Here is a 40,779-nt window from a genome sequence, read left to right as displayed (position 1 = left end):
GGGGACCGCGTGCGGTGGGGGGTGTGCACGTCTTTGAGGCGCGTCCTCCACCGATCAGCATGGCCGAGCTTGATTGGATGTATTCGCTCTTCACGTCTTTAGTATGTCTGTACAATATGTACTTACCAGGAACCAACATCCGCTCTCTTGCGATTATTTCAAGCCAGCGGCCTTTGCAGTTCTCAAAGCTGGACGTGCACACCCTCCGCCACTTCGTGGCCCTCCTCCCTCAAGGGAGGACCTAAGATCATCATCCAAAGAGCTTGATAGGTCTTGAAGCTCTGCTCGGAGAACGGTGAACCGATAACGGACAACCATTTTCTTATTCAACTTGCATCATAGAACTTGGAGCTGATGATCAAGAACCTGGACACGGAGTGTCAACGATGAACCGCTCTTTTGCTCTTGATATTAAATCCCCTCTTGAGCGGGGGGGACCGCTTGCGGTGGGGAGTGTGCTCTTTGAAGCGCGTTTCAAATTGTACTCCTTTTGGATTATTCGTATCACATAGGGGTATCTGTATCTATATAAAAGAATACGATTACCCAGTCTTCACTTCATTTATCGAAGCGAAGATCTCGTCGAGACTTTTTCTCGGTTTCTCTCTTATCGAAATGATCTAGGGAATTAAGTGTGGGAGATGTTCATTTGATGCTTACATTGAAGGCATTCAAACTCTTACTCAATAATGTGTGGAAAAAGCCCGTCCTTTCGTCACTAAAAGTCACACTTATCTAAGGAAACAAGTTTATAATAGATATGTAACTATCTTTTGAGTGCGATTATTATTAAATTAACATAGATAACATTTATGTAAAGCACACATCTTTTCAGAAATCGTTTGATAACAGTGTATGCGAAGCTCAATGACTGCAGTTAGGATTTTTGGAATTATGGTAATCGTGGCGGCGCGCTTGGCAGTGATTCATTCCTTTGCTTTCAGCTTTGTTTTCTCGAGGATGAATCCGTTAACGGCTTGCCATTCTGTACACACCGGGGAGCGACAGGTGTCGCCGGAGGTTCTATGAGGCAATTTCCCGATCTTGTTAATTATATAGTGGACATGGTATTCGTTTCCGACATGGAAGCCAGTATAGTCTATGTAAACGATGCCGTTACAAACAATAACGGTTTCTCGAGAGAGGAGCTGCTCGGTAAGTCCTTGTCGACCATTGAAACAAAGATTACAGAAGCATCGTTCAGAGAATTCTGGTCGAAAGCCGCCGTCGGTACTTCTAGAACAATCAACGGCCAGCACTACTACGGAGACTGTGGTTCTGTTCCAGTCGAGATACATTCTATTCTGATTGAAGACGGTTGTGAAAGACTTGTCGTAAGCACTGTGAGAGATATAACACAGCGAAAGCGAGATGAAAAGCTTCTTGAAGAGAAGAATCTTCTGCTTCAGGCACTCGTAAATGCTCCAACCGAATCGCTGTTTCAGATAGATCCTTCAGGAAAGGTTATAACTGCCAATCAGATCCTCTCCAAGAGGCTTGGTACTGATCTGGAGACGCTGATCGGCAAGAATCTGTATGATTTCATCCCGCAAGAACTCGCCGAAGTAAGAAAGATCCATATCGAAGAGGTTCTGAAAACAGGAAACCAGAAGACAATGGAAGACCGTCTAGATGGAATTGTACTTAAAACAACCATATACCCGGTATTCGGAAGGAACGAGCAGGTCGAAAGTCTTGTTCTCTTTTCAGAAGATATAACTGCAAGAAAGAATGCTGAAGAGAGATTGAAGGATAGCGAGAGAAGAGCAAGTAAGAAACTCGAGGCGATTCTCGATCCCGAAGGCGAAATTGAGAATATAGAACTCGATTATCTACTGGATGTCGAGACTATCCAGTCTATCATGAACGACTTCTTCAAACTGACCAATATTGGAGTAGCGATCGTCGATACTCTCGGAAATGTCCTCGTCGAGACCGGTTGGCAGGAAATATGCACAAAGTATCACCGTGTGAATCCTGGGACTCTCAAGAACTGTCTTTACAGTGATATAGAGCTTTCGAAGGGCATAGAACCGGGAGCGTTCAAGCTCTACAAATGTGCCAACAATATGTGGGATATGAGTACCCCAATAATCGTGGGCAATACCCATATTGGAAATCTATTTTTGGGACAGTTCTTCATGGAAGATGAGAGCGTGGATTACGATGTCTTCAGGAAACAGGCGAGAAGATACGGTTTTAACGAAAAAGAGTATATTGAGGCTCTGGACAGAGTGCCCAGGTGGAATCGCGATACAGTCATGACAGCAATGACCTTCTACTCAAAGTTTGCACAAAGGCTCTCGAGACTGAGTTTTTCGAATATGAAGCTAGCCAAGGCTCTCTCCGAAAGAGACGGATTTCTTCAAATGATTGAAGAAAAGGAGAGCAGGTTCAGAAGATATGTTGAGAATGCCCCGGACGGAATATTCGTCGCAGATGAAAGAGGCAATTATACAGATGTTAACGAAGCGTCCTGTCTAATCACCGGCTATTCAAGAGAAGAGCTGCTGAAAATGAACTTCAAACAGTTGGCGGCTCCCGAGAGTCTTCTGGAGGCCGAAAACCATTTCAGGAGGACTGTCGAAGCCGGCGTGGCAGAAGGCATTACTGCCTTCGTTAAGAAGACAGGCGAGAAGAGATACTGGAATGTCAGAGCCGTAAGGCTCGACGATTCGAGCTTCATCGGGTTCACCAGAGACGTAACCGATCTCGTCATAAGCCAGGAGGCCCTGAAGAAATCCGAAGAAGAGAAATCACTCATACTTAACACAACTAAGGAAATAATAGTCTATTACGACACCGATCTTAACATAATCTGGGCGAACAGAGCTATGGCAGAGCTTTTTGGAACAAGCATAGAAAAGCTTGTCGGCATGAGCTGTGTCGATGTTTGGCAGCGTGGCAAGAAGTCCGATAACTGCATCCTGAGAAAGGTTCTTGACACGGGCTCTCAGGAAGTTGGAGAAATAATTACCAAGTTCGCCACAGCATTGTACATAAGGGCTTATCCGGTTAGGGATGCAGACGGGAAGATTACCGGCGTTGTTGAAATCTGCGAAGACATAACAGAAAGAAATCGACTATCTAGCAGCCTAGAATCAGCTTTCGAAGCTCTTGTTCGTGCCGCTTCGGACATTGTTAGCGCCAAGGATCCTTACACGGCCGGCCATCAGAAAAATGTGAGCGATCTGGCCGTGGCGATAGGAAAGAAAATGGGTCTAGATCATGAGACTTGCAACTGTCTTAAGGTTGCCGGTCTACTTCACGATATAGGGAAGATCTCAGTTCCTACGGAAATTCTGTCTAAACCAGGAAAGCTGAGCGATATTGAGTTCAGACTAGTAAGGGAACATTCGAAGAATGGCTATAATATACTCAAGGATATAGATCTTCCCTGGCCCATTGCCGATATAGTGTTACAGCATCACGAAAGACTCGATGGATCTGGTTATCCAGGAAGTTTGAAAGACGATCAAATAAGGCTCGAATCAAAAATAATAGCCGTTGCCGATGTCGTTGAGGCTATAACTTCCCACAGACCCTACAGGGCGGCCCTGGGAATTGAATTCGCCCTTAATGAGATAAAGGAAAATTCAGGCAGACTGTACGATCCGTTAGTGGTAAAAGTCTGTGTGGATCTGATCGAAGAAGGCTATACTTTCGAAAATTCCTAGGAAGTCTTTTTCTGCGCCATTTGGGTTTTGCTTATGCTTCCAGCCTGCTTCTATACTATCTGCTCTTCTATTCTAGAAGTGAAAGAACAGCACTTCCACCCTATCTGTTCTATTTATCTCCAATATCCTTGCTGGGTAACTGTGCTGTTTGGGGCTCCTGTTCAGAGTCATTTCGGACCTGATCCGGGATCCAGGGGTCTTGAGCCTCCCGCTGAAAGCGTCATCATTTCCTGCTGCTCTTATTCTCTCTTAACAGCGTACAGCGTTTTCTGCCCAAGCGGATTCTTTGCCCGCGAAGCAGAACTTGCCTTTGCGAAGCAAAGACTGGCTTCTGAATCCTCCCGCTGAAAGCGGCATCACTTCCTGGGATGATTTCCCCAGCATCACTTCCTCGCGCCAGCGAGCCTCACTTCCCGACGAAGTCGGCCTCGCCTCCTGCCGAAGGCAGCCTTGCGTCCACTGATGCTCCTCAGTGCATTGTGTCGGCCGATGTTCTTCGACGCCTTGCTTACCAGAGCTTCTCTGGGCAGTGGCTCTTCCCAGCGTTCAGCGGATCCCTGCCGCTCTTCACGAAATTGGTCTGACCATACTCCACGATCTGAGTTCGGGCGAGATTTCGATTTCCTTCGCAACGTAGAACCCAAAGGATTCATAGAAACCTAAGTTTGAAGGATTCTGCGTTTCAAGATAACAGGGAAGACCTTTTGAGTCTGCTTCATGCGCAAGAAGGCTAAGAAGTTGTTTGCCGATACCCCTCCCCTGAGAAGCTGGCGAAACAGCAATGAAAATCAGGTGAAGGTGATGTTCCTTTATGCATTCCTTGTGAACCCTCGAAATCGCCCTACCGACCTTCATAAGGCGATTTAGTGATCTTCCAGGAAATGTCAGCATCTTCAAGGCTCCGCTCCTTATCCAGACGCCAAGGCCCGGATCTTCTTTAGAGTCAATCCAGAGAATTATTCCGTTCATCTCGGATGAATCAAAGTACGCGGATCCTTTCTTCAGATAAGTCTTGAACATTACTCCATAGATCCTATTTACGTACTTTCTTACTTTCTCACTTAATACGTATTTGATCATCGGGTCATTAGCAAATGCTTCGGCAAGTAGTTCTATTGCCCTTCCGTGTTTTTTCGAGGAAACCTTAATCGGTTCGACCATACCATCACCCACTCTCAACTTTCCACTCTGTGAAGCGAAGGAATATACTACCGACGGAGTTATAATCTCAGGCAACACTCTAGAGCTGCCCAGAATACACGCTCTTTGTGATTCGAAGCCTCGGGATGAAATCGTATGTCCCACTCTTCTCCGCTCACATCGTCTCCGGACGAAAGGAGCTGGCCAAAGGCCACATTTCTGAACTTAGAGACGGCCATGAGGGCCGAAGCCTCCATCTCGACTGTTATGCACCCTTCGTCAATTCTTCTGCTGACTATCCGCTTAGTCTCCCTGTAGAAGGCATCGGTTGTCCAGGTCTTTCCCTTTACATAAGGTATAGACAGCCTTCTCAATGTAGATTCGATCATCTCGATCACACTCTTATCGACTGAAATCTCTCTTGAGGGCTCCACGTAATGGAATGAGGTCCCCTCATCCCTGACTGCCGATTCCACTACGATGATCTCTCCTCTCGGAATTTCTCTCTTCAACACTCCGCAGGAACCGCAGGCTACTGTCTTTCTTACTCCCAGGGCGATCAGCTCTTCATAGAAGCCCGCAGCGGATGGTGCTCCAAGTCCTGGATTCAACAGGGCAACTCTTTCTCCTTTGTGTTCGATCTCGTAGACGGGGAACAATCCTACCTCACTTCTCCTGTCAACGATCTTCTTCAGAAGACCCTTCTTCAAGAGACTCTCTATCACGCCCTGATAGAAGAGAATCACAGCTCTTTCGGGCATCTCAGGTATCGAGGAGATGACCTTCGTCGGTTCTATGACGGCCGGTCTTTCATAATCATGTTCCAGAATAGGTAAACGCTTCTCCATATACGCCCCCTCTGCGACTATTCTAGCAGCGAAGAAGAGATCGACAGTCGCCGAATGACCTGACACTTTTGTAACCGGAAGCTTTATAATTGTAATCAGTATAAACGAGGTGAAATCGTGAAGACTAGGTCCGCACTGATAGTGGTTCTTCTTATCGCAGTTATTTCATCGGCAGGATTACTGAACAACCCCGAGAACAGGTTCAAACTCGAGCTTGATTACGAGATCGGCTTCACGGGAGTGATCTTCCACACCATTCAGTTCGGTCAGACTGGAACAGTTCTGAACTATGTGAAGGACTGCGGGCAGGACGTTCTATTTCCGTATCAAAGGTACACCGCCGGACTGAGTATCGGCAAACACACGGTTCACTTTCTGTACCAGCCGCTCACCGTTCAGTCCAAGGTTCAGCTTAAGAACAACTAGATAGTCGATGGAGTCACCTTCCCCGCCGGAAGCGGAATCTTCTTGAACTACGGCTTCCCGTTCTACAGGGTAAGCTACACCTACGATGTCTTGAGAAAGGGCAACAGCTATCTTGGCCTCGGTCTCTCACTTCATTTGAGAAATGCCGACATCTACTTCGAATCACTGAACGGACCTCAGTTAATCGCGAACAAGAACGTCGGTCCAGTACCGATTATCAAAATTAAAGGCGAACTTTGGCTAGGCGAAAAGGCTTACTTCGCAACAGATATCGACGGGTTCTACGCATCCAGCAGGTTCATTAACGGGGCGGATTTCGACTTCGAAGGATTGGTCCTTGACGCTTCATTGAGGGTAGGGCTGCTTCTCACAGATTATCTCGAGACCCATTTCAACATCCGTTTCATAGGAGGAACTGCGAAAGGCACCTCCGAAAACGCGAGCAGCCCCGACGGCTTCACCGACAACAGACTTGCGACCATCAATTTCAGCATAGGCTTCCAGCTGAAGTAAGTTATTGACTTTAAGAACGCCGTCCTAAAGGGCCGGTCTTTTTTTATGTGGTACTCGATCTTAAGTTAAATTGCGGCTTCAGAAAAGACTCAATCTCGATCTGTATCCGTTCAGTAGTTCAGTCTTAATTGATGGTTGCCTCATCATACTAGCTCACCCGTATTCGAAATGTAATTTAACAAGAGATTTGCTATCAAAAGCATTTTTTGATATTCTAGTATCAATGTCATTGAGTGAGGTCAATATTATGGAACATTTTAAGGCTTTCAAAAAAGTGGACGAGATTTTCGAGCTGTTCTTTGAGCAAAGCAAATGGAGGCTTACCGACATAGTGGCCAAGCTAGGTTATCCCAAAGCAACTGTGCATCATATTTTGTCTGCAATGACTGAACTTGACTACCTTACAAAAGACAAGAGCTTCTACATGCTCGGAAACAGGATCCTTCAACTGAGTGGTCTCATGCGGAGGAACCTCGAATTCAGAGAAGTGGCTTTGCCGTACCTTGAGGAACTAAGGAACGAAATAAATGAGACGATTCATCTCACATCTCTGTTCAGAGATCAAGTAATTTATCTCGAATGTCTGCACCCAACGCATGCTCTGCGCCCCCATTCGACTGTAGGAGTTACTGCATCTATGTATTGTACAGGCGTGGGGAAGGCCCTGCTCGCATTTCAGCCGGATTCTTACATAGACGGTTATCTCGAGAGAGTGACTCTTGCGAGAAGAACGAAGAACACCATAACAGATAAGGAACAGCTCAGAAAGGAAATACAATGGATAAGAGAGCACGGATATGCGTACGACAGAATAGAACAGGAAGAAAGCATAAAGTGCATTGCCGCACCCATACTGGACAATCACGGAGTCGCGAAGTATGCCGTCAGTATTGCCGGGCCTTCTAATAGAATGACCGACGAAGCAATTGAAAGATATAAGGAACCCTTTTTGAAGACAATAGAAAAGCTGAACAAGCTGTTTATCGATTTCGAGACGTGAAGACTCGAAGAAGTTTGATTCTGCATTACTTCTAGGAATAACTCCCTTCTTTCAAGATCACCCCGCAGGAGAGAGATTGCTTCTGTTTAACAGTCATAATCAACCCAGATACTTCCCAGACGTTCATAAATGGTTTTGGAGATAACTCAACCGATTTGGTAAATTTAGATGTAGTTACCACATTGTTGAATGTTGTTCCATATTATTGAACTATTCAAACCATTTCCAATGCGTACTTTTTTAAGACGCAATCCATTCGTGAAAGGGGAATTGAGATGAAAAAACTGTTTGTTTTGATCGTTGTAGCCTGTATGTTTGTTTCGTTTGGTCTTGCAGCTACAACACTGGAAAACGTAGTTAAGAGCGGAAAGTTAACCGTTGCAACTGATATGACTGCAGTACCGATGCAGTACAGGGACGCATCAGGGAAGCCGACTGGGTTTACCGTTGAGTTGATGGAACTTGCTGCAAGAGAAATGGGTGTTGAACTGGTCTGGCAAGACGTGGCATGGGAAAGTCTTATTCCGTCATTGCTCTCAGGAAAAGTAGATATGATAGCAGCAAACATGTCCATGACTCTAACAAGGATGAAGTCGATAAGATTCTCCGATCCTTTCTTCCTGACAGGAATTGTCGCGATTGCTAGAAAAGACTCTCCTCTGGAGAGCTGGAGAGATCTGGCCGATCCTTCAGTCAAAATGGGTGCGACAATGGGTTCTGTTCACGCAGACTTCATTGAAGATGAATGGGGCAAAAAGGCGTCTCTATACGACAATCTTGCCGAATGGATGACTGATATCAAGTTGGGTAGAATCGACTCGGTTATGGACGACGAAATGATCTGTATTGAGTTAGTTAACAAGAACCCAGATCTGAAGATCCTTGATGGGTATGTGAGACCCGACACTTATGGACTCGCTTTCAGGCAGGACAAGGATTCCGACTCACTGGTTGAATGGTTCAACTGGTTCCTCAAGTGGGAGAAGCTGACTGGCGAGTACGGAAAGATCTACGAGAAGTACGTAGGCAAAGCCTGGGAACCTTCTTTCATTATTGACTAAGCCTGGAGAGTAGTTAATTCAAGACGAGATGGGGGCTAGCCCCCATTTCATTTTAGGAGTCGAAAGGGGAATTCTAATGGAACCAATTGTTCGAATCCGGGGTCTCAACAAATCCTTCGGAAAACTGCACGTTCTAAAAGACATCGAGCTAGATGTATTCGAAAGCGATGTACTGGTTCTTTGTGGACCGAGCGGTGCTGGGAAGAGCACCCTTCTTCGCTGCATAAACATGCTTGAAAACTTTCATGAGGGATCGATCGAAGTTCTCGGAAAAGACATTAAGCAGGCGAGAGCCAATTTGAGTTTTGTTAGAAAGAACACTGGAATGGTTTTTCAGCATTTCAACCTATTCCCTCACATTTCAGTAGTAGACAATGTTGCCCTGGCACCCATACTCGTAAAGAAGGTGCCCAAGGATGAAGCTCTTGAAAAAGCCAGGAAACTACTTGATCAAGTCGGATTATCTGCTAAGTACGATGCCTTTCCTCCTCAGCTTTCAGGAGGGCAAAAGCAGAGAGTTGCGATAGCGCGAGCTTTGGCAATGGATCCTAAACTAATGCTTTTTGATGAACCAACGTCAGCACTGGATCCAGAGATGATCAAGGAAGTACTGGATGTCATGACTAACCTGGCACGCGGAGGAATGACGATGATCATTGTCAGCCATGAGATGGGTTTTGCGCGTCAGGTTGCCAACAAAATCGGTTTCCTGGATGACGGGAAGATAGTCGAGCTCACCCCCAAGGATGAGTTCTTCAACAATCCCAGGAGTGACAGAACCAAGGAATTCCTGAGTAAGATACTTTAGGTGATATCATGCTTGACATGAGAATGATCTCACAGTATCTCCCTGACTTTTTTGAGGCCTTATTGGAAACATTAAAGGTAGCGGCCCTGAGCGGTGTCTTTTCACTTCTAATAGGAACAGTGGTAGGAATACTATCAACAATGAAATCGAAGTTCGCCATTATTCCCGTAGGAATATACACTGGATTCATCAGGTCGACGCCTCTGCTTGTGCAGTTGTACTTCGTCCACTATGGCCTTCCAATTACCGGCCTGATGTTAACTTCCTTTCAGAGCGCCATAGTTGCGTTTTCTCTGAACAGCGGCGCCTATATATCTGAGATAGTACGTGGCGGTCTCAACTCAATTGACAGAGGACAGACAGAAGCCTCAAAGGCTCTCGGTTTGTCGTGGTTCCAGACGATGCGAAAGGTAATCTTGCCGCAAGTTTTTAGAAGTATTCTGCCACCACTGATCAGCCAATTCTCGTATTTGATAAAAGACACAAGTCTTGCGGCAGTTCTTGTTATCCCCGAGCTTACTTATACTGCTCGAAAGATTGCCGCGAGAACCTATATGCCATTCGAATCATTCGGTGTACCGATGCTTATGTACTTTGGAATATATCTGATTCTTGCTCTTTTAAGCGGTATTATAAGCAGAAATCAGAAGTCGGGACAATCGGATGCGAAGCGATGGTTCGGTTTTAAGAAGGTGGTATGATGCAAGACATATCTTTATTGCAGCAAATATTCAGACTCGGAGTTGCCTTCCTCAATAACCTGGCTTTCCTTCCATTCGTTCTGGGTATCGGTATAGTGCTGGGAATTGCGATCGCCCTGATTCGCTTCCATCGAATCCCCGTCGCATCGCAACTTCTAGCCATTGTTGTAGAGATAATCAGGGGATCGCCCTTCTTGATAATCGTCTATGCTATCTACTTTGCGCTGCCGTACGTTGGAATTGAATTGGGCGCGTTTCAGACGGGAATAGTCGTTCTTTCAGTTACGGCAACGGCATATCTTTCAGAGGTCTTCAGAAGCGGTCTTATGTCTCTAGATAAAGGGCAGTTTGAAGCGGCCGAAGCTCTTGGAATGAACTACTTTCAAAAACTGATGCATGTAGTTTTGCCTCAGATCATAAAGAGTACCATGCCGTCAATTGTCGGCCAGATAGTAATGACAATAAAGGACACTTCGATTGTCTCACTCGTCGGAATGGTTGAGATCGTAAGAACCTCCAGACAGATAATGCAGTTGACTCTAAGTCCTTTTACGGCATTCAGTATTGTGTCTATGTTCTTCATACTTGTGTGCTATCCGCTAATTGTCGTATCTAAAAAACTAGAGGGAGGGAGTAACAGATGAAGTTTCAGCTCGAGTCTTCAAAGCTTGAGTTTTTCAGGCCCGATGCCTTTGGATTCATAAATGGCCTGAAGAAAGAACCACCAAAGCAGAAAATGATCAACCTTTCAATAGGTGCCCCGAACAGGCCCACCCCGAAATGGATAGTGGAGGTAATGAAGGAGAACCTGTCAAACCCGGCCTACCACACTTACCCGCCGCAGCATGGTGCTCCTGAACTATTGGAAGGTGTTGCAGACTGGTACAAGAAACGCTTCGGAGTAACTGTCAGGCCCGAAGAGAACGTGCTCGTTACGGTGGGAATCAAAGAGGCGATTTTCAATGCGCTTCATGCTTCGGTAAACGCAGGCGATTCGATCCTTGTTCCCGATCCCGGTTATCCAACCTATTTCGAAGCTGTTCTTTTCACCGGCGGGAAGCTTATCACTTACGATGGAGATGTTGATCCTATTGCTACTCTCGGCGAGATCGAGAGTCTTGCCAGGTTGCACAAGCCGAAAATGGTAATCGTCAATTATCCATCCAATCCCACCGGTAGAGTGGCGAGCAAAGAGTATTATGAGAGGCTCTCCGAGCTTTCGTGTAAATACGGTTTTGTTGTGATGAGCGATCTCGCTTACTCGGAAATCGCCTTTGACGGTCTGGAAGTGAACAGTTACTTCGAAGCACAACAGAATCTGGAACTTGGGCTGGAGTACTTCGCCTTCTCAAAGACCTATAACATGGCCGGATGGAGAGTTGGGGCGATAGTGGCCGAGAAACGTCTTCTGGACGCAGTGAAACTTTACAAATCGAAGATCGACTCAAATGTCTTTTACCCTATACAGCTCGCCGCTGCGGCAGCTTTGAAGTCTACCCCCGATTCCTATTATCGTGAGCTCAGAGGAATATATCAGGGCAGGCGGGATGCGATTATTGAAGGTCTAAAGGCGTCGGGATTGACTTTCACCGCTCCACAGGGGGCGATGTATGTATGGGTTTCCACTCCGGAAGGCACTGATCCCTGGAGTTTCACGGAAAAGCTCTACAGAGAGTACGGCATTCTTGTTGTTCCCGGAACCGCTTATGGTGCTAACGGTTCTAGGAAGGTTAGAATGGGCCTGGTACAGGAGCTTGAAGTAATGAAAGAGGCGGCCAGAAGATTGGCAGAAGGGAGATCATGGTGAGAAGATTACTTGAAGGGGTCGGTGTAGCTCCGCTGACTCCGATGAATGATGATGGTTCCTGTGTTGACTACAATGCAATAAAGTCTTATGTAGACTTCCTGGCTGAGAAAGGTGTCGACGGAATGTTTGTGCTCGGCACGACCGGTGAGGGGACGTCCCTCCCATTGGCGGAAAGAAAGAAGACTCTAGAGTCGTTCCTCGAGGCAAACAAAGGGAGAATGACGGTTGTTTCTCATTGTGGAGCTGCAGTGCTTGAAGATATTATCGAACTGCTAAAACACTCAAAGGAATGTGGAGCAGATGCGGCAGCAGTAGTTTCGCCTTTCTTTTTCAACCACAAGCAGGAGGAGCTCTTCAGTTTCTACGACAAGATAGCGGAAGCTGTTAGCGACTTTCCTCTGTACATTTACAACATTCCCTCTCTAACAAAAAACCCGGTTAGTGTCGATGTAATTGCCAGACTCCACGAAAAACATAAGAATATAGTCGGTTTGAAAGACAGCAGCGGCGATTTCGTAAATTCGTTGACCGTGATTCAGGCTCTGCCGTCGACGTTCAGTACGGTCGTTGGATGCGATGCGGCTTTCGTATCCGTTCTAATCGCCGGAGCCAGAGGCTGTGTTTCAGGCCCCGGAGCAGTCTTTCCGGAATTCTTCGTCAAGGTCCGCGATGCAGTGAAAGATGGTGACTTTGACAAGGCATTTGATTATCAGAAGGCTTTGACAAAGCTGACGATGGCAGTGGGAAACGGTGCGAATATTCCATACATGAAACATGTTCTAGAAAGAAGGGGTTTGAAAATGGGAGGAGTCAAGACACCTCTGAAAAACCTCACAGATGCGGAAATAGAATTACTTGACAATAATCTTGTTGCTGTTATGCATAAGATAGGCATTGATTTCTAGCTCTCTCAACAAAAGAAGCGCCTGGAGATCCTCCAGGCGCCTTAAATCATTTATCACAATATGACAGATTCGCCGTTCTTTATCTCTATGGAGCTCCCCTGCAAAGCTCCGAACTTTTCTATGGGTTCGCTTGCCACTATTCTTACTCCATCCCTCTCATAGAGGAACAGGGCGTGTTCCGTGTCATCTCTCTCGGAATTCTGTCTTATGGCCCATACGTTCTCATAGTCAGTAAGAAAAGCGTTAATGGATGTGTACTTATAGTTGGCAGCCACGAAGCCCGATGTGATTTCTAGAGCCGTCTTCGGCTCATGCCGCTCAAGATTACCGACGAGTATTTCGAAGTATCTCTGGGTATCTGTAGTTCCTTCGTCGCTTGCAAAATCATAAATCGTACCGTTGTGACAGAAGGCGTAATTCCTTCCCCTAACGGTTGAATAGAAGGGATGTACATGCTCTAGATTGACTGTGTATCCCTTCGATGCCTTTCTCGAGTGGATTATGCCCACTCTGCAAATCGGCATCTTCACATCACTCTCAAAGATCGCGCCCGAGCTATTGAATGTCTCTCTTCCTTCGCCGCGCACGGCATAACCCCAGCCGTCTCTGTGAGGACTTGAGATTCCCTTCTCGGAGATGCTGCTTAGAAGGGCAAATATCCAGCTTGTGTCGATATCTTCAACTGCTTTGAAGGCCAGCATTCTGCACATTTTTCATTCCTCTATTTGACTGACTCTGCTATCTCGAGAAAATACTTGTGAATTCTCAGATCATCTGTCAGTTCGGGATGAAAGGAAGCGGCTATCACTCTGTTCTGCCTAACAAGTACAGGCGAGCCATCGTAGCTTGCCAGAACTGCCACTTCTCTTCCTGTCGATTCAATCTTCGGAGCCCTTATGAACACAGCTCTAAACGGTTCCGCACCGATCTCATCTATCTGGATATCGGCCTCGAAACTGTTGATCTGTCTTCCGTATCCATTCCTTTTCACACTAATATCCAGAGCGCTTAAAGAGTCCTGATTAGAGACGTTTTCGATAGCCTTCGAGAGGAGAATCATGCCCGCGCAAGTAGCGAAGGCAGGCATTCCGCTCTTCAACCTCTCCTTAAGAAGCTCCCACATCTCAAATCTCTTCAGGAGTCTGATCATCGTGGTAGATTCGCCACCAGGCATAACCAGTGCTTTGACGGAAGATAGCTCCTTTGAATCCTTCACCCAAATAGCTTCCGCCCCCGCACTATTCAGAGCCAAAAGATGTTCCTGAATTGCACCCTGAATTCCGAGAACTCCTATTTTCAACTCTTACCAGCCTCTTTCTTCCATCCGGACTTCGAGAGTCCCGATCTCGAGACCGTCCATGGCATCCCCAACGTCTTCAGAGATTTCGGCTAGCTTTTCGGGGTTATCATAGTGCAGAACTGCTTCCACTATTGCCTTAGCCATTCTTGCAGGGTCTTTGGATTTGAAGACTCCCGAGCCGACAAAGACTCCATCGCAGCCGAGCATCATCATGAGCGCAGCGTCAGCCGGCGTGGCTACTCCTCCTGCGGCGAAATTGACGACGGGAAGCCTTCCCAGTTCTCTTACCTGACTGAGGATTTCGACAGGCGCACCGATCTCCTTTCCGTAGTGGACGAGCTCGGCATCATTCATCATCTGAACCTTTCTGACTTCTTCATTGACCGTTCTCATGTGCTTGACGGCTTCGATGATATTACCGGTACCGGCCTCTCCTTTTGTACGAATCATCGCGGCTCCCTCTGCGATTCTCCTAACCGCCTCGCCGAGATTTCTGGCTCCACAGACGAAGGGAACGGTGAATATCCGCTTGTCTATGTGATATCTGTCATCAGCCGGTGTAAGGACTTCAGATTCATCTATGAAGTCAACTCCGATGGCTTCAAGGATCTTCGCTTCGGCGATATGGCCGATCCTTGCCTTAGCCATGACTGGAATCGTAACGGAATCCATTATCTCTTTGATAAGGCCAATTTTGGCCATCCGGGCTACTCCGCCTTCTTTTCTTATATCTGCCGGTACTCTCTCAAGAGCCATTACTGCCGTGGCGCCGGCATCCTGAGCTATCTTTGCCTGCTCGGGATTCGTGACGTCCATGATTACGCCGTTCTTGAACATTTCAGCGAACCCTTTTTTCACTGTCCAGGTTCCCTTTGCTTCCATTTTCAACACCTCTCCTCTTTATCGTTGTTCCAATAGTTGCTCTCTACTCTTTCCAATCCTGGAGCATCTTTCTTCCCTCTCCCGACTTTTGCGCAGGGTTTTCCTTCGACCTCCACGATATCTGCCGTGAAGTCCAGCTTGTTTTTCAGTAGAGACGAACCAACTCCGTAAACATCTGCTGGAACATTGAGCTTTTCGAAGAGATCTATCTTCTCCGCCGTGAAACCGCCCGAGACGACTATCTTCAAATCTTTCATTCCGCACCTGTCGAATTCCCTTCTAGCCCTCCAGACCAGTTCGGGACAGACTCCCAGGGAGGAAGCGTCTTTCGGGACGACCGAAACGTCTCTCAAACTGCCAGACGTATCGAATCTCACGCCCCATATCTTTCCCTTTCCCGGACCTATAACAACCGAAGGGTCGGTCTTGCCAGGTACGAAATCCTCACCGGTCTCGGCCTTGTAAGTGCGGGCAACGCAATCGACCGAAGTTCCGATTACGTCGTTGTCCCAATCGACCAAGATTATTCGATTGACTCCGCCCTCTATGTAACGATCGAAAGCCATTGCGGCCTCGGCCGTATCGCCTTTATATACTGCGATAAGCGCGTGAGGTATCGTCCCCATGCTCTCAACGCCCCAGTAATCTGCATTCGCATCGGTAGAGACTCCGAAGGCCCCGGCCTTGAGCGCCGCGTATCCGTCCGTTGCTTGAGTCCAGAAATGATCGAATCGCGCGCTGAAGAAGAGTATCTCCTTGCCTCTGGCGGCCTTCACGACGGACTTGACGGCAGTCGCAGTTGAGGAGGCTCTCGCAATAACACCCAGCAATATGGTTTCGAGATACGAGAAATATCTGGGGTCGCCTTCTATCGTCATAACAGGTTCCATATCCTTTGCTTCATCACCATCATACAAGGCGCGAACTTCGAGTTCTGGCCATTTGTCAACCCAGAGATCATTCAGCTTCATCTTCAGATCCCATTTTCGAGCGGTCAGCTCCACCAGTCCATGCCGATTCATCTCCCAGGCTGCGTGGTTGACTTCCTTCTCAATCTCTAATACCTCTTCGAAGAGCCTCTTCGCCTCTTCTTCATTCGAGTAATAACCGGTCCCAAAACGAAGAATGGCGAGCGCTTCGTCAATTCCCACTATTGTCGCGTCTCTTCTCGGGAAGAGCTGGTATAATACCCTTGATTTCTTATCTGCCTTTTTGAGGACTTCGACAAGTCTCGTGAAGTATTTGTCAGAATAGTATCCGGCTCTCATCTTGTCAATCGGTACTTTGAAGACCCTCGGGTCGATTCTGCACTTATCCACGGAACGCCCCCTGTCTCTACCCTCATTCGCGAGCGAAAATTCCGGAGAAATATATCCGGTAACCTGATTATATAATAATAAGTCACTTTCGGCTCGCGACCGCTGCTGATCCCCATGAATCAGACAAGTCCAAAAAGAAACCGGCCACAAGGCCGGTTCCCAAGACGTTATCTGCTCTATATCCAGTCTATCGATATCTTTGACATATCCGATTTCACATTGATCTGACAGGTCGTTACTGCCTTATCTATGTTGGTCGAGACATAGCCCTTTTCTCTCTCCATAAGATTGTTGAAATTGCTCCAGTTCAACTCTCCTTCGTGAAGAATGCTTAAAGCAACGTCTTTGGGAGCCCTTATATTCAGAGAAGTCACTTCACAATCTATATCCACGATCGAGTCTCTCAGTTGGGATGGGATTATAGACAATCTGGAGAGCGATGTCTTGATTGTAGCCCTATCCAGATTGAGATTCGAAAAATCAAGAACTGTATCGGCTCCATCAAGCGTAGCCTCGACCCTTACAACCGGCTCCGAATTGACTTCGATGTTCATTCTCGACTTTGACAAGACACTTGAAACACCGGACTTTGCTTTGCACCTCGCCCTTACAATGCCCTTTCCCTTATCCATATCGTATTTCAGATCCCCGTTAAAGCTCATTCTATCGAAACTTACGTTTGCATCAACTCCGTTGGATGTGTTGTCCATAAGCAGCACCTTCGTAAGGTTAGCATCCAGTTCAATATCTAGTTCGTCGAATTCTTTGGGTCTTGACATATTGAGAATCTGTCTGGTCGAGCTCGGCGCCTTTCCAAGCTTGAAACTCTTCTTGAAAAGCGTCACTACACCCCATCCCACTATGTAAGATCCAATCATGGCTACAATGAGTTCCCAGAAACCCCATCCTCTGAACCCTTTGATAATATTCCAGCCTATCAGAAGGTCAATAACGAGAATTCCTCCGAATATCAAACTACCCATATGTTCCGACTTAAATCTTCTAAACACCTTAAGCCCATGATAGATGAAGACAATGGCAAAGAAGATTTCAATTGTGAAGGCAAAGCTCGGTATTATATGGGTTACCGAAAGAATGATCAGTATTCCCAGGAAAATCGCAAATAGTGCTCCAAATCTCATCTCTTATCACCCTCTTCCTTTAGTCAGGTCGATTTCGGTTTTTCAGGTGCCTCTGGCTCTTCGGAAGACTCTTCGCTTTCAGCATCTTCCTCTGTCATTACTACATCTACTGAGTCTTTAAGCTTCTTAAGCTCCTCGTCGACTTCTAGCATCTCTTCAATCTCCTTTTCGGAGTATCCAAGTATTCCCAGCATCTCGACAGCATACTCTTTCGTAAGTTTCCCTTCTTTGAAAAGCAGAAGTATCTTCTTGGTCTCCTGATCCTGGAGATTCTCTTCCACGGTCGCTCGATCGGATCTTCGCTCTTCCGAAACCTTTGGTGCCGTCTCAACCTTGACTTCTTTGGCAGGCGTTCCCCTGTACTTGGCATTTATAATGAGATCTCCCGACACGCTGCTCATTTTCAGATATTCCTGTGGCTCTCCGTTTCCCGACCTGTAATGCTTCTTGTCTACTTTAACAAGTCCTACGTCAGAGGAGACCTCACCGCTTACCGATGAGATAGCGGCATCAAATCTTGGCTCATCGGAATAAGAGATAATTGCATCCCCGCTTACCGTAGAAACACTTGTGTCTCTTTCCATCGGAGGAAGCCCCTTTATGTTCAGATCGCCAGAAACTGAGCCAAATTTACCCCTTCGGTAGTTCGAAGCGACGAAAGTCAAGTCTCCGCTTACTGTGCTGAAATTGAACTCGTTCATCGAACAGTTCTCTATCTTGACATCACCGCTGACGTTGTTTATCTTAAGGCCTCTAAGATCAAAATCGGTAATACTTATGTCGCCGGAAGCGTTGTTTGCATCAAGTTCCTGGATGCTTCTTGGCACCAGAAGCCTTATATTCTTGACATCCGCTCCGCCGTCAAAGAGATTCTTTATAAAAGGAATATTGATGTTAGTACCCTTCTGGAATCTTATCGTAAGCTTCTTTCCTGACCTTTCGGCTTCGGGAACATAATCGTTCGAATCCACTTCGACGTACGCAATCACATTTCCCTCTTCAACAAGGTCGATCTGAAGATCCGCGCTAGCCGAGGTTGTCTTCAAAATCTCAATACCTGAGCTGTCGAATTCAAACTTTTTCTCCACGACCATACCTCCTCAATCCTCTACCTTTATCGTTACTCTCTTGTCCTCGGTTTCAATTTCAACCGACTCTCTAGTCTTGATTACCTCTTCAAGCACTTCCTTGAGATTGTAGTCTACCACTCTTCCACCGATTCTAAAATTCGCGTCTTTTTCTTTAACGAAGTTTCCTACAAACCTTGCCAACCTAACGGGTAACTTAATATTTGCTTCCACTTTTCCGGTGAAGTTATCCACAACCTCTATGGTGAATTTCCCTCCTGACTTCACTTCTTCATATGATTCAAAGAACTCCTCTAGCAAGTCCCTGCCCTGCTCGGGAGAAACCTTTCCATCGGCAACGAGCTTCAGGATCTTTAAGACTTCTTCTCTATCCACTTTGATCACCTACTTCTTTTTTCTGACTTTTCTTAACATCTCAAGGGCTTCATCTGGCTGTAGTTCTCCGGATTCAAGTCTTTCAAGGATTCTTGAAGCCTCCTCCCTATCTTTGTCGACAACCTGGTAGCCCATTGCCCTAACAATATCCTCGAGTCTGTTTCTAGCCGTCGGATAGGAAATATCCAGTTCCTTCTGAACCTCGGATAGATTGCCTCTATTCTTGATGAAAGTCTTCAGGTAGTCGAGCTGCTCGGCAGATAGCTTCATGATATCGTCAAGCTCAAATCTTCCCCTAATCGTTGTGCCACAACTATCACACTTGTACTCTGTGATCGTCATCTTCCCTCCACAGACGGGACAGTTGCTAATTGAGTATTTCATCGGTCCACCTCCAAAACATAAGTTGAACAAATATCACCTTCAACTGAGTTCATTATACAATTTCCGACTCGAAAAGTCAAACTATAACTTAAATATATTTAGATCCACTTCAATTTATTGTATTAGACTTCAATTAATTCAAGATAAGAGTTGAGTCCGTTTCGTTTATTAACTTTCGTAAGCGTTATCTGAAGGGATAGCGAAAGTCATATGAGCCTCAATTTCCAATAAAAGCCTCATTCCCTTGGAACTAAGACTTCGACATTGATCGACACTCATATTTTCGATTACTTACGAAGAACTATTGCTGTTCCAAATGAATTAGTATGGAAGTACATAGAAAAACATCATCATGAGAAAGGTGAGATTACCGAGCATGACCAGAATATGCCAGAGTTCATGGTTTCCGAATTTCCCTGGAAATGGGTTCGGTTTCTCCCTTATGAAAATCACTGCGCCAACCGTATAGAAGGCGCCGCCGAGAAGCAGCAACAGGATGGCAGAAAGCCCCAACCTTATATACACACTGTAAACCAGCGCAAGCGAGAGCCAGCCCATTGAGAGGTATCCCGCCATTGATAACCAAAGGGGCATCGTGGAAAAGAATACCGACTTCAGCACGACGTTAAGGATGGCAAGACTCCATATTATCACGAAGACCGTCCAGCCAACCCAACCGCCGACGACAACGAGACAGAAAGGCGTATAGGTGCCGGCGATGAGAAAGTATATCGCAGTGTGGTCGAGGATAGCGAAGACCTTGAAATACTTTCTAAACCATAAGAAAAAGTGAAGGAGTCCGCTAAAGGTCATTGAGACGACTACGGTTGTCCCGTATATCGCGAAGCTTACAAGATGTAACCATTTACCCTGAATAGCAGAGAAGACTATCAAGAACACCAGCCCGGCAAGTCCGAGAGCCGCTGCCACTATATGACTAATCGCATTGAATCCTTCATTTGAGTTCTCGCTCGTAACCATGGGGTCGAGTTTTCGGCCTTCTATTGTGCTCACGAAGCTTCCTTTCTGGAAAAGTATTTGATCATCTATTATAGCCCAGCCCGCGCTTCGCGACAAAGAGGAAGTATCCAGCATCAGTACTCTGTAACGGTGCATCGAAATGGAAACTACTCGATAAAGAGAACAGTAAGGGGAGACTCTCTGCCATTTAATGGATGAGAGAGGAAGGCGTGAAATTGAGATAATAGAAACAATGAGATCAATCCAGGGATGTTTCAGGAAGGTGAGGGGAGCGTGCCTTCCGGAGCTGTGCCCTATTAATCCTCCGGGAGCCGCATCATAGTTGAAGAAGTCTTTTGAGGTTATCGGCGGCTCTTATGAATAGCGGGCAGCGGCCTTAACGGCTTCGATCAAATTCGTGGGATCGGCAATTCCCCTTCCCGCAATGTCGAAGGCCGTTCCGTGATCTACGGAAGTCCTCAGAATTGGCATTCCAAGGGTAATCGATACGGTCCTATCGAAATCCAGTGTCTTCGTTGCTATGTGGCCCTGGTCATGGTACATAGAGAGAACTGCAGAAAATGCGCCTCTTCTTGCCATAGAGAAGATCGAGTCTGCCCCTATCGGTCCGAGGACATCAATCCCTTTCTGCCTTGCTAGCTCAACGGCGGGAATAATTTCATCGAGTTCCTCGCGCCCGAAGAGTCCACCTTCTCCGCCATGTGGGTTCAAGGCTGCAACACCAATCGGCCTTCGCTGCTCGATGTCCAGCTGCTTAAGGGCTGCGTCACATCTAACTATATAATCGAATATTCTGTCTCTCTTCACCATGCGACAGGCCTCCATAAGTGAAACGTGTCTGGAAAGAAAGAAGACTCGTAGCTCACCGGCTATTTCAAACATCGTCAGCGGGTCTCTCGCCCCCAATAGCGAGCCCAGAATCTCGGTATGTCCTGCAAAGGGAACTCCTGCAGCCTTGATGGACATTTTGTTAATCGGTGCAGTCGTAATTGCAGAAATCTTTCCCTTTTGCGCCAGTTCCGCAGCCTTCTCGAGGTATTCATAGGCGGCCCTTCCGCATCCACCGCAGATCTTTCCGTAATCGGGTAGGTCATCAGCATTCCCCATGTCAATCAACGAGATATTGCCTGAAGTTGATTCCATCTCTTCATTTAGGCCCTCAACCAAAGTTATGCCAAGCGACAGCTTATTTCTGTAGATCTCTCGCTGAATGATCTTGCGGTCCCCAATAACAACCGGCCTGCAGATCTCGAGGATTTCCCCGTGTGCTATAGCTTTACAGACGATCTCGGGGCCGATGCCTGCGGGGTCGCCAATAGTGATCGCTATCAAAGGTTTTCCAGAAAGCCTTTCCGGTAGAACCGGCTTTTCCATAGGTTTCAGAAGCAATACTAACCCCCGTGCATTGTAGACGCGTTCGTTTCTATCCCTCTCCGAATATCTCTGTCCTTATTCCCGTCATGTACCAGTTGAGAATGTCAACACAGATCTCGGCTGCCAGTCTATTCTTCTCTGAAGCGGCAAAAGAGAGCTTTGCGCCCAACGAGGAGATGAGATCGAAACCGCAACAGCTTCCTTCATTCTTCATGAATTCGGCGATTTCCCCCATTCTTTCGAAATCATCGGCAACAATTGCTTCTTTGAGGGATTCAACGTCACCATGCCTTCTTATCAAGAAGCTGTCAACAGCACCCGCCATACTTGCTTCAATGGTAACCGTCACTCTCTCCATCAGTCGCCTCCGGCAGAAAATAATCTAGTAACTCTTTCCAATATCCGCGGTCCTGTCAGAACCATATAACGATTCTATATGATTATCCTGATATTATGAAGTCTTGTTTTCACCTGAACTATGTGCTTACCGATAGAGCAGTCGAAAAACGCCAAACTTGCTCTTCAAACTTCCTCCAAACGCTCTCGATCTGTTCGTCCTTTCGTAGTCAATGTTTAGGTAATAGAGAACAACGAAAGTAATTACACCCATCTTCTTTCGTTGAGGAATGCCTAACGCCAATTTTTAGCATTGAGCTCCAATGATCGTGCCTGTTCAATGCTAATTATTGTTTTTTTCGCTTAGACATATATTGTATAATCATACTAACAATATCATTCGCCGATCCGGGATAGCCCTCTTGCTGACAAGACAGAATGGTTTATCTATGCGTTGTATGTGTCACTCAATAGATTCACGATAGCATAACAAGTAATGTGTTCTCACTTTAATTTGTTAGGAGGCGAAAGATGAAGAAATTCTTGCTAGTCGCTTTAATTGCGATTCTCGTAGTTAGTGCGTTTGCCGGTAAGGTAACGATCTGGAGCTGGCGGACACAAGATGCTCAGGTCTGGAGAGATGTTGAGGCCGCACTCAGGAGTCAGGGACTCAACATAACGATCGAATTCACAGCCTTTGCTCCGACGGAATACGATTCAAAGGTAGCTCTCGCTCTGCAGACCGGTGAAGGTCCAGATATTGTCTACTCCAGAAGACTTCCTGGAGGAAGAACTCAGGTTCTAATTGAAAACGGGCTCTATCTTCCGATCGGTGATTTCACGGACATGTCGAACTTCCCTCAGGCTTCGCTGAACTCCGTTACATGGGAAGACGAAGTTTATGGAGTTCCTTTCGCAGTTCAGGTGGTCGGAATATTCTACAACAAGGACTACTACGACCAGTTCGGACTTGAAGAACCTGAAACCTGGGACGAACTAATCGCTAATGCTGAAGTGTTCAAGAAGAACGGTATCACCCCATTCTTCCTTTACGGAAAGGAAGCCTGGGCGCTGGCAATGCAGCATGCGATGTGTGGCGTCAGCATTCTGGGACCAGACTGGATAAAGGCGCTCACTGATGGCGAAACGAACTTCCTGGATCCAAAGTTCACCGACCTCAACAAGAAACTTAACGACCTCAAAGTTTACTATCAGGATGGATTCATGGGTAATTCGACCGTAGATCAGGATGCTGCTTTCGCATTTGGACAGGCTGCAATGGTGTTCTACGGAGCATGGGGCTACCAGACATGGAAGGATCTCAATCCCGATCTAAATGTCGGCTACTTCATGGTTCCTCCGGAAACAAAAGACCAGACACCTTACGCCTACACATATCTCGATGGAGCGATCGCTTTGACATCAAACGTCAAGAATCTCGAGGACTCAAAAGAGATCATCAAATTCTGTGCCACTCCTGAATTCGGTACGATATTCGCCGGAATCACTTACAATATTCCTGCCGTTGTTGGCGCAGAAATCCCGCCTGATCCTCTTCTAGAAGAGGTTCTTGATGTTTACAACAACAACGCCTCTCCATGGGTTTACTGGGTAGGCTCTGTATTCACAACACAGAAACCTTCTCTCTATGACGACGTTCTTAGCCCAGGAATGCAAGCTCTTTACGCAGGGCAGCTTACTCCCGAAGGACTCTCTCAGATGGCTCAGGACGCTATTTCTCAGTGGTACCCGCCTTTGATGAACAAGTAATCAGTTAATTCTTCTCTTCCCCGCCAGCCAGCGGGGAAGAGTTCATTGAGGAGAAACGAAGATGCAGATTAAACTTAGATACCTTCTTGTTTTCATCTTACCTGCCCTGATTCTGTACTCTATGTTCATAATATACCCACTGATCGACAGCCTCATACTGAGCTTTTTCAGCTGGTCTGGTGTAGGGCCGAGGACCTTCGTCGGTTTAAAGAACTTCCGTACGCTTTTTACCGGAAGCTTTTCCAAAGAACTGTTCAATGCATTCTCACATAACGTTTATTTCTTCATCATGCTTGTAATCTTTGAGCTGGGACTCGGATTCCTTATTGCACTTATGCTGGCAAGCAAGATAAAGGGAGCCGGAGTGTTCAGAGTGGTCACATACATTCCGAATATGATACCTCTGGTTCTTGTGGGATTCATGTGGGTGCTCTTCCTGAATCCTCAAGCAGGCCTTGTTAACCAGCTTCTAAAACTTGTAGGGCTTGGAAGATTCGCACAGCCCTGGCTGGGTCAGGCAAGTACGGCTCTCACGACGATTATTCTGGTGAATGTTTGGCGAAATCTTGGGTTCTATGTACTCGTTATTCTCGCTGCGATACTTGATATATCGCCTGAATTGATAGAGGCCGCTTACATTGATGGTGCCAACAACTGGAAGATTACGTGGAGAATAATATTCCCTCTGACGTTTTCAACTTTCAGAACGCTAGCAATTCTCATTTTCATATGGAGTTTCAATATATTCGACATGGTATACGCTCTTGTGGGCGTACAGGCTGGTCCTTACAGAACTACTGACGTTCTCGGGACTCTCTTCTACAGGACGGCTTTCGGAGGACTTGGCAGCGGGGCAGTCGACATGGGACTGGGAGCTTCGGTAACAGTCTTCATCTTCACCATAGTTATGCCCGTCTCGATTCTGTATGTATACATTGTCGAGAAGAGACAAAGGAGTGCTTGAAACATGCTGAAGCTAAGTCTTTTCGGAAAGATAATCGTCTACTTCCTTCTGGCCGTCTACTGCCTGGTCATACTTGTTCCTTTTTTCATGATGATTTTGAACTCTCTCAAGTCGATGAGGGAGATCTATCTTCAACCCTTCTCCTTTCCGTCAAAGGTTATGTTCGAGAACTATTCAAAGGCCTGGCAACAGGCCGGTATAGGGACGGGCTACAAAAACAGTCTGATTGTTGCCGGAACCTCGGTAATTGGAATTGTTATAGTATCCTCTATGTTCGCCTATGCAATTTCTAAGTATACCTTCAAGGGAAGAAGATTTCTCTTCATTTACTCGATGCTAGGTCTGGCCTTTCCGGCGAGGCTCGCAATAATCCCCATATTCATACTACTGAGAAACTTTCATCTCACGAACTCTCTGCTTGGACTGATTCTAATCTACACCTCCGTAAATATCCCTTTCTCTGTCTTTCTTCTCAAGAATTTCATTGACGGGGTTCCGAATGAGCTTTCTGAAGCAGCCAGAATCGATGGAGCTTCTCCGATGCAGATATACTGGAAGATTGTACTTCCACTGGTCAAACCGGCTCTCTCCATAGTATCGATTGTCAGTTTCGTCAATGTGTGGAACGATTTCTTCTTCCCACTGATCTTCATAACCGACAGATCCAAGGCAACTATAACTCTCGCAGTCTCGATCTTCTTCGGTGAATACGTCAATCAGTGGCACCTCCTCTTCTCGGGCCTTACTCTCGCAGTGGCCCCGACGATAATACTCTTCTTGTTGTTCTCAAGGCAATTCATAACAGGTATGACGCAGGGAGCTATAAAGTGAGGTGTCTGGCGTGAAAGTGAAGCTTGGAATCGACTGTCTTCTGGCTGGAAACCAGCTGAGGAGTAAACGGATCGGTTTGTTAACCAATTCCAGCGGTGTAAATGGAGATTTACGAATCAACGTTGACCTGTTGCTCAGTAACAGATTCAACATCGTGAAGTTGTTCGGTCCCGAACATGGAATCTCGGGAGCCGCGGCAGATGGAGTAAGTGTAGCCAATGCGGTCGACCCTAAGTACGGCATCCCAATCTATTCGCTCTTCGGAGATGTCATACGTCCTACAGAAGAAATGCTTTCGGGAATTGACTCCTTTGTTTATGATATCCAGGATGTCGGACTTCGCTTCTATACATACCTCTACTCTCTTGTATATTCGATGGAAGAGTGTGCAAAGCGGGGAATAGAGGTAGTTGTTCTCGATCGACCCAATCCTCTGTCCTGCAAAGTCGTCGGCCCAACAATTAAGAAGAGATTGGACAGCATCGTTGGTGGCTACGGTTTGGCTCTGAGGTACGGTATGACAGTGGGAGAAGTTGCGAAGTACTTCAACAAGGTTTTTGACATCGGCGCAGATCTGATCGTAATCCCCATGGAGAACTACGACAAAGACATGTATTATGATGAGACCGGCCATCTATGGAGTACTCCCTCTCCAAATATACCTTCTCTTGAACATGCGATACTATACTCGGGCTTCTGTCTCTTCGAGGGCACGAACCTATCCATGGGGCGCGGCACTGTTCATCCATTCAAATACATAGGAGCGCCATGGATTGACTCCTCATCGCTTTATAAGGAACTGAAAAAGCATGATCATCCCGGTGTTGCCTTCAGAGAGAGGAGTTTCATTCCTAGGGCATTCAAGTTGCACGACCAGTCTTGTAATGGTCTTGAGTTCTATGTTGCCGATAGAAACACCATTAAACCCTTGGAACTTGGTTTAGACATAATCGCCACTCTAATAAGATTGTGGCCAGAGAAATTTGACTGGGATGTGCATTATCACGGGACCAGCATCCCTCTAAACAAGATGTGGGACGGCAGATACCATTTCGACCTGATAATGGGAGAAGAAAGGTATAGAGAAGAGTTGCTGAAGGGAGCAACTTCAGCAGAGCTTTCCCGTCTATGGGAAGGTGAACAGAGAGAGTTTGAGAGTCTGATCGAAGAGTTCAGGATCTATTGAGTTTCTCAAATGCCTGTTCTGCAAGGATCTCATCCACGTTCCCCGTGAAGAGTGAGGTCTTGTGGTTGTTTATCATCTCCGAGAATCTCTCGTTATAATAGGCGGAGGCAAATGAGCCGCCAAATGTGTGGATTGTATCGACCTCACCTGTTCTCTCAAGAACGTTGAGAGTCCTTTTTGCCAGTATCTCTATTCCCTCATCTGCAACTCTTTTAGTCAGTTCCGAAGGGTCTTCTAGAGCAACTCTGCTGAATGAGGCGATCTTCGTTTTCATATCAGGCAGAAGCGTAAGATTGACAAGTTCCTCAATGCTCTCCATCTCAAAGAATTCTACAAGCCGGTCGAAAACGGGATCGTGAGGAATCAATCCATCTCTATACTTGAGCGCTGCGGTGATCAACTTCATGGAAATCCAATAGGCGCTTCCCTCGTCATCGAATATGTGTCCCCAGCCGCCAGACTTCACGGCTTCTCCCGCATAGTCATGACCGTAAACAGTAGAACCGGTTCCAGAAACGACAACAACACCTCTTCCTTCGCCGACTGCCGCTCTGTAAAGTCCCTCGATGTCCATAATCACTTCGATGCTAGCTCCTCTGAAAACCGATTCCAGCGCCTGAACGAGCTTTCCTTCGCGAGTTCTGTCTCCCGCACCGGAGAAGGCAGCGACTATCACATCCGGGACCCATATGTCGTCGCGAACTAACGAGAAAATCGATATGAGATTGCTACTGCTGACCGCAGTTATATTAACCCCGGTGCCGTAGTTCTTTCTTATCTTACCTTCACTTGAGATTGCAGTGACTCTAAGATTAGTTCCGCCTCCGTCCATCGCGATGATTTTCTTACTCATTCTACTCTCCTCACAACTTTTAGTCTGTAGCGATCCCCTCTGTAAACAGATCTGACCACTTCCACACATAGATTCTTATTGGTAAATGTCTGTCTCTCTCTAGATATTGCGTAGCTGTCCTCTTTGACTTTTAGATGCTTCGCCTCTTCTCTCGACAACCTGCAAACCTCGATGTTCTCCTGGGCATGATCGAGGACAATGGAAAACTCGTTTTTCAGAATTGCGTAGAGCGATTCTTCACTCATATCTCTATTCACTATATTGAGAATCCTTATATCTGCCAGCGGATTGAGGTAGGCTCTCTCAATTCCATACGGTTCATCATCGAGATACCTAACTCTTTGGAGCAACACTACCATACCGTCCACGGGAATACCGAATAGCTCTGCGATCTCTACAGGAGGAACGATGAGACCGTCTTTCAATACTATCGACTTCGCTTTGCGATTGTCTCTGGCAGCTTCTTCGGTGAATCCTGTGAGGGTACTGATACTTTCCTCGTGTTTTTCTTCGACGACGAAGGTCCCCCGACCTTTAGAAGACTCGATAACGGATTCTCTCTTCAGTTCGTCGAGCGCTCTCCGCAGCGTCAACCTGCTTACCTTGAACTCGCCGCAAAGCTCCTTCTCAGTAGGAAGTTTCTTTGAGTAAACGCCTTTGCCTATTCGCCGTTTAAGCTCTTTGTAGATTTGGTAGTAAACCGGAGCTCCAGCCTCTCTCACTTCACTTCTCCAAGTTCTTTTAGAGCCGAACGCACATGGCCTCTGTTACGCTTCAAAGATTCCTCGCACTGACCCTTCCCGAGCCCCGTCAGGGCCATGAGAATCGCAAGAGGAACCTCCCTGCCGGAGGCATCGAGTATCTTCGCGGACTCTTCATAAGAAAGGTCACTGATTTCCGAGATTATTCTTGTTGCACGATCGACCAGTTTTCGGTTAAGAATCTTCACGCCTATCATGTAGTTTCCGAAAACCCTTCCTACCCTGACCATCGTTATAGTGCTTATCATATTCAGGACCATCTTCTGAGCCGTCCCAGCCTTCAATCTCGTGCTGCCCGTAACTACCTCCGGACCGGTTCGCACGGCAATAGTGACATCTGCTAGCTCCGCAAGGCGAGGATTCCCTACGTTACATATGATTATCGTTCTTGCTCCCTGCTTTCTTGCGTGTCTCAGTATTCCTTCAACGTAAGGTGTCCGGCCCGAAGCCGAAATCCCGATTACAGCATCTCTTTCAGATATAGCGACTTTCTCAGCCTCTTGCTCTCCAAGTTCAACACTGTCTTCGGCGTGCTCCACGGGGTTGGCAAGAGCTTCCTGTCCTCCAGCCATAAGTGTCACGAATAGCTCCTTTGAAACACCGAAAGTCGGAACGACCTCCGCAGCATCCAAGACTCCTAGACGGCCACTGGTACCTGCCCCTGCATAGACTATTCTCCCTCCCGACTGAAGAGATTCGACGCACAGTTCAACCGCAGAAGCGATTTCTTCGAGGACCTCTCTCACAGAAAGAGGTACCGTTGCATCCTCTTCGTTCATGATCCTCAACATTTCATAAGTCGATAGTTCATCCAAATTCATTGATTTGGGATTCGACCTCTCCGTATCAAGCTTATCAAACTTCATCCTAGACCTCCTGCGGTATCTTGACCGGAAGTTTTCCTTCGGCCACTATCGTACCCTTCAAGACCTTCATGATGCTCTTTTGCGAAACGGCTTCGTAGCCGTAACTTAGAATGCAGTTCTTCACACCGTTCACAAACGCGTCGTATGGGTTTCTCAAAGCGATCACAAGCATCCTTCCCGTTCTCTGCGAAAGCCTAAAGAGTAGCTCCCTTTGACCATCGTGCAGGTGAGCGTTCTCGGTGAAAACCAATTTTATGCCTTTTCCGGGGGCACTAGCTGCTATTCTGGCCGCTTCATCAACGGTGAGATTAGGTGCAAAATCAACTACTGGACTGTCCGTTATTTGTGCGATCTCTCTGGCCACAGCAGGAACCCCTTTCTGGGGACCATCCTCTACCTGGACCAATCTGGAAAGTCTGACCGCGAATATCGTGCTGACATCGCTTACTGGTAGAGGAAGCAGAGACCTGTCATTCAGAATGGCCGTAATTGAATTGTCTGAGATCTCTTGCATCGTCTCAAGGCTTTCCGGTGAACCTATCCCTTCGAGCGATACTCTCGCCGATGAGACAGCCTTCATCCTGAATCTCTCTACTCTGCTCAACGACTGCTGAAAACGACCTTCAAGCTCGGAAGATCTCTCAATTTCCTTTATCAGAATCTTCTTGACTCTTCTTTGAATTTCCGGTTCATGGCAGTAAGTAAGATAATCCATACCGTTTTTCAGACCCTCTATCGCGGCTTCCTCGGGTTTGAAGTAATTGCTCACTCCGCCCATGCCAAGATCGTCAGCGACCAAGACACCCTGATACTTCAAGTAATCCCTCGCGAGATCGGTTAGGATCTCTCTAGACATTGAGGCCGGAACGCGCCTAACTTGAAGCTGCGGCATGAATATGTGAGAGGGCATTATAGAATCGGCAGGAACTTCTTTGAACGGCCTCAGTTCTTCAGAATCAAGGGTGCTGAGTGGAACGTCCAGTACCGGCAGATCCAGATGAGCGTCTACGTCCACCCTTCCCTTGCCAGGGAAATGCTTAAGGCAGCTCATAACACCATTTTCACTCATAGCATCAACAAATGCCCTTGCGTAAGAGATTACCTGCTCCGGAGAATCTCCAAAGCTTCGAACTCCAATTCCAGGGTTTTTTGGATTGCAGTTTACATCAACTACAGGAGCAAGATTCCAGTTGACACCGATAGCTCTCATCTCTCTGGCCATGATACTACCCGCAAGAAAGCAATTCTCAACTCTATTGGTTGCCGCTATTGCCATCGCGCCAGGAGAAACAGAGAAGCCTTCCCTGAGTCTGCTCACAATTCCGCCTTCCTGATCTATAGCTATTGCGGGCTTGTATCCCAGTACTCTCTCAATCTCGTCTACCAGAGCCCTAACCTGAGCTGCATCGACAATGTTTTTCGAAAAGAGAATCACCGCTCCGGGCTTGACTTGTACAAGCGTCTTCTCCGTGTCGCTATCGATTTCCGGTCCGGGAATTCCAATAAGAAACAGCCGTCCAACGGCTTCATCTAGATTCAAATGAAAACTCTCCTTCATTCACTTTCGACAGCTCAATTCTAATTTCTAATTGGTTGTATTGTCAATTGTATATTTGTCTAGTATGAATATACATAAACAATAATACACTTGCTCATCGACCTTAGTTGACTATAGTTCCAGCTAACCAGCCTAGGAAAAACTTGGAGGAAAAACGAAAATGAGATAGCATTGCTGTTGGGAGAACCGTGGTCGGGGGTAGCCGTAGGGGGTTGGTAAGAGCAAGAACAGAAGTGATGCTGCCTCCGGCAGGAAGTGAGGCTCGCTGGCGCGAGGAAGTGATGCCCGGAAGGGAATCCGGGGAAGTGATGCTGGCGCTTACGCACCAGGAGGCAAAAACCAAAGAAAAAGAGCAAGCAAATTAAAGTAATCTGATCAGAACGAATCTATTTTGTCATCCTGAAGCGCTCCTGTGCAGGATCTGGTCTTATGGAAAATCGTGGTTGGGGGTTCGAAAGAGCGGAATGAGATGCAAGGCTGGCTACGCCAGGAAGTGAGGCTCGCTGGCGCGAGGAAGTGATGCCCGGAAGGGAATCCGGGGAAGTGATGCTGGCGCTTACGCACCAGGAGGCAAAAACCAAAGAAAAAGAGCAAGCAAATTAAAGTAATCTGATCAGAACGAATCGATTTTGTCATCCTGAAGCGCTCCTGTTCAGGATTTGGTCTTATGGAAAATCGTGGTTGGGGGTTCGAAAGAGCAAGAGAAACCGGTTCACCGTTGAGCGGTTCTCAGTTCACCAGGAGAATCTGTTATTCGTTCCAGAGCGAGGATCTGTTCTTCGTTCTTGGTTAGGACCATTGAAGCAAGAGCATCAAGATTCCGACCAGGAGCTTTGTCGGAATGACGGAATCTAGCCTTTTCGGAATAACCATTTGCTGTATCCCAGACTTAATAAGGGATCCGGTTCCAAGAACGAACAACCTGGACGCGTAGCGACGGAACGAAGAACCGGTCTTCTTGGCAGTGGCCCGTTGACGGACAACGTGGTTTTCATCAGCGATCAGCGTGTTTTTGCTCTTAAGCGCACAGCGGCTCTCAGGATCGAGATGCTGAAACAAGTTCAGCATGACGGATTCCCGGACGAAGAACGAACAACCTGGACGCGTAGCGACGGAACGAAGAACCGGTCTTCTTGGCAGTGGCCCGTTGACGGACAACGTAATACAAAAGGAGGTCTATTTTGATCTGGAATAAAGTTGATGAGATAGTATCCTGTGGTATTGAAAAGGCAGTGTACCCTGGAGCCGTCGTCGTTGTCGGGAAGGATACCGAGATTCTCTACGAGAAACCATACGGCTTCCTTGCTGTCGATGACAATACTCCCGTCACGCTTGAGACCGTATATGACATCGCGAGTATGAGCAAGGTCGTAGCAACCACTAGCGCCATCATGCTTCTGGTTTCTCGGGGCGATCTTTCGCTTTGGGATACTCTGGGCGATCTTCTCGATGTCCCTGAGTCAAAGAAAGGTATTTCGGTCTTTCACTTGCTGACTCACACTTCTGGCATGCAGCCCTACTCGGAAGCATGGCGCGATCTCAAGGGAAGAGAACTTCTTGAGTCGATCATTTCTCTCGAACCGGAAAACGGTCTGATGGAGAAGATAAACTACTCATGTCTCAACTTCATAACTCTGATGGCAGTTGTAGAGAAGACAACTTCGATGTCATTCGCCGAGTTCTGTTCAGAGGAGGTTTTCAGACCTCTTGGAATGAATTCCTCTGGCTTTCTTCCAAAAGAACTGTCGAATGTAGCACCGACATGCGAACGCGATGGAAAAGTATTGAAGGGTCTTCCGGACGATGAGCTGGCATATTATCTTGGAGGGGTCAGCGGAAATGCGGGCGTCTTTTCAACGGGAAGAGATCTTTTCAGGTTTGTCTCCAGTCTAATGTGTGCAGGACTTGTACCATCCAGGGTCTTTGAAACGTTCGTATCCGAGACGGTATGCATTGGAGGAGATAGAAGACATCTGGGATGGCTGGCTCCCTCCAGAGGATCCAGTGCGGGCGATATTCTTGGAGAAGATGCATTTGGGCACACTGGTTTCACCGGAACCTCGCTTTGGGTCGATCCAGTTACCGGGCTGTATGTGATACTGTTGTCTAATCGGACTAATATAAGCAGAAGAGACACTATACCTCAGATGCAGAGAATTAGAAGACGGCTTCATAATTTGGTCTTTGGGAGTCTTGGATGATCTGGAATCGAATGAGAGGACTGCTCGCCAGCAGGAGAAGGAATATCCTCGGCGTAATGTCGGGGACTTCGGCCGATGGGCTGGAGCTGGCTCTGGTAAGCTGTTCTGGCAGCGGAAAGTCAATGAAGATCGAACTTCTTGACCATTTTTCCGTTCGGTTCGATTCCTTTTTTCACGATGAGATAGTGAAGACGTACGATCCTGACCTTTCCGGCGTTGACAGGGTCAATTTGATGAACTTCGTAATTGGCAGAAGGCACGCAGCGGCAATAAAGTCTTATCTTGAGAAGACGAGAGTAGTAGTGGAAGCTATTGCTTATCATGGGCAGACCGTCTTCCATGACCCTGAAAATCGGGCGACTCTTCAGATAGGAGAGGCCGACGTTATCTCATCAGAAACTGGTCTTCCCGTTGTGTTCGATTTCAGGAAGAAGGATATGGTTTACGGAGGGGAAGGGGCACCAATCATCCCGTATTTCGACTGGATCTATTTTGAAAGCGGCTCTTACGCAGTAAACCTCGGAGGCATTGCAAACGTGACTTATGTAGACGATGATCTTGAGAATGTGAAGGCCTTTGACACGGGGCCGGCCAACTGCCTTTTAGATCTGGTCACGAAGAAGCATTACAACCTTGAGTTTGATGAAAACGGCAAGATAGCTGCCAGCGGTTCGGTCGATGATGAGATCCTCAATGCCCTTCTAGAGAGAGACAGAAGCTATTTCGAAAGAAGACCTCCAAAGTCAACGGGAAGGGAGCTCTACAACGAGGTTTTCCTGGAAGGGATCTCTGCAACAAAACCCGAAGACCTAGTTAGAACACTTGTAAGGTTCAGTGTAAGACGATTAGTTGAGAGTATTACTTCTTATTTGCCTATTGGGAAGAGAATGATTGTTACCGGAGGAGGCGCCCTGAATCCTGTCATGCTTGAAGATCTACAACGCTTGAGCGGATTGGAGGTAGTCGTACCCGATAGAACCTTTCTGCAGGCCAAGGAAGCCATGGGGATGGCCGTCCTTGCCCAGGAGTTCTTTAACGGCGTCGGGGCAAACGTTCCCTCAGTAACAGGGGCGAGACAAAGAGTTGTCCTTGGAAAACTGGCATTACCTTAATCTCCCCGACGGGAGAGAAATCATAAAGGAGGTTTTTACAGTGAGGCGAATCTTTCTGTTGATTCTCGCGGTTCTTTTCACCGCCATGTTGATGGCAGCTCCATTTGTGGAAGATACTCTGCTTACTCCGGATCCAAACCCGAAGATGGGAGGTACCCTATATCTAGCTCTTACCGGATCTCCGCAATCATTCAACTTCTACGGTACCCTTGACAACAACGCATACACGGTGGTAGGTCAGATGCTAACAGGACTTGTCGAGGCTCATCCCGTCACATCGGCAATCAGACCGGCCCTGGCAGAGTCTTGGGTAGTTTCGGAGAATAACAAAGAGGTCACCTTCCATCTGAGAGATGTGAAATGGTCAGATGGGGTACCCCTTACAGCAGACGACGTAATCTTCACCTTCAAGTACTTCATCATGAACCCGGTCGCAAGGGGAAACTCTGTTGATCGATTCACGATCGAAGCACAGCCCATAGAGTGGGTGAAGGTAGATGACAGCACCGTCAAAGCAATTCTTCCCGCACCTTACGCAGCCTTTTTCACCGTTCTCTCGCACGCTTATATCTACCCTTCACACGCACTTGAGGACAAGATAGACAAAGACAGACCCGACTCCGTTAACGATCTATGGCTCACAAACACTCCTCCAAGCGAGATTCCGGCAAACGGCCCGTTCGTTCTTTCGGAATACATAATCGATCAGAAAGTAGTTATGACGAAGAACCCCAATTACTGGAAAGTCGATTCTCACGGAAACAAACTGCCGTATGTCGACAAGGTTGAATACATTATCGTGAGCGACGCTCAGGTAAGGCTGGCGAAGTTCATGGCCGGTGAACTCGATTACATGGCCGTCTCGGGAAATGACTTCCCGATACTGAAGGAGAGAGAACTTGCCGGCGGTCCATTTAGAGTCTTCCTCGCCGAGCCGACCCAGCCGACCCCAAGCCCTATTCACATCGCCTTCAATTTCGATGTTGAGAATCCAAAACTGAGAGAAGTCTTCAAGACAACCGAGTTCCGTCAGGCAATGGAGTATGCTCTGGACAGAGAAAGAATAATCGACGAGGTCTACAACGGTTTGGCCGTTCTCGGAGGAGTGCCCGTTCTTCCTTCGAATAAGGCCTTCTACAACCCAAAGATTGAAGAGATCCGAAGACCGTTCAACCTTGCCGAAGCAGCAAGGCTCCTTGACGAATTAGGCTTCAAGGACGTCAACGGTGATGGCCTGAGAGAGTACCCGGACGGAAGCAAGTTCGAATTCGTCCTGACTCTTCAAAGCTCTCCTCAAGAATATCAGGATATCGCCTACATATACTCCCAGGATCTACTTAGCATCGGAATTAAGGTGAACCTGCAGATACTCGATAGTTCTCTTACCGGTCAGATGTTCGGCGCAGGTAGCTTCGAAGCCGGGATCAGGGCATTCGGAAACCAACCCGATCCTCAGTTGAGAAAGGCTATATGGCAGCCGGGCACACAACTGTATTACTGGCACAGAACGACAAGGGATCCCGAGACAAATCTTCCGATATTCGAGAACATGCTTGACTGGGAGAAGAGAGTATATGAGCTCTTTGAACTCGGTCAAGTCGCAATGGACCACGCAGTCAGAAAGACCTTCTACGACGAATGGCAGGAGATTTACGCAGAGTACTTACCCGTGATATTTGTGTGTAAAGGTATGAATCTTTATGCTGCCAACAAGTCTCTTGGAAATGTCGAACAGAACGAAGAGGGTCTTCTCTCTTACGCTTCCTGGACTGTCTTTAAGAAGTAGTTGGTAATTTGCGGGAGGAGAAGCTCCTCCCGCTTCATTTCTCTGGAGGAAGGTTATGTGGTCTTTTATCGTAAGAAGATTGCTTATCATGATTCCAATGATGTTCTTCATATCGGTGATCTGTTTCGTCATTACCGAGCTTCAGCCAGGCGATTTCGTAAGCCAGTACCTCGATAATCCGAGAATCTCGCCGGCTCAGATCGAATTGCTTAGAAAGAATCTCGGCCTAGACGAACCCGCACATGTCAGATACTGGAACTGGATAAAGGGAATAGTCACCCGCGGGGATTTCGGATATTCTTTCGCCTTCCAGAGACCGGTTGGAGAACTGATATGGGAGCGAATGGGTTGGACCATATTCATTGCGCTTGGGGCGATTGTGTTTCAGTGGATTCTTGCAGTTCCTATGGGTATCTATTCGGCGCTGCATCCATATTCATTTGGGGATTACACCTTAACAGTGATCGGTTTCATAGGAGTCTCCATACCCGACTTTTTCATGGCACTGATCTTGATGTATCTAATGCTGCAGATGGGTGCGGCATCGGTTGGGGGTCTCTTCTCGCCCCAGTTTGTCGGGGCGCCCTTCAGTCTGGCAAAACTTGTCGACCTTCTGAAACACATTTGGGTTCCTCTCATAGTCGTTGGAATGAGCGGTCTCGCCGGGCTAATGAGGGTAATGCGAGGAAACATGCTAGACGTGGTCTCTTCTCCTTTCGTGACTTCCCTTAGAGCGCATGGCCTCGATGAGAAAACCGTCAAGAAACACGCGATCAAGAACGCTCTGAATCCTATGGTCAGCATAGCCGGAACGGAGCTACCGAATGTGTTCAGCGGAACTATAATCGCCGCTATCGTATTGAACCTTCCGACAATGGGGCCCTTCTTCTATAATGCGCTTCTTAACCACGATCAATATTTAGTTATGACATTTTTGATGTTCATAGCCATCATAACCCAGATCGGAAATCTACTTGCAGACATAGCGCTGGCTATTCTCGATCCAAGGATAAGGATGAGCTGACATGCAGAGTACGAAAGAACGAATTGCAAAAAACTTCCTTAAGCATAAACTTGGAGTCGTTGGGCTTATCGCCCTCTCGATCATGTATTTGCTGGTCGTCTTCGCCGATTTCATAGCTCCTTACAACTACATAACGGCACACAGAAACTTCGTCTATGCCCCTCCTTCAAAGATACGTTTCTTCGATGAAGAAGGCAACTGGCGGGGTCCTTTCGTGTACGGAATGACCAAGGTCAGAAACCCCGTTACGTATAGACTGGAATTCACGGAAGACAAGAACAACGTAGTACCGATAAAACTCTTCGTAAGGGGTGAAGAATACACTTTCTGGGGACTTTTCAAGACCGATCTTCATCTCTTTGGAGTCGAGGAGTCTTCAGATGTAGCAATGGTACTTCTATTTGGAGGGGACAGGTTTGGAAGAGACCTCTTCTCTAGAGTTCTTGTTGGCGGCAAGGTGTCAATGACCGTGGGCCTTGTGGGCACCCTGATAAGCGTTTTCATAGGCGCCATAGTGGGGGCCCTCTCAGGTTACTATGGCGGGACTATCGACGTATTGATACAACGTTTCATAGAACTCTTAAGATCCTTCCCTAGGATACCGCTGTGGCTGGCACTAGCCACGATACTACCTCCTCAGTGGCCTAGCACGTGGGTCTATTTCGGAATCGTAATTGTCCTGTCGCTGATCGGCTGGATGGGGGTTGCACGTGTTGTTAGGGGAATGGTCTTGAGCCTGAGAGAGAAGGAATTCATTCTTGCCGCCAAAGTATCCGGTGTTTCGAACATGAAGATAATAACGCGTCACCTTATCCCAAACACAATCAGTTATCTGATAGTCGTTTCGACTCTTTCAATACCGGGAATGATTTTGGGTGAGAGCGCTATTAGCTTTCTCGGCCTTGGCATAAAGGAGCCTATGACCAGCTGGGGGTTGCTGCTGAAGCAGGCGCAGTCTCTATCTGAACTGGAGGCTCATCCCTGGCTGATGATTCCAGGGCTATTCATAATAGTGGCTGTTCTCTCCTTCAACTTCGTAGGAGACGCCTTGAGAGATGCAGTTGATCCTTACAGGGCGGTGGAAAAAGTATGAGCACAATTCTTGAAGTCAAGAACCTTAAGACATATTTCAGAACCCCAGATGGTCTGGTTAAGGCAGTAGATGACATCAGCTTCAAAGTCGAGAAGGGAGAGATCTTGGCTCTGGTTGGAGAATCAGGATGCGGAAAGAGCGTAACCGTACAGACTATACTGGGGCTTATCAAGGTACCTCCCGCAAAGGTCGAAGGAGAGATCTATTACAAGGGAAAGAACCTGGCAGGACTGTCGAACAAGGCGTACAGAGACATAAGGGGCAAGGAAATCAGCATGATATTCCAGGAACCCATGTCGACGTTCGATCCTCTATTCACCATAGGCTACCAGCTGAAGGAAGTTGCAAGGGCACACATGCCCTGGGATGAAGGCAAAACCTATGAAGAGATTATTTCGATTCTTCGTAGAATCAACATTCCTGAACCCGAGAAGAGATGCAAAGAGTATCCCCACGAAATGAGCGGCGGAATGCTCCAGAGAATCATGATTGCAATGGCTCTAATAACCAATCCAGAGATAGTCATAGCGGACGAACCAACCACCGCACTGGATGTTACAATACAGGCTCAAGTCCTCAACATTATGCGGGAGCTCCAAGGCGAATTCGGCAGTTCTATAATCTTCATCACCCATGATCTCGGGGTAGTTGCGGAGCTGGCTGACAGAGTTCACGTAATGTACGCCGGAAAGATAGTCGAGAAGGCAGGCGTGAATGAACTTTATTCATCTCCTTCTCATCCTTACACAAAGGGCTTGCTGAACTCCAGAGTGATGAGATCCTACAAGGGAAAGAAGCTGCCGTATATTGAGGGTTATGTTCCAAGAGCTTACGAGTTCCCTGACGGCTGCCGATTCAACCCCAGATGTCCTCATGTAATGGAGATCTGCCGAGAGAAAGATCCTCCCGAGTTTTCTTTGAATGTCGGCCATTCGGTCGCCTGCTGGCTGTTCGATGGGAGGTCGGAAACATGAAGATACTTTCGACCGAAGGGCTTAGGAAGTTCTTCCCGATTAAGGCCGGAGTCTTTCTCCAGGTTGTTGGCTACGTAAGAGCTATGCAATCTGTGACCATGGAGATAAGTAAGGGCGAAACTATCGGCATTGTCGGCGAGTCGGGTTGCGGGAAGAGCACTCTAGGTAGAACAATAGTGAAGATCTATGAACCGACCGGAGGAAGGATAATCTATCATGACGATAAGGGAAATGAATACGACATCACCAAAGGGCTTGCAAAGAACGTCCGCTCGAAATTCCGACGCGACGTTCAGATGATTTTCCAGAATCCGTTTGACTCGCTGGATCCCAGAATGACGGTAAGAGACATTATCAAGGAACCTATAGAAGCACACAATCTACTTTCAAAAGATGAGATAGACGATTATGTCGGAGAGCTTCTGATGAAGGTGGGCATGTATCCAGAATACGCTCAGCGCTACCCTCACGAGTTTTCAGGAGGGCAGAGGCAGAGAATCGCGATAGCTCGTTCTATCTCGGTCAGCCCGAGGTTGATAATCTGCGACGAGCCGACTTCAGCTCTTGACGTCTCTGTTCAGAGCCAGATCATCAACTTGCTGCAGGAGCTAAGAGACGAGATCAAGATGTCGTATATATTCATCTCACATAACCTTGATGTCGTACATCATATGAGCGATAGGATAATGGTAATGTATCTTGGAAATGTTGTTGAAACTGCCGGAGCGAAGGAGCTGTTCGATTACCCTGCTCACCCCTACACAAAGGCTCTGATGGCGTCAATTCCAAACTGGGATCCTCAGGAAAGGAAGCTCCAGAACATCAAGCTTGAAGGGGAACCTCCCAGCCCGATCAATCCGCCTCCCGGCTGCCCGTTTCACCCGAGATGCCCATATAAGATCGACATCTGCAGCAAAGAGATGCCCGACAGCTTCGAAGTGGCTGAGGGACATACAGTCGCATGCTGGCTTCATGAGAGGAGTTGTAAGACCGGGGTTGGGGGTTCGAAAGAGCAAGAGAAACCGGTTCACCGTTGAGCGGTTCTCCGTTCGCCGAGGAGAGCCACGAAGCAATAGCATCAAGATTCCGACCAGGAGCTTTGTCGGAATGACGGAATCTAGCCTTTTCGGAATAACCATTTGCTGTATCCCAGACTTGATAAGGGATCCGGTTCCAAGAACGAACAACCTGGACGCGTAGCGTCGGAACGAAGAACCGGTCTTCTTGGCGGTGGCCCGTTGACGGGCAACGTGGTTTTCATCAGCGACCAGCGGGTTTTTGCTCTTAAGCGTACAGCGGTTCTTTGACAACTTGCAACTGCTCTTTCGAAGGACGGGTCCATGATCTGGGACGAAGGACTAAGGACGACTCTTCACAGCGTTCAGCAGCTCTTTTTTTTTGCTTCCTGCGAAGCGGCATCACTTCCCCGGACGTTTCTCCGGGCATCACTTCCTCGCGCTAGCGAGCCTCACTTCCGGCGACGCTCTTCGCCGCATCACTTCCCCGGATGTTCTTTCGGGCCTCACTTCCTGCCGAAGGCAGCCTTGCGTCCACTGATGCTCCTCAGTGCATTGCGTCCGCAGATGTTCTTCACCGCCTTGCGTCTCTCTCTTATCGAAAGACGTCTCCTACTTTAGCATGAAAAAATGTGGGAGTTCTCAGAAGGATATTGGTTTTCTGACCTCTTTCCTCATACCTCTGACATCTAAGGTCCCTTCGACCCCCAATGGTTG

At 47.3% G+C, this 40,779-nt stretch carries 38 protein-coding genes; 21 read left to right on the top strand and 17 right to left on the bottom strand.

Going from position 1 to position 40,779, the window contains the following annotated elements:
• Positions 1-1,025: 1,025 nt before the first annotated feature.
• Positions 1,026-3,677 carry a PAS domain S-box protein gene (locus Q502_RS13155; RefSeq protein WP_102819260.1) on the top strand — a complete coding sequence of 884 codons (2,652 nt, stop codon included), beginning with the start codon at positions 1,026-1,028 and terminating at the stop codon, positions 3,675-3,677.
• A gap of 567 nt (positions 3,678-4,244) precedes the next feature.
• On the opposite strand, the gene Q502_RS13145 is transcribed toward Q502_RS13155, so the two are convergent.
• Positions 4,245-4,913 (bottom strand): N-acetyltransferase, encoded by a 669-nt coding sequence (locus Q502_RS13145; RefSeq protein WP_258002014.1) that lies wholly within the window; start codon positions 4,911-4,913, stop codon positions 4,245-4,247.
• Positions 4,898-5,665 carry a nucleoside phosphorylase gene (locus Q502_RS13140; RefSeq protein ID WP_102819258.1) on the bottom strand — a complete coding sequence of 256 codons (768 nt, stop codon included), beginning with the start codon at positions 5,663-5,665 and terminating at the stop codon, positions 4,898-4,900. The genes Q502_RS13145 and Q502_RS13140 overlap by 16 nt, the downstream gene beginning before the upstream one ends.
• Before the next feature lie 117 nt (positions 5,666-5,782).
• Here Q502_RS13140 and Q502_RS14930 point away from each other — a divergent pair, with 117 nt between their 5' ends.
• From Q502_RS14930 to Q502_RS13100, 9 genes are all read left to right on the top strand, one after another.
• Entirely contained in the window at positions 5,783-6,091 is a 309-nt protein-coding gene (locus tag Q502_RS14930) for a hypothetical protein (RefSeq protein ID WP_258002012.1), read from the top strand.
• A gap of 42 nt (positions 6,092-6,133) precedes the next feature.
• Positions 6,134-6,604 (top strand): hypothetical protein, encoded by a 471-nt coding sequence (locus tag Q502_RS14925; protein ID WP_258002011.1) that lies wholly within the window; start codon positions 6,134-6,136, stop codon positions 6,602-6,604.
• Between the two features lie 247 nt (positions 6,605-6,851).
• Complete coding sequence (locus Q502_RS13130) at positions 6,852-7,604, top strand: IclR family transcriptional regulator (RefSeq protein ID WP_180977968.1); 753 nt, start codon at positions 6,852-6,854, stop codon at positions 7,602-7,604.
• A gap of 275 nt (positions 7,605-7,879) precedes the next feature.
• Positions 7,880-8,665, top strand: a complete 786-nt coding sequence (locus tag Q502_RS13125) for an ABC transporter substrate-binding protein (RefSeq protein ID WP_099830509.1) — start codon at positions 7,880-7,882, stop codon at positions 8,663-8,665.
• A 76-nt stretch (positions 8,666-8,741) separates the two neighbouring features.
• Complete coding sequence (locus Q502_RS13120) at positions 8,742-9,473, top strand: amino acid ABC transporter ATP-binding protein (RefSeq protein ID WP_146739751.1); 732 nt, start codon at positions 8,742-8,744, stop codon at positions 9,471-9,473.
• A gap of 8 nt (positions 9,474-9,481) precedes the next feature.
• Complete coding sequence (locus tag Q502_RS13115) at positions 9,482-10,174, top strand: amino acid ABC transporter permease (protein WP_099830508.1); 693 nt, start codon at positions 9,482-9,484, stop codon at positions 10,172-10,174.
• Entirely contained in the window at positions 10,174-10,818 is a 645-nt protein-coding gene (locus tag Q502_RS13110) for an amino acid ABC transporter permease (RefSeq protein WP_099830507.1), read from the top strand. Before Q502_RS13115 ends, Q502_RS13110 begins: the two co-directional genes overlap by 1 nt.
• On the top strand, positions 10,815-11,981 hold the full coding sequence (locus Q502_RS13105; protein ID WP_112109453.1) for a pyridoxal phosphate-dependent aminotransferase: 1,167 nt from the start codon (positions 10,815-10,817) through the stop codon (positions 11,979-11,981). The genes Q502_RS13110 and Q502_RS13105 overlap by 4 nt, the downstream gene beginning before the upstream one ends.
• Positions 11,975-12,886 (top strand): dihydrodipicolinate synthase family protein, encoded by a 912-nt coding sequence (locus tag Q502_RS13100; protein WP_102819256.1) that lies wholly within the window; start codon positions 11,975-11,977, stop codon positions 12,884-12,886. The genes Q502_RS13105 and Q502_RS13100 overlap by 7 nt, the downstream gene beginning before the upstream one ends.
• 53 nt (positions 12,887-12,939) lie before the next feature.
• On the opposite strand, the gene Q502_RS13095 is transcribed toward Q502_RS13100, so the two are convergent.
• From Q502_RS13095 to Q502_RS13045, 11 genes are all read right to left on the bottom strand, one after another.
• On the bottom strand, positions 12,940-13,596 hold the full coding sequence (locus Q502_RS13095; RefSeq protein ID WP_258002010.1) for a class II glutamine amidotransferase: 657 nt from the start codon (positions 13,594-13,596) through the stop codon (positions 12,940-12,942).
• Positions 13,597-13,607: 11 nt separating this feature from the next.
• Positions 13,608-14,186: a pyridoxal 5'-phosphate synthase glutaminase subunit PdxT gene (gene pdxT, locus Q502_RS13090; RefSeq protein ID WP_099830504.1), complete on the bottom strand. Its 579-nt coding sequence runs from the start codon at positions 14,184-14,186 to the stop codon at positions 13,608-13,610.
• A gap of 3 nt (positions 14,187-14,189) precedes the next feature.
• Complete coding sequence (pdxS, locus tag Q502_RS13085) at positions 14,190-15,068, bottom strand: pyridoxal 5'-phosphate synthase lyase subunit PdxS (protein WP_099830503.1); 879 nt, start codon at positions 15,066-15,068, stop codon at positions 14,190-14,192.
• Between the two features lie 2 nt (positions 15,069-15,070).
• Complete coding sequence (locus tag Q502_RS13080) at positions 15,071-16,336, bottom strand: nicotinate phosphoribosyltransferase (protein WP_165775396.1); 1,266 nt, start codon at positions 16,334-16,336, stop codon at positions 15,071-15,073.
• 227 nt (positions 16,337-16,563) lie between these two features.
• Entirely contained in the window at positions 16,564-17,529 is a 966-nt protein-coding gene (locus Q502_RS13075) for a hypothetical protein (RefSeq protein ID WP_102819255.1), read from the bottom strand.
• A gap of 23 nt (positions 17,530-17,552) precedes the next feature.
• Entirely contained in the window at positions 17,553-18,623 is a 1,071-nt protein-coding gene (locus Q502_RS13070; protein WP_102819254.1) for a DUF4097 family beta strand repeat-containing protein, read from the bottom strand.
• Between the two features lie 6 nt (positions 18,624-18,629).
• A complete protein-coding gene (locus Q502_RS13065; RefSeq protein WP_102819253.1) occupies positions 18,630-18,992 on the bottom strand; it encodes an SHOCT-like domain-containing protein in 363 nt (120 codons plus the stop codon).
• A 9-nt stretch (positions 18,993-19,001) separates the two neighbouring features.
• Positions 19,002-19,376, bottom strand: a complete 375-nt coding sequence (locus tag Q502_RS13060; protein WP_006489399.1) for a DUF2089 domain-containing protein — start codon at positions 19,374-19,376, stop codon at positions 19,002-19,004.
• Between the two features lie 321 nt (positions 19,377-19,697).
• Positions 19,698-20,453, bottom strand: a complete 756-nt coding sequence (locus Q502_RS13055; protein WP_258394218.1) for a PAQR family membrane homeostasis protein TrhA — start codon at positions 20,451-20,453, stop codon at positions 19,698-19,700.
• Positions 20,454-20,711: 258 nt separating this feature from the next.
• Positions 20,712-21,746 carry a 4-hydroxythreonine-4-phosphate dehydrogenase PdxA gene (pdxA, locus tag Q502_RS13050; RefSeq protein ID WP_102819252.1) on the bottom strand — a complete coding sequence of 345 codons (1,035 nt, stop codon included), beginning with the start codon at positions 21,744-21,746 and terminating at the stop codon, positions 20,712-20,714.
• A gap of 34 nt (positions 21,747-21,780) precedes the next feature.
• Positions 21,781-22,089: a cytoplasmic protein gene (locus Q502_RS13045; RefSeq protein WP_102819251.1), complete on the bottom strand. Its 309-nt coding sequence runs from the start codon at positions 22,087-22,089 to the stop codon at positions 21,781-21,783.
• 509 nt (positions 22,090-22,598) lie between these two features.
• Between Q502_RS13045 and Q502_RS13040 the strand changes: the two genes are divergently transcribed.
• The 4 genes from Q502_RS13040 (at position 22,599) to Q502_RS13025 (ending at position 26,818) form a co-directional block, all read left to right on the top strand.
• Positions 22,599-23,837 carry an ABC transporter substrate-binding protein gene (locus Q502_RS13040; RefSeq protein ID WP_099830496.1) on the top strand — a complete coding sequence of 413 codons (1,239 nt, stop codon included), beginning with the start codon at positions 22,599-22,601 and terminating at the stop codon, positions 23,835-23,837.
• Positions 23,838-23,898: 61 nt separating this feature from the next.
• Positions 23,899-24,801 carry a carbohydrate ABC transporter permease gene (locus Q502_RS13035; protein ID WP_099830495.1) on the top strand — a complete coding sequence of 301 codons (903 nt, stop codon included), beginning with the start codon at positions 23,899-23,901 and terminating at the stop codon, positions 24,799-24,801.
• A 3-nt stretch (positions 24,802-24,804) separates the two neighbouring features.
• Positions 24,805-25,632, top strand: a complete 828-nt coding sequence (locus Q502_RS13030; RefSeq protein WP_099830494.1) for a carbohydrate ABC transporter permease — start codon at positions 24,805-24,807, stop codon at positions 25,630-25,632.
• A 10-nt stretch (positions 25,633-25,642) separates the two neighbouring features.
• Complete coding sequence (locus Q502_RS13025) at positions 25,643-26,818, top strand: exo-beta-N-acetylmuramidase NamZ domain-containing protein (RefSeq protein WP_102819250.1); 1,176 nt, start codon at positions 25,643-25,645, stop codon at positions 26,816-26,818.
• Here the strand turns inward: Q502_RS13025 and Q502_RS13020 are convergent.
• From Q502_RS13020 to nagZ, 4 genes are read right to left on the bottom strand one after another with little or no spacing between them, the layout of a single operon-like run.
• On the bottom strand, positions 26,805-27,671 hold the full coding sequence (locus Q502_RS13020; RefSeq protein ID WP_102819249.1) for a BadF/BadG/BcrA/BcrD ATPase family protein: 867 nt from the start codon (positions 27,669-27,671) through the stop codon (positions 26,805-26,807). The two genes, Q502_RS13025 and Q502_RS13020, sit on opposite strands and share 14 nt — an antisense overlap.
• Positions 27,668-28,393, bottom strand: coding sequence for a GntR family transcriptional regulator (locus tag Q502_RS13015; RefSeq protein WP_102819248.1), 726 nt, complete (start codon positions 28,391-28,393; stop codon positions 27,668-27,670). The genes Q502_RS13020 and Q502_RS13015 overlap by 4 nt, the downstream gene beginning before the upstream one ends.
• Entirely contained in the window at positions 28,390-29,298 is a 909-nt protein-coding gene (gene murQ, locus Q502_RS13010) for an N-acetylmuramic acid 6-phosphate etherase (RefSeq protein ID WP_099830490.1), read from the bottom strand. Before murQ ends, Q502_RS13015 begins: the two co-directional genes overlap by 4 nt.
• A 1-nt stretch (position 29,299) precedes the next feature.
• Positions 29,300-30,838: a beta-N-acetylhexosaminidase gene (gene nagZ, locus Q502_RS13005; protein WP_102819247.1), complete on the bottom strand. Its 1,539-nt coding sequence runs from the start codon at positions 30,836-30,838 to the stop codon at positions 29,300-29,302.
• A gap of 1,199 nt (positions 30,839-32,037) precedes the next feature.
• On the opposite strand from nagZ, the gene Q502_RS12985 reads away from it, so the two are divergent.
• The 7 genes from Q502_RS12985 to Q502_RS12955 are packed head-to-tail and all read left to right on the top strand — an operon-like array spanning position 32,038 to position 40,083.
• On the top strand, positions 32,038-33,057 hold the full coding sequence (locus tag Q502_RS12985) for a serine hydrolase (RefSeq protein WP_102819244.1): 1,020 nt from the start codon (positions 32,038-32,040) through the stop codon (positions 33,055-33,057).
• Positions 33,054-34,169 carry an anhydro-N-acetylmuramic acid kinase gene (locus tag Q502_RS12980; protein ID WP_102819243.1) on the top strand — a complete coding sequence of 372 codons (1,116 nt, stop codon included), beginning with the start codon at positions 33,054-33,056 and terminating at the stop codon, positions 34,167-34,169. The genes Q502_RS12985 and Q502_RS12980 overlap by 4 nt, the downstream gene beginning before the upstream one ends.
• 40 nt (positions 34,170-34,209) lie before the next feature.
• A complete protein-coding gene (locus Q502_RS12975; RefSeq protein WP_102819242.1) occupies positions 34,210-35,955 on the top strand; it encodes an ABC transporter substrate-binding protein in 1,746 nt (581 codons plus the stop codon).
• Positions 35,956-36,010: 55 nt separating this feature from the next.
• Positions 36,011-36,979: an ABC transporter permease gene (locus Q502_RS12970; protein ID WP_102819241.1), complete on the top strand. Its 969-nt coding sequence runs from the start codon at positions 36,011-36,013 to the stop codon at positions 36,977-36,979.
• 1 nt (position 36,980) lies between these two features.
• Positions 36,981-38,072, top strand: a complete 1,092-nt coding sequence (locus Q502_RS12965) for an ABC transporter permease (RefSeq protein WP_099830484.1) — start codon at positions 36,981-36,983, stop codon at positions 38,070-38,072.
• Entirely contained in the window at positions 38,069-39,046 is a 978-nt protein-coding gene (locus Q502_RS12960) for an ABC transporter ATP-binding protein (protein ID WP_102819240.1), read from the top strand. Before Q502_RS12965 ends, Q502_RS12960 begins: the two co-directional genes overlap by 4 nt.
• Positions 39,043-40,083: an ABC transporter ATP-binding protein gene (locus Q502_RS12955; RefSeq protein WP_102819239.1), complete on the top strand. Its 1,041-nt coding sequence runs from the start codon at positions 39,043-39,045 to the stop codon at positions 40,081-40,083. The genes Q502_RS12960 and Q502_RS12955 overlap by 4 nt, the downstream gene beginning before the upstream one ends.
• Positions 40,084-40,779 lie beyond the last annotated feature (696 nt).

The sequence above is a fragment of the Mesotoga sp. Brook.08.YT.4.2.5.2. genome (assembly GCF_003351125.1).
Taxonomy (GTDB): Bacteria; Thermotogota; Thermotogae; order Petrotogales; family Kosmotogaceae; genus Mesotoga.
Note: the sequence above shows the minus strand (reverse complement) of the source record. Positions and strands in the feature narration are given on the sequence as shown.

What these genes read in the sequence shown, in the direction of transcription:
- Q502_RS13155 (WP_102819260.1), top strand. Translation starts at nt 1,026, where the DNA reads ATGAGGCAATTTCCCGATCTTGTTAATTATATAGTGGACATGGTATTC.
- Q502_RS13140 (WP_102819258.1), bottom strand. Translation starts at nt 5,665, where the DNA reads ATGGAGAAGCGTTTACCTATTCTGGAACATGATTATGAAAGACCGGCC.
- Q502_RS13130 (WP_180977968.1), top strand. Translation starts at nt 6,852, where the DNA reads ATGGAACATTTTAAGGCTTTCAAAAAAGTGGACGAGATTTTCGAGCTG.
- Q502_RS13125 (WP_099830509.1), top strand. Translation starts at nt 7,880, where the DNA reads ATGAAAAAACTGTTTGTTTTGATCGTTGTAGCCTGTATGTTTGTTTCG.
- Q502_RS13120 (WP_146739751.1), top strand. Translation starts at nt 8,742, where the DNA reads ATGGAACCAATTGTTCGAATCCGGGGTCTCAACAAATCCTTCGGAAAA.
- Q502_RS13115 (WP_099830508.1), top strand. Translation starts at nt 9,482, where the DNA reads ATGCTTGACATGAGAATGATCTCACAGTATCTCCCTGACTTTTTTGAG.
- Q502_RS13110 (WP_099830507.1), top strand. Translation starts at nt 10,174, where the DNA reads ATGCAAGACATATCTTTATTGCAGCAAATATTCAGACTCGGAGTTGCC.
- Q502_RS13105 (WP_112109453.1), top strand. Translation starts at nt 10,815, where the DNA reads ATGAAGTTTCAGCTCGAGTCTTCAAAGCTTGAGTTTTTCAGGCCCGAT.
- Q502_RS13100 (WP_102819256.1), top strand. Translation starts at nt 11,975, where the DNA reads ATGGTGAGAAGATTACTTGAAGGGGTCGGTGTAGCTCCGCTGACTCCG.
- Q502_RS13095 (WP_258002010.1), bottom strand. Translation starts at nt 13,596, where the DNA reads ATGTGCAGAATGCTGGCCTTCAAAGCAGTTGAAGATATCGACACAAGC.
- pdxS (WP_099830503.1), bottom strand. Translation starts at nt 15,068, where the DNA reads ATGGAAGCAAAGGGAACCTGGACAGTGAAAAAAGGGTTCGCTGAAATG.
- Q502_RS13080 (WP_165775396.1), bottom strand. Translation starts at nt 16,336, where the DNA reads ATGAGAGCCGGATACTATTCTGACAAATACTTCACGAGACTTGTCGAA.
- Q502_RS13075 (WP_102819255.1), bottom strand. Translation starts at nt 17,529, where the DNA reads ATGAGATTTGGAGCACTATTTGCGATTTTCCTGGGAATACTGATCATT.
- Q502_RS13070 (WP_102819254.1), bottom strand. Translation starts at nt 18,623, where the DNA reads ATGGTCGTGGAGAAAAAGTTTGAATTCGACAGCTCAGGTATTGAGATT.
- Q502_RS13060 (WP_006489399.1), bottom strand. Translation starts at nt 19,376, where the DNA reads ATGAAATACTCAATTAGCAACTGTCCCGTCTGTGGAGGGAAGATGACG.
- Q502_RS13045 (WP_102819251.1), bottom strand. Translation starts at nt 22,089, where the DNA reads ATGGAGAGAGTGACGGTTACCATTGAAGCAAGTATGGCGGGTGCTGTT.
- Q502_RS13040 (WP_099830496.1), top strand. Translation starts at nt 22,599, where the DNA reads ATGAAGAAATTCTTGCTAGTCGCTTTAATTGCGATTCTCGTAGTTAGT.
- Q502_RS13035 (WP_099830495.1), top strand. Translation starts at nt 23,899, where the DNA reads ATGCAGATTAAACTTAGATACCTTCTTGTTTTCATCTTACCTGCCCTG.
- Q502_RS13030 (WP_099830494.1), top strand. Translation starts at nt 24,805, where the DNA reads ATGCTGAAGCTAAGTCTTTTCGGAAAGATAATCGTCTACTTCCTTCTG.
- Q502_RS13020 (WP_102819249.1), bottom strand. Translation starts at nt 27,671, where the DNA reads ATGAGTAAGAAAATCATCGCGATGGACGGAGGCGGAACTAATCTTAGA.
- murQ (WP_099830490.1), bottom strand. Translation starts at nt 29,298, where the DNA reads ATGAAGTTTGATAAGCTTGATACGGAGAGGTCGAATCCCAAATCAATG.
- Q502_RS12980 (WP_102819243.1), top strand. Translation starts at nt 33,054, where the DNA reads ATGATCTGGAATCGAATGAGAGGACTGCTCGCCAGCAGGAGAAGGAAT.
- Q502_RS12970 (WP_102819241.1), top strand. Translation starts at nt 36,011, where the DNA reads ATGTGGTCTTTTATCGTAAGAAGATTGCTTATCATGATTCCAATGATG.
- Q502_RS12965 (WP_099830484.1), top strand. Translation starts at nt 36,981, where the DNA reads ATGCAGAGTACGAAAGAACGAATTGCAAAAAACTTCCTTAAGCATAAA.
- Q502_RS12960 (WP_102819240.1), top strand. Translation starts at nt 38,069, where the DNA reads ATGAGCACAATTCTTGAAGTCAAGAACCTTAAGACATATTTCAGAACC.
- Q502_RS12955 (WP_102819239.1), top strand. Translation starts at nt 39,043, where the DNA reads ATGAAGATACTTTCGACCGAAGGGCTTAGGAAGTTCTTCCCGATTAAG.